Origin of the sequence: uncultured Zoogloea sp. (assembly GCF_937894855.1) — a bacterium.
Lineage (GTDB): Bacteria > Pseudomonadota > Gammaproteobacteria > Burkholderiales > Rhodocyclaceae > Zoogloea > Zoogloea oryzae.
In genome coordinates this window covers 1-40,669 of sequence record NZ_CALAYQ010000093.1, presented here as the reverse complement: position 1 = coordinate 40,669, position 40,669 = coordinate 1, and the positions used below count along the sequence as shown (strand labels likewise).

The window sequence follows — 40,669 nt, the reverse complement described above, 5'->3', positions numbered from 1 at the left end:
TGGCGAGGCGTTCGACCTGGGTGAAGAAGTCGAAGCGCTCGAAGATGTCGCGGGCCGCAGGCGAGAAGCCCTGGATGTAGGCGTAGAGGTTCTGGCGGATGTGGTCCTGGTCGCCGAGCAGGGTGGAAAGATCGAGCGGCGAGGTGTTGTAGAAGTAGCGCTGACCGGCCGCGCGGAGCAGGAAGGGGTCGGGGTTGAGGCCGGCCTTGGTCTTGGCTTCCAGCTCGGCGAGCACGGCGGGCTTGGTGGCAGCCAGCACGCAGTCGAGGCGCCGCAGGACGGTGAAGGGCAGCACGACCTTGCCGTATTCGGACTGTTTGTAGTCGCCACGCAGCAGATCGGCGACCGACCAGATGAAAGAGGAGAGGGCTTGGTGATTCATTGGCGTTGTCGATGAGCGGGGGGCATGAAGCGCGGCGCCGGGATTGTACTTCCCCGGCCCTCGAAGGGCGCAGGCGTCGCGCACCGCTTTGCCGGCGGCGATGGCTTCTTCGTGCCGTACATCGCCGAAGCGCAGCTCGCCCGGGAGGGCTTTCCCGCCGGGCAGCTGGGCCAGCTGCTCGCGCTGATGCACGAGCTGGATCACAACAACCTGCGGGCGCTCCTCGACCCACTGCGCCGGCCGGGCTGAAGCCAGCGAAGCAGCGTGGCTTGTCTTCGGCAGAGGCGTTGGCGGTCATGGCCAGGATCGGGACGGACTGGGCGCCGGCGTCGCCGCCCATCAGCGGGGCGATCTTCTTCGAGATGGCGCGGCCGAGGCCCGTTCTGCCGTATTTGCGGGTGATGGAGTTGTCGGTCTGCGCGAAGACGTAAAGGAGGTTTGGCAGTGCCTCTGGTGCGCTCCCGAACCTTGGCATTCTCTGATCAGCCCCCGCGCAACCAGGGCGACCAGGACGGCAATGTTGTTGATCAGTCCAATGAGCACAGGTCTGCATCGTGGTTGGAAGGGCTCCCAGCCTTTCTGAGGCGCAGGCGCCAACGGACCATTTGCGGATGGAGCCGACGAAAGGATGGTCAGACTATTGAGGGGAGGGCGATCAGGTCACGCTCGACTGTCAGCGCCGCCGCGGGCCGCCGTCGGCGATCAATCCGGCAGACTTGACTCAGCGACTACCGCGCCGCCGTGTGCGGATTGCTCTGCCTGCGAACCGCGTTCGTGGGCGTAGGCCCAGGTGAATTCGGCCCCCAGCAGAAAGATCTGCGCCGCGAAATAGACCCAAACCAGCAGCACGACCAGCGAGCCGGCCGCCCCGAAACCCGACGCGACGTTGGTCTTGCCCAGATACAGGCCGATCAGCAACTTGCCGATCTCGAACAGGAGCGCCGTCACGGCCGCGCCGATCCAGACGTCCTGCCAGGCGATCCGGGCTCGCGGCATGAGCTTGTAGATCATCGCGAAGAGCGCGGTCGAAATGGCGAAGGAGATGCAGAAATCAATCGCCTGGAAAACGGCCTCCCAGCCGGCGAAGTAGCCGTCCCACCATTTGCCGACGGCGGCGATCGCGGCACCGATCACCAGCGAGACCAGAAGCAGGAATCCGAGCCCGAGCACCAGGCCAAAGGAAAGCAGGCGGGTGTGCAGCAAGACGAGGATGCCCATCTTTCGTGCCGGGACGGGGACGCGCCAGATGCGGTCGAGGTCACTCTGCAATTCCGCGAACACGGTCGTCGCGCCGACGATCAGCATGATGGTGCTGAGCACGATGGCAACGAATCCCTGGGCGGGCTCGCTGGTGCTTTTCAGCAGCCCTTGCACGGCGATCGCGCCGTCGCGTCCGATCAGGCCTTGTATCTGCGCAACGATCTCACCGCGGGCAGCATCCTGGCCAAAGACGAGGCCGGCAATGGCGATGACGATGATGAGCAGCGGCGCAAGCGAGAACAGCGTGTAGTAGGCGAGGGCGGCGCCCATGCTGGGTGCAAAATCGTCCAGCCAGGCGTTAACCGAGCTGTCGATCAGACGCCTGATCTGACTAAGATCCATGGCGCTCACCCGCGGCGGCGGTTTCCCCGCCATCCGCCAGCGCTCGGGACGCGGACCGACGCGCCAGCCACAGGGGCGTCAGCACGCGCAGCACACCGAGGACTTGCATCCAGTTGTGGGGACGTCCGGCCTGATGCCGGCCCCTGGTGCGGCCCCGGCCACCCGCCAGATACCCGACGGCGATTCCCGCGAGCACACCGCCGCCGATGATCAGCGGTGAGTCGAGACGGCGGCGCAAGCGCTTTCGCAACGCCTGGTATTCGGCATGGGCGACCATCCTGCCTTCCTCGACCTCCCGTTCGTACGGAGGGTGCGGGGGAGGGGCGTCGCCCGCCTCGATTTTCGGCTCGCTCCACAGCCCGAGCTGACGCTGCGTCGCCGCGAAAAGCGGCTTCGGGCTGCCCCGCATCAATAGCAGCACGATTCCGCCGGCGCCGGAAAAACTGAGCAGGGCCGCGAGCCCCAGCGCAGGCCCCAGGCGGACGATGTCGTTCTGCACGAGGGCGACGATGAGGCCGGCCAGCAGACCAAGCCAGCCGGTGATCGCCAGACCGGCGGCCAGCAGGGCCAGCCCCAGCATGGACAACAGCCTCAGGCCGGCTTGCCTGCCCTCCGCTGTCACCAGCGTGAGGAAGCGCCTGGCCACGGCGTGCACTGAAGCGAGCAGGGACGAAACGGATGCGGTGGCGGTGGAAGGCATGAGCGGGCCCTTGTCTAAAGTTGTGCGCCGACGAGCGACGCTGCGTGTTCCAGGAACTTCTCGGCAAGCGGCCGCCGTTGCCACGCGTGCAGGCTGATCTGCCGTGATTGCGACAGGTCGGCGTTGAACACTTCGATTTGCCGGCGCGCGAAATCGGCTGCGTAGATGTTCAGATTGGCTTCGTCATTGAGGCGAAACGAGCGGGTGTCGAAATTGGTCGAGCCGACCGACACCATCAGGCCATCGACGATCAGCACCTTGCAGTGATACATCGTCGGCTGGTACTCGTGAATCTCGGCGCCGGCAGCCAGCAGGGCGCCCCAGCGGGCCCGCGAGGCACGGCGGACGATGGCTGCGTCGCTGTGCTTGCCCGGCACGATGATGGCCACTGTGACCCCGCGTTCGAGTGCATCGACGAGCGCCCGCGTGCTGAGGGCGTCGGGGACGAAATAGGCGCTCGACAGGTGGATCGAGTGATGCGCCGCGCTGATCGCCAGCAGGTACATCAGATGCATGCTGTCGCTACCGCCCGAGGGCGAGCTGCTGAACATCTGGGCGGCCTCGTCGCCGGCTTCCCGCAGGGCCGGAAAGTAGTCGTCGCCGTGCAGGACGGCACCGGTGGCCTTGATCCAGTTGTCGAGAAATACGGCCTGCATCTGCGCCACCACCGGCCCCTCGGCCCTGAAGTGGGTGTCGCGCCAGTGCTGCGGATCCTGGGCATTGCCCGTCCACAGCCCGGCGATGCCGACACCGCCGGTAAAGCCCACCTTGCCGTCCACAACCAGCACCTTGCGGTGCGTCCGGTTGTTCATGCGCGCCAGCGAGTAGCAATCGGGCTTGTGGAACTTGCGCACCTCGACACCGGCCGCCTCCATGACCGCGAGATGCGTCGGGTCCATCTTGTTGCTGCCCACCCAGTCGAGCAGCACATGCACCTTGACGCCGGCACGTGCCCGCTCGGCGAGCGCCTCGGCGAACGCCTTGCCGATGGCGTCCGACCAGTAGATGTAGCTCTCGAAGGTGATGGTCTTCGTCGCATCTCGAATGGCCGTGAGCATGGCCGGAAAGATCCGGTCGCCATTCAGCAGGGCTTCGAAACGGTTGTCATGCAGGATGGCCGGCCCGAGCAGCACCCCCATCGCGCGCCCGAAGGCCGGATCGGCGGCCGAATACAGGCGCTCGACGCTGTGTTCAATCTTCTTCTCGCCCGTGGCGAAGTTCAGCACCACGATGACCGCGAACAGCGCCGACGCGAGGGCGATTCCAAGTACCAGCATGGGGGAAACCTTCCCTTCGTTCGACGACTGTCGATGTTCGGTTTTGGTCCTCTCCCGAGTGCCCGGGTGCAGCAGGCCGCCGGCAGGACGAACCCAGTCTGAACCTCAAAAGTGCCGGCATATGTACGCAAGCCGACATATCGGCAGCGGAAGAGCGCGAGCAGGCGCCGTCTCAATGCCCAAAGCCTGGTGCCGGTCACGGCGACAGCCGCCGGTATGTGTGTTGTCCAACAGACCCGCTGGCGCCGGAACACTACCGTGCAGCATCTGGCCGATGTTATCGGGCATGACTCCTCGAAACCTGCAACCACCCGAAGGACTGCCATGGCAACCACGCGAACCGCACCTGTTGATCCACTGGAGTATTCAGACGGTCTGTCCGACGCCTACGCCGACAGCCCGCGTTCGTCGACCTGCGCCGTCTCGTGGGGGGCCATCGCTGCCGGCGCTGCCGCCGGCGCGTCCCTGTCCCTGATCCTGCTGATCCTCGGCGTCGGACTGGGCTTGTCTTCGGTATCGCCGTGGGCCCGTGAAGGCGTCAGCGCAGCGAGCTTTGGCGTGTCGACCATCGTGTGGCTCACGCTCACGCAGCTGCTTTCGTCTGCGATGGGGGGCTACCTCGCCGGCCGGCTGCGAACGAAATGGATGGATACCGACCCCGACGAGGTCTACTTTCGTGACACCGCCCACGGCTTTCTGGCCTGGGCCGTGGCCTCCCTGGCCACCGCGGCGCTGCTGACTTCGGCGATCGGGTCCGTCCTGAGTGGCGGTGTCCAGGCCGGCGCTGCGGTTGTCGAAGGGGTTGCCAGTTCCGCCACCGTGGCGGCGGGCGGCATCGTGGCAGCGGGCCCGATGTCGTCGATGGAGCGCGGGCCGATGGCCTACTTCGTCGATTCCCTGTTTCGCCGGAGCGCAGGCGTCGAGTCTGCCCAGACGTCCGAGCGCACGATGGCCACGATGGCCAATGAGGCCGCCGAGGTGGGGCGCATCTTCACGAACGTCAGCCGCTCCGAACCCCTGCCGCCCGAGGACATCCAGTACGTCGGTCAGCTGGTTGCTAAACGCACCGGCATGTCGCAACACGACGCCGAGAAACGTGTCACCGACATCTACGCGCGCGCTCAGGCCCGGCTGAACGACGCGGAAGTTGCCGCCAGATCCAGCGCCGACAAGGCGCGCAAGGCGTCGGCCTACGCGGCGCTGTGGACTTTCGTCTCATTGCTCAGTGGCGCCTTCGTCGCCAGCCTGGCCGCCACTTACGGTGGCCGGCAGCGCGATGCCTGAGCATTCCTTCCAGATCGCCGACCTAAGGAGGCCCGACCATGCGTTCACTCGTGCTGCTGTTTCTGGGCATACCCATTCCGATCATCATTTTGATCGCGTTGTTCGTGCATTGATTGCACACCCCATCCCCACCAGATAACCAAGGAACTGCCATGACAGCCAGCACCAAGACCCTCACTACCAAAACCCCCGCCACACCGAAGCCCGCCGCTGCTGCGCAGGACGCGATCGCCTTGCTCAAGGCGGACCACGGAACGGTGAGTGGACTGTTTGAAGAGTACGAAAAAGCGGATTCCAGCAAGAAGAGGAAGGCGCTCGTCGCCGAGATCTGCACCGAATTGAGCGTCCACGCGCAGATCGAGGAGGAGATCTTCTACCCGGCGGTCAAGGCGGCACTCAAGGACAAGCTCCTGGTGCCGGAGGCCACGGTCGAGCATGCCAGCCTCAAGGACCTGATCGCCCAGATCGAAGGGGTTGAGCCTGACGGCGAGCTCTATGCGGCCAAGGTCAAGGTGCTGTCCGAATACGTCAAGCACCACGTCAAGGAAGAGCAGAACGAGATGTTCCCCAAGGCCAAGGCCACGTCACTGGATCTGGCTGAGCTGGGTGTGCAGATGGCCGCGCGCAAGACCGAGCTTCTCGCCGCCCGCGCCTGAAGGGATACGACCATGTCCAATCCCTGGCTTAAAAAGAATCCGTTCATGAGCATCTGGCTGAGCGCGGCAAACCGGATGGCCAGCACGATGCGCGGCCAGGCGGCCGCCCAGGCCAAACGCCAGATCAATGCCGCGGTGACCAAGGCTACCGACGACAACCTGAAGACCCTGCTCGGCACGACCGCGCCTGCAGCGCCCAAGGCCAAACCGAAACGACGCAGTTGAAACCGGCCTGCGCCACAACCCGGCTGCCAGGCGACCCGAAGTCGCCGCGCAGCGTGAAATGCCTGACGTGGAATGACAGTGACCCGGCAGGTTTCCCTGGCACACCGCGTAACGGCTGGTCTGCGCAGGGGGTTTCATACGGCGGCGTCTCGTCGCATCCACGACAGGAAGACCATGAGAAGAAATAACGCAGCCACCGCCCTGAACCCCTCGCTGACCTTGCTGGAACCGTTCCGCGCAGCCATGGAGTTGACCTTTCTCCAGTTCACAGCGCCCCCCAAGGCGCTGCCCGGCGACGGGCATCCCGTGGTGATCTTCCCGGGCCTCGGGGCCGACGGCACGTCGGTGTCGATCCTGCGAGCCCACTGCCAGGACCTCGGCTACGAGGCGTTCGACTGGGGGCAGGGGTTCAACACCGGGCCGCGGGGCGAGCTCGGTGCCTGGCTCGAAGCGCTGGCGGATGAGGTTTCCCGGCAACTCGAGAAACACGATAAACCGGCGACGCTCATCGGCTGGAGCCTTGGCGGCCTGTACGCACGGGAGCTTGGCAAGCTGCTCGCCCCAAAGCTGCGGCAGGTGATCACGATCGCCACGCCGTTCAATGGCAGCGCAGACGACATCAGCGCGAGCTGGATATCCAGCCTTCTCGGCGGCGGTGCCGCCAGCATCGATCCGCTGTGGATCGAACGCCTGCGCATGCCGCCACCCATCCGCACGACGTCCATCTACAGCCGATCCGATGGCGTGGTCGCATGGGAAACCTGCCGCCACGACGAGGGCTCCAGGCTGGTCGAGGACATCGAGGTCGACGGCAGCCACATGGGCATGGGCTGGAACCGGGAGGTGCTGAACATCGTCGCCGACCGACTCGGCCAGCATGCCGGCCCTTGGCGCCCCTACGGCGGCCCGACCTGAACGCCCAAACCTCACCCGGTCGATGACGACCCTCAACCACTCGGCGCAAACCCATGAAAAAGACTGATCCCAAATCGGTGGCTGCCCTTACGCAGCCGCTCCCGGCACGCGACCCCGGTGCCGCCGACGCGTTGGCGGAACAAGCCTCCGCGGTCGAGGCCCTCGTCGCGTCGATGCCGTACAACGCCAGCAAGAGCAAGGAGTTCGGGCGGGACAACGCGATCGCGCCACCGGCCGGGCAGACGCTGGCGCCGACATCCGCCCTGGCATCGGCCAGCACCCTCAGCGAAGCCAATCTTTCGGCCAAGACCGGCGGCAGCGCAGCCTCGCTCGATCGGGCGCGCGTCGACTCCGCCGGAGAGGTGCTGACCACCAATCAGGGCGTCGCCGTCGGTGACAACCAGAATTCGCTGAAAGCCGGTCTGCGCGGGCCGAGCCTGCTGGAAGACTTCATCCTGCGCGAGAAGATCACCCACTTCGACCACGAGCGCATTCCGGAGCGCATCGTTCATGCGCGCGGATCGGCCGCCCACGGCTACTTCGAAGCCTACCAGCCGCTGACCGACCTCACCCGTGCGGCACCGTTTCAGGAGGCGGGCAAGATCACGCCGGTCTTCGTGCGCTTTTCCACCGTCGCCGGCGAACGGGGCTCGGTGGATACGGCGCGTGACGTGCGTGGCTTCGCGGTCAAGTTCTACACCGACGAGGGCAACTGGGATCTGGTGGGCAACAACATCCCGGTCTTCTTCATCCAGGATGCGATGAAGTTCCCGGACCTGATCCACGCCGTCAAACCCGAACCGCACAACGGCTTGCCGCAGGCGGCGTCGGCCCACGACACCTTCTGGGATTTTGCCTCGCTGATGCCGGAAACCACCCACACGCTGATGTGGGTGATGTCCGACCGTGGCATTCCGCGCAGCTATCGGATGATGCAGGGCTTCGGCGTGCACACCTTCCGGCTGGTCAATGCGGCGGGCGAGTCGCACTTCGTCAAGTTCCACTGGACGCCCAAGCTGGGCACCCATTCACTGGTCTGGGACGAGGCGGTCAAGATCGCCGGCGCCGATTCCGACTTCCATCGCCGCGACCTGTGGGGCGCCATCGAAGCCGGTGAGTACCCGGAATGGGAGCTCGGCCTGCAGATCTTCACCGAAGATGAGGCCGAAGCCTTCAGCTTCGACGTTCTTGACGCCACCAAGCTGATCCCCGAAGAACTGGTGCCGGTAACGCCGATCGGCCGCATGGTGCTCAACCGCAACCCGGACAACTTCTTTGCCGAAACCGAGCAGGTCGCCTTCTGTACCGCGCACGTGGTGCCGGGCATCGACTTCAGCAACGATCCGCTGCTGGCGGGCCGCATCCACTCCTATGTCGACACCCAGATCACCCGGCTGGGTGGGGCAAACTTCCACGAGATCCCGATCAACGCGCCGCTGGCGCCGGTCCACAACAACCAGCGCGATGGCCTGCACCGTCAGGCCATCCCCAGGGGCCGCGTTGCCTACGAGCCCAACTCGCTCGGCGGCGGCTGCCCGTTTCAGGCCGGTGCGGCCGGTTTCGTGTCTTTCCCGGAGCCGCTTGCCGGCGACAAACTGCGCGGCAAGCCGGAGAAGTTTGCCGACCACTACACCCAGGCCACCCTTTTCTATGAAAGTCAGACCGAGGTCGAAAAGGCGCACATCGTCGGCGCCTTCCGCTTCGAACTGAGCAAGCTCACCGTGCCGGCGATCCGGCAACGCATGCTGGCCTCGCTGGTGAACGTGTCCGCCGACATGGCCGCGAAAATCGCCGCAGGACTTGGCATGAACGTGCCCGAGGCGATGCCGCTGGCGCTGGCGAAATCCACCGCCCCCGAAGTCGTCACGTCGCCGGCATTGTCCCTGACGGCCTTGCCCGGCGACGGCGGTATCCGTACCCGCAAGGTGGCGATCCTGGCCGCCGATGGCGTGCACGGTGCTTCCATCGTCGCCGTTCGGGCTGCGCTGACCGCCGCCGGCGCCGTCGCGTGCATTGTCGCGCCCCGCCTTGGTCCGGTCAGAACCGCCGACGGCGAGTCGGTGGAGGCGACCGGTACGCTGGAAAATTCACCGCCGGTACTGTTCGACTCGCTCGTCCTGCCCGACGGAAGCGACGGGGTAGGGCTGCTGGCCGGATACGGGCAGACGCTGGAGTTCGTGACCAACCAGTATCGCCACGGCAAGACCATCCTGGCCGTCGGCGCCTCAAAGGCCATCCTCGACGAAGCGGGCATCTCAACCCAGCTGCCCTCGGGCGGTCCTGATCCCGGCGTTCTGCTGTCCAGCGTCGAGGCGATCGACAAGGGCACGGCAGCCTTCATCGCCGCTGCAGGCAAGCACCGGCACCCCGCACGCGAGACGGACCCTCCGCGGATCTGAACTGATCCCGATCATCACGCCGCGGCGATGTCTATCCGAATCGCCGCGGATTGCGTTGACGGCCCCGTTCGTCAAAAGACCCCGCCGCTCATCTTCGACCGGCGGGTGCGGGGTGTCGTGACTGCGTTTCCGGGCAAGCGGCGCCGGCGCCTGATCCGCTCGCGCGCGAGCAACTGGATGAAACTCTCCACCACGGCCTTTGCGCGCCAGAAAGCCATCGACCAGCCTACGCGCTGCTTGACGCGGCGAACACCGGCTTGCGTCAGGTCTGGTCCCCGCTGCCGGCAGGGGGCGACAGATACCTTCTTGCGCCCGCCGCCGAGCGCACCTACTGCGACGCTCAACAGAATCGGGTTCAGGCCAAGGTGAAACGCCGGTCGAACCCGGCCCTCCCAACGCAACTCCGGGTGGAGGGTTCGTCCAGGGCTGGCCCGCCTCGTCGCCACGGGGAACACGCCCGTGAAGTGAGCTGCAGCCGGGTGCCAGTCGGAGCGTGCGGGTGTTGGGATGCATGTGGCGGATTCGCTGCGGCCACCTCAGGTTTCATTTATCAGTCTCCACCAATGCCGCCTCCGGTGATGTGCAAACCCGTTGACTTTGATCAAACTAAACGTATGATTAAAACGTCTGTTTGATTTTGCTCCGTCAGCCATCTTTCGAGGCCACGCCCATGCGCGACGATTCCGCCAAGACTTCGCCCGATACCCGCAGCCGCATTCTCGATGCGGCCGAGGTGCTGTTCATGGAGCATGGCTTCGACGGAACGTCGATGCGCATGATCACCGGCAGCGCCGGAGTCAATCTGGCCGCGGTGAATTACCACTTCGGCACCAAGGAGCTGCTGATCCAGGGGGTCTTCCGCCGCCGGCTGACCGATCTCAACAACGCCCGTGTGGCGGTGCTGGATCGGATGGAGGCCGAGGCGGGCGGGGCGCCGCTCAAGCCGAGCCGCATCGTCGATGCCTTCTTCGGCACCGCGCTGCGGATGGCGGCCGATGTGGAGGGCGGCGGGCATACCTTCATGTGCCTGCTCGGCCGCACCTACACCGAGCCCAACGAGTTCGTGCGCAAGTTTCTGGCCGAGGAGTACGCCGAGTGCGTCGAGCGTTTCCTGTCGGCGCTGTACCGGGCGCTGCCCGAGGTGGAGCGCAAGGAGATCCTGTGGCGCTTCCATTTCATGATGGGCGCCATGTCCTACGCCATTGCCGGCACCGACGCGCTGCAACTTGTCACCGGCAAATTCGATGATGAACACCCGTCGCGCCTGGCGCCTCGGTTGATGAGTTTTCTGCTGGGCGGCCTGCGGGCGCCGCTGGCAGATTTTGGTTCGAACCCATAAAGAAACGGATGTGGGCCGCGAACGACGGCACCGCACGCGAGGAGACATCTCATGGCTTACTGGTTTCTGGTTTCCCTCCCTCCCCTGGTGGTCGCGCTCGCCTACGGGCGAGCGCCTTTTTTTGCCTGGTATGGGGTGGGGCTGGCGTGGATTGCGGCGCTCGGCTGGCTGGCCGCGTGGCCGGTGGCGCTGACTACCGGCGTGGTGGCCGCGGTAGCGGTGATCGGGGCGGTCTTCCTGCTGCCCGCCGTGCGGCGCGGTTTGGTGACGGCGCAGATCTTCAAGCCGTTCCGCAAGGCGCTGCCTTCGATGTCGCAGACCGAGAAGGACGCGCTGGAGGCCGGCACGGTGTGGTGGGAAGGCGAGCTGTTTGCCGGCAAGCCGGACTGGAACCGCCTGCTGGCCTTCCCCAAGCCCACGCTGACGCCCGAGGAGCAGCGCTTTCTCGACGTGGAAACCGATGAGCTGTGCCGCCTCACCAAAGACTGGGAATGCACCCAGCAGCAGGACATGCCGGCCGAAGTCTGGCGTTACATCAAGGAGAAGGGCTTCCTCGGGATGATCATTCCCAAGGAGTTCGGCGGCAAGGGCTTCTCGGCGTACGCCCACTCCCAGGTGGTGACCAAGCTGTCCACCCGCTCGTCGGCGCCGGCCGTGACGGTGATGGTGCCCAACTCCCTCGGCCCGGCCGAGCTGCTGCTGCACTACGGCACGCCGGAGCAGAAGCGCCACTACCTGCCGCGCCTCGCCAGCGGGCAGGACATCCCGGCCTTTGCGCTCACCAGCCCGTGGGCGGGTTCGGATGCGGCGTCGATCCCGGATTCGGGCGTGATCTGCCGCGACATCTACCAGGGGCGCGAGGTGCTGGGGATGCGCGTGAGCTTCGACAAGCGCTACATCACCCTCGCGCCGGTGTGCACGGTGTTCGGGCTGGCTTTCCGCCTGTACGACCCGATGCACCTGCTGGGCGATGAGGAAGACCTGGGCATCACCTGCGCGCTGGTGCCCCACGACCACCCGGGCGTGGATATCGGCCGGCGTCACTTCCCGCTCAACGCGGTGTGGATGAACGGCCCGATCCGCGGCAAGGACGTGTTCATGCCCCTGGAGTTCATCATCGGCGGCCCCAAGATGGCGGGGCAGGGCTGGCGGATGCTGATGGAGTGCCTGGCTGCCGGGCGTTCGATCTCGCTGCCGGGCTCCAACACCGGCATGCTCAAGATGACTGCCCGCGCGGTGGGCGCCTATGCCCGCGTGCGCTACCAGTTCAAGACGGCGGTGGGCAAGTTCGAGGGCGTGGAAGAAGCGCTCACCCGCATCGGCGCCAACGCCTACCTGTGCGACGCCGCGCGGGTGATGACCGCCGGCGCCATCGACCTGGGCGAGAAGCCGTCCGTCGTGTCGGCCATCGTCAAGTACCACGTCACCGAGCGCGCACGGCAATCGGTGAATGACGGCATGGACGTGATCGGCGGCAAGGGCATCTGCCTGGGCCCGCAGAACTTCCTCGGCCGCGCCTACCAGCAGGTGCCGGTGGGCATCACCGTGGAAGGCGCCAACATCCTCACCCGCAGCCTGATCCTCTTCGGCCAGGGCGCGATCCGCTGCCACCCCTATGTGCTGAAGGAAATGGACGCCGCCCGCAGCGGCGATCTGGCCGCCTTCGACGACGCCTTCTGGGGCCACATCGGCTACACCATCAACAACGCCGGCCGGGCGCTGGTGATGGGCATGACAGGCTCGCACTTCGTGTCGGTGCCGGACGGCATCGCGCCGGAGGTGCGCCGTTACTACCAGCAGCTCACCCGCTTCTCTGCCGCCTTCGCCTTCATCGCCGACATCTCAATGGGCACCCTGGGCGGCGCGCTCAAGCGCAAGGAAAAGCTCTCGGCGCGGCTGGGCGACATCCTCTCGCTGATGTACCTGGCGTCCGCCACCCTCAAGCGCTTCGAGGACGAAGGCCGCCAGAGCGCCGATCTGCCGCTGCTCCACTGGGCGATCTGGGACTGCATGTTCAAGATCCAGAACGCCTTCGAGGGCGTGATTGCCAACTTCCCCAACCGCTTCTTTGCGCTGTTGCTGCGTCGGGTGGTGGTCTTCCCCCTCGGCCGGCCCTACGTGGTGCCGTCCGACAAGCTGGGCCATGAAGTGGCGACCCTGCTCATCAACCCGTCCGCAACCCGCGACCGGCTCACCTCCGACGTGCATCTGCCCACCGATCTGGAGGAGCCCGTCGGTGCGCTCGAGGCCGCGCTGCTGGCGACCCTCGCCGCCGAGCCGATCGAGGCCAAGGTCCGCCAGGCGATCAAGCGCGGCGAGTTCAAGCCCGGCCTGCTGGTGAATGGCGGCGTCGATGCGCTGTACGACGCGGCCTTCACCGCCGGCATCATCAGCGGCGAGGAGCATCGCCTGATCCACCGCCGCGGCGAGCTGCGCGACAAGGTGATCCGGGTGGATGACTTCCCCTACGACTTCGGCCTGCGCGACGCGCTCGCCGACATGACCGAACAGCAGAAGCAGGCCGCCTGAGCTCCGCCATGAACCAGCCGATCTACATCATCGACGGGGCGCGCACCCCATTCCTGAAGGCCCGCAACGCGCCTGGGCCGTTTGCGGCGTCGGATCTGGCCACGGCCGCCGGCAGCGCGCTGCTCGCCCGCCAGCGCTTTGCGCCGGACCAACTGGACGAGGTGATCCTCGGCTGCGCCGCGCCGTCGCCCGACGAGGTGAACATCGGCCGCGTGGTGGCCCTGCGCATGGGCTGCGGCATCGACGTGCCGGGCTGGACGGTGATGCGCAACTGCGCGTCGGGCATGCAGGCCATCGATTCGGCCATCGCCAACATCGAGCGGGGGCGCTCGCAGCTGGTGCTGGCGGGCGGTGTGGATGCGCTCTCGCGGGCGCCGCTGCTGTATTCCGACCCGATGGTGCGCTGGTTCGCCGGCTGGATGGGCGCCCGTAGCCTGGGCGAGAAGCTGGCGATGATCCGGCGTTTCAAGCTCGGCTACCTGGCGCCGGTGATCGGCATCATGAAGGGCCTCACCGACCCCATCGTTGGCCAGCTGATGGGCCAGACCGCCGAGAACCTGGCCTTCGAGTTCGGCATCACCCGCGACGACATGGACGCCTTTGCGGTCGAGAGCCACCGCCGCGTAGCCGCCGCCCAGGACGCCGGGCATTTTGGTGAGATCGTGCCGCTCATCGACAAGGACGGCACGGTGTACGGCGCCGACGACGGCCTGCGCCGGGACGCCTCGATGGCCGGCCTCGCCAAGCTCAAGCCCTTCTTCGACAAGAAATACGGCCGCGTCACGCCCGCCAACAGCTCGCAGATCACCGACGGCGCGGCGTGGCTGATCCTCGCCTCTGAAGACGCCGTGCAGCGCCACGGGCTCGAACCCATCGGCCGCATCGTCGACACCGAATGGGCCGGGCTGGAGCCCGAGCGCATGGGCCTCGGCCCGGTGCATGCGGCCTCGCCGATCCTCGTGCGCAACGGCCTCGGGCGCGACGACATCGACCTGTGGGAGATCAACGAAGCCTTTGCCGCCCAGGTGATCGCCTGCCTGCGGGCGTGGCAGAACGACGACTACTGCCGTACGCGCCTGGGCCTGCCCGGCGCGCTGGGCGCCATCGACCCGGCGAAGCTCAACGTGGATGGCGGCGCCGTGGCGCTGGGCCATCCGGTGGGGGCGAGCGGGGCGCGCATCGTGCTGCACCTGCTCCACGCCCTGCGGCGCACGGGCGGCAAGCGGGGGATCGCCAGTATCTGCATCGGCGGCGGTCTGGGTGGCGCAATGCTGGTGGAGGCCCTGTGATGAACCTGACGCACTGGAAACTGGAACGGGACGCCGACGGCATCGCCTGGGCGACCCTCGACGTGGCCGACTCGACCACCAACACCCTCGGCTTTGCGGTGATGACCGAGCTGGGGCAGCTCCTCGACGAGCTCGACCGCCAGCCGCCCACCGCGCTGGTGATCCGCTCGGGCAAGGCCGCGGGCTTCATCGCCGGCGCCAACATCGAGGAATTCACCGCCATCGACTCCGCCGCCGCAGCGCGGGTGCTGGTGGAGCGGGGCTGGAACCTCTTCAACCGCCTGGCCGCCGTGGCTTACCCCACGCTGGCGCTGGTGCGCGGGCATTGCATGGGCGGCGGCTTCGAGCTGGCGCTAGCCTGCCGCTACCGCATCGCGGTGGACGAGCCCGGCACCCGCATGGCGCTGCCCGAAGTGATGCTGGGCATCTACCCGGCCTGGGGAGGCATGCTGCGCCTGCCGCTGCTGATCGGCCCGGCTGCCGCGCTGGATCTGATGCTCACCGGCAAGGGTGTGGATGCCCGCAAGGCGAAGCGCCTGGGCCTGGCCGACGAGGCCGTGCCCGCCCGGGTGATGGACAACGCCGCGCGGATGCTGGTGCTTTCCGGCCGCGAGCCGCGCCGGCTGCCCTTCATGCAGAAGCTGATGAACGGCCCGCTGTCCGGCATCGTGGCCGGCAAGGCGCGCAAGCAGGTGGCCACCAAGGCGCGCCCGGAGCACTACCCGGCGCCCTACGCGATCATCGACATCTGGGCCAATCACGGCGGCAACGCGCTGGCGGTGCCGGCCAACTCGGCCTCGTCGCTGGAGGCGATCTTCCGCTCGCCCACGGCGAAGAACCTGATCCGTGTTTTCTTCTTGCAGGAGCGCATGAAGGGCTTCGGCAAGGGCTCGGACTTTGAGCCCAGGCGCGTCCACGTGGTGGGCGCCGGCGTGATGGGCGGCGACATCGCCACCGAATGCGCGCTCCGCGGGATGATCGTGACGCTGCAGGATCAGTCCGTCGAACGCATCGCCCCGGCCATCGCCCGGGCCGGCAAGCGCATCGAGCGCAAGTTCCGCGGCAAGCCCCGGGAGGCGCGCTTTGCGCTGGATCGCCTGATCCCCGACCCGGCAGGCGCCGGCGTGGCCCAGGCCGATCTCATCATCGAGGCGATCTTCGAGAACCTCGACGCGAAGCGCGCGCTCTTCGTCGACATCGAGAGGCGTGCCCGGCCCGATGCGGTGCTGGCGTCCAACACATCGAGCCTGCGCATCGCCGATATCGCCACCGCGCTGACCGACCCGAGCCGGCTGGTGGGCATCCACTTCTTCAACCCGGTGGCGGTGCTGCCGCTCGTCGAGGTGGTGAAGAGCGCGGTGTCGGCCGACGAACCCTATCGTCGTGCGGCAGCCTTCGTGCGCAAGCTCGACAAGCTGCCGTTGCCGGTGCAGGACGAACCGGGCTTCCTGGTCAACGCAGTGCTCGGGCCCTACATGTATGAGGCGCTGCGCTGTGTGGACGAGGGCATCGCGCCCGAAACCATCGACGCCGCGCTGGTGGCCTACGGCATGCCGATGGGGCCGGTGGAGCTGATGGACACCGTCGGCCTCGACATTGCGGTGGCGGCCGGCAAGACGCTGGCTGGCGCGGATGCGGTGCTGCCGAGGGCGCTGGCCGATCGCGTGGCCGCCGGCCAGCTCGGCAAGAAGAGCGGGCAGGGCTTTTACGCGTGGGTCGATGGCAAGGCTAAGAAGGCCGCCGCGGGTGCTCCGCCGGCCGGGCTCGCCGAGCGGATCGCCGCCCCGCTGCTGGCTGCGGCCCATCGCTGCGTTGAAAATGGCGTGGTCGAGGATGCCGATCTGGCCGACGCCGGCGTTATATTCGGGACCGGCTTTCCGCCTTTTACCGGCGGGCCGATGAATCTGTCCCGCGCCGGCACGGCCGGCTGAACCAATCCGAGGAGCCACCCCATGTGCAATCAACCCACCCAGCTTCCGCCAGACCAGATGCCGGTCCTGCGCGTGATGCCGATGCCGGCCGATCTCAATCCGTCGGGCGACGTGTTTGGCGGCTGGATCATGGCCCAGGTGGACATCGCCGGCGCCGTGCCTGCGATCAAGCGGGCCCGCGGCCGGGTGGCCACCATCGCGGTCAATTCCTTCCTGTTCAAGCAGCCGGTGTCGGTGGGCGACATCGTTAGCTTCTACGCCGAGATCATCAAGGTCGGGCGGAGCTCGATCACCGTCGATGTGGCGGTGTACGCCGAGCGCAACCCGGAGCACCCCATCGTCGTGAAGGTGACCGAAGCCGTGCTCACCTACGTGGCAGTGGACAAGAACGGCCAGAAGCGGGAAATTCCGCCTGAAACGAACGTCTGACCCAGCACTGACATCACCCTTGCCGCGAATCCCCAGCGGATTCGCCCAACCAGAAACGCCCGGGACGTCGCGCAGCCCGAGGCTTGCACACAACGACAGCGCCCACGTGAGGAGACACCATGAAGATGAAAACCATCGCCCGCCTGATCCCCCTGGTTGCCGCCGGTCTTGCCAGTGGCCAGGCAGCCGCCGCCGGCTTCCAGCTGCTCGAGCAGAACGCCAGCGGTATCGGCAATTCGTATGCGGGCTCGGCGGCCGTGGCCGAGAACGCCAGCACGATCTTCTTCAACCCGGCCGGCATGACCCAGCTGAAGGATCGCGAGATTTCGGTCGGCATGTCGGCCGTGCGCCCGACCTTCAAGTTCAGTGACAGAGGGTCGTCGAGCCTTGGCGCGTTCGCTTCGGCAGGTGAGGGCAACGATGCCGGCAGCTGGGCCTTCATCCCCAACGCCTACATGTCGTGGGCGCTGACCAAGAACCTCTACGCCGGCCTCGGCATCGGCGCGCCGTTCGGGCAGGTCACCGAGTACAACGATCCCTGGGTGGGGGCGGCGCAGGCGATCAAGTTCGACATCAAGACGATGAACCTCAATCCCAGCCTGGCTTACCGGATCAACGACAAGATCTCGGTGGGTGGCGGCCTCAACTACCAGAAGATGAAGGTGGAGTACATCCGTCGGGCGGCTGTGGGCCCCGTCACGCCCCTGAACGTCGCGGGAACCTCCGCCACTCTGTCGGCCGACAACGATGCCTGGGGCTGGAACGTGGGCGCCCTGTTCACCCTCAGCCCGACGACCAAGGTCGGCGTGTCCTACCGTTCGTCGATCAAGCACGACCTGAAGGGTGACCTGTCCTTTAGCGGCCCTGCGGCTGGTCGTATTCCGACATTGACGACGGGTGCTGCGGCAGCTGATGTCGAGCTGCCCGAAACCTTCATCCTGAGCGTGGCGCAGACTCTCAACGACAAGTGGGAAATGCTTGGTGACGTGTCCTGGACTGGTTGGAGCAGTATTCCGACGGTGGACATTATGCGTGTTGGTGCCACGACTCCAGCCCAGACTCTCGACACCAAGTTCCGCGACACCTGGCGCTTCGCCCTCGGCGCCAACTACCGCCTCACCGAGCAGGTCAAGCTGAAGTTCGGCGTGGCCTACGACCAGACCCCGGTGCAGAGCGACCAGCATCGCCTGGTCTCCCTGCCCGACAGCAACCGCACCTGGCTCTCGACCGGCGCCCAGATCAAGGTTGCGAAGGATTCGCTGGTCGATCTGGGTGCGGCCTACCTGCGCGTGGGCGAATCCCACATCGACAACGACCAGAGCGGCGCCCTCGGTCGTGGCCGCGTGACCGGTGTGTACGACGCCCGCGTGTGGATTCTCGGCGCCCAGTACTCGATGGCCTTCTGATCTGCCGTACCAACCCGGCGCCGGTATCTCCGGCGCCGGTCTTCATCTGGCCCCTTCATGCCGCGCATTGACTCCGCCCCCGACGCCAAGACCCGCATCCTCGACGCCGCCGAGCGGCTGTTCATGGAAAACGGCTACGCCGCCACCTCGATCCGCATGATCACCGGCGCCGCCGGGGTGCCCGTGGCGCTGGTCAATTACCACTTCGGCACCAAACAGGGGCTGATGGAGGCGGTGTACCAGCGGGCTCTGGGCAGCCGTGGCGGAAGCCGGGTGACCTATCTCGACAAGCTCGAACTGGACGCCGCCGGCAAGCCCATCGCCGTCGATGTGCTGGTGGATGCCTTCCTGTCGTCGGCGCTACGCCTCACCCGCAAGGACAGCATCTCGGGCGAGGTCTTCAAGCAACTGATCGGCCGCGCGTTCTACGAGCCCGGCCCAGGCACCGAGGCCTTCTTTCCGGCTGAATACCGGGAGGCGGTGGATCGCTATCGCCAGGCCTTCATGCGCACGCTGCCCCACCTCTCCCAGGACGACGTGGTGTGGCGCATGTACTTCTTCGTCGGCATCGTCGCCTACGCGATGGCCGGAAAGGATGTGATGCGGATGACCGAAACCTATTCCCTCGCCGATGCCGGTAATCCTGAAGGCATCATGGCCCGCCTGCGACCCTTTGTGGTGGCGGGTTTTCTTGCCCCGGAAGGCTCGCTGCCGACCGCCGTCGGCATCTGACTTTTTTTCTGACTGTTGCATCTAAATTCATGATTGCGCTAAGATTTGAACAGTTGTTCAAATAATTCGCGGGATTCCTGAACCATAAAGCCGGCTCACCCATGGGCCGCATCTGAAGGAGGAGCAAGTGAGCAGACTCATCATTCGCAAGGTGGCCGTGCTGGGTGCCGGCGTCATGGGGGCGCAGATTGCCGCCCACTGCGCCAACGCCAGCGTGCCGGTCATCCTTTTCGACCTGCCGAAGGACGGCGACCCGAACGCCATCGCCAAGAAGGCCGTGGACGGGCTCAAGAAGCTCGATCCGGCGCCCCTCGCCACCCGCGACCGGGCCCAGTTCATCGACGTGGCCAACTACGGTTCGGATCTGGAAAAGCTGCGCGACTGCGACCTCATCATCGAGGCCATCGCCGAGAAGATGGAATGGAAGCTCGACCTCTACGCCAAGGTCGCCCCGTTCATCCGCCCGGACGCGATCTTCGCCTCCAACACCTCGGGCCTGTCGATCAACGCCCTGGCCGAGGGCATGCCGGAAGCCGCCCGCAGCCGCTTCTGCGGCATCCACTTCTTCAACCCGCCGCGCTACATGGCGCTGGTCGAGCTGATCGCCACCCGCGGCACCGACGCCGCCACCCTCGATGCCCTCGAAGCCTGGCTGACCACCCGCCTGGGCAAGAGCATCGTCCGCGCCAAGGACACCCCCAACTTCGTCGCCAACCGCGTGGGCGTGTTCTCGATCCTGGCGGTGATGCACCACACCGCGCGCATGGGCCTCGGGTTCGACGAAGTGGACGCCCTCACCGGCCCGCTCATCGGCCGCCCCAGGAGCGCCACCTACCGCACCGCCGACGTGGTGGGCCTGGACACCATGGCCCACGTCATCGGCACCATGGACGCCACCCTCGCCGACGACCCGTGGCACGCCTACTTCAAGTCGCCCGAGTGGCTCGCCGGCCTGATCGCCAAGGGCGCCCTGGGCCAGAAGACCAAGGGCGGCATCTTCCGCAAGGAAGGCAAGGTCATCAACGTGATCGATCTGGCCTCGGGCGCCTACCGCCCCAGCGCCGGTGAGGTTGCGCCGGAAGTGCTGGCCATCCTCAAGAACCGTAACCCGGCCGAGCGCTTCGCCCAGCTGCGCGCAAGCGCCCACCCGCAGGCCCAGTTCCTGTGGGCGATCTTCCGCGACGTGTTCCACTACTGCGCCTGCCAGCTTGGCGCCATCGCCGACAACGCCCGCGACGTGGATTTCGCCATGCGCTGGGGCTTCGGCTGGCAGCAGGGCCCGTTCGAGACCTGGCAGGCCGCCGGCTGGCAGACCATCGCCAACGCCATCAAGGCCGACATCGAGGCCGGTGTGGCGATGACCAATGCGCCGCTGCCCGCCTGGGTGTTCGACGGCCGCACCGGCGTGCACACGCCGGACGGCTCATGGAGCGCCACCGACGCCGCCCTCAAGCCCCGTTCGACCCTGCCGGTGTATCAGCGCCAGCTCTTCCCCGAGCGCGTGCTCGGCGAGGCCGCGCCGGATGCCGGGGTCACCCTGTGGGAAAACGAAGGCGTGCGCCTGTGGAATCTCCCGGCCAAGGACGCCCGCATCGGCATCATCTCCTTCAAGTCGAAGATGCACGCCGTGGGCGACGAGGTGCTGGACGGTGTGCTCGAAGCCATCGCCCGCGCCGAGCGCGACCTGGACGGCTTGGTGATCTGGCACGAGGCGCCGTTTGCCGTCGGCGCCAACCTGGCGCAGGTGGTCGAAGCCTGCAAGGCCGGCCAGTTCGACCGTCTCGAAAAGACTGTCGCCAAGTTCCAGCAGGCCTCGATGGCCCTCAAGCATTCCGCGGTGCCCACCGTGGCGGCCGTGCAGGGCATGGCGCTGGGCGGTGGCTGTGAGTTCGTGATGCACGCCACCCACCGGGTGCTGGCGCTGGAGAGCTACGTGGGCCTCGTCGAGGCCGGCGTCGGCCTGATCCCCGCGGGCGGCGGCTGCAAGGAGTTCGCGCTGCGGGCGGCCGGTCTCGCCAGCCGGGCGGCGGGCGGCGACGTGTTCCCCTTCATCCAGAACATGTTCCAGACCATCGCCATGGCCAACGTCTCCAAGAGCGCCCTGCAGGCGGTGGAGCTGGGCTTCGCGAAGGAATCCGACGACATCCTCTTCAACGCCAACGAGCTGCTCCACGTGGCCCTGGCCCGCGCCCGGGCGATCGCCGAATCCGGCTACCAGCCGCCGCTGATCCAGCGCGCCGTGCAGGTGGCTGGCCGTAACGGCATCGCCACCTGCGAAATGATGCTCATCAACATGAAGGAGGGCGGCTTCATCTCCGCCTGGGACTACCGCGTCGCCCGTGCGGCCGCCACCGCCCTGTGCGGCGGCGAGGTGGAAACCAACGCGAAGGTGTCGGAGCAATGGATCCTGGACGTGGAGCGCGCGCTCTTCGTGGATCTGCTCAAGACCGAAAAGACCCAGCAGCGCATCGTGCACATGCTGGAAACCGGCAAGCCGCTGCGCAACTGATTGTGATGCGGTGAGGAGATAGGAGGAAGGAGTAAGGAGGCCCTGTTCCGGCTTTGTACGCTGCGATCGTCAGCGCAACCGGGTTGGCATCGGTCTCCTCACTCCTCACGCCTTACTCCTCACTGCCCCTAAGGAGAATTCGATGAAACAGATCCAGGAAGCCTACATCGTTGCCGCCACCCGCACGCCGGTGGCCAAGCGCAACGGGATGTTCCGCAACGTCCGCCCGGACGACATGCTGGCTCACGTGCTGTCGGCGGTGGTCGCCAAGGTGCCGGGGCTCGACGCCACCGAGATCGGCGATGTGGTGGTCGGCTGCGCCATGCCGGAAGCCGAGCAGGGCATGAACGTGGCGCGCATCGGCGTGCTGCTCGCCGGCCTGCCCAACACCGTGCCGGGCATCACCATCAACCGCTTCTGCTCGTCCGGCCTGCAGGCCGTGGCCGACGCCGCTGCGCGCATCCGCCTGGGCGAAGCCGACGTGATGATCGCCGCCGGCACCGAGAGCATGACCGTGATGCCCCAGATCATGGGCAACAAGATCTCCCTCAACCCGGCCATCTTCGCCAAGGACGAAAACCTCGGCATCGCCTTCGGCATGGGTCTCACCGCCGAGAAGGTCGCCCAGCAGTGGGGCATCGACCGTGCCGCCCAGGATGCCTTCGCGGTTCAGTCCAACCAGCGCGCTGCCGCGGCCATCGCCGCCGGTGCCTTCCGTGACGAGATCACGCCCTACACCGTGCGCACCCACGTGCCGGGCGAGGGCGGCACCGTCCGCGTCACCGAGCGCATCTGCGACACCGACGAAGGCCCGCGGGGCGACGCCACCGTCGAGAGCCTCGGCAAGCTCAAGCCGGTGTTCGCGGCGCGTGGTTCGGTGACGGCCGGCAACAGCTCCCAGATGTCCGACGGCGCCGGTGCGGTGCTGCTGATGTCCGAGGCTGCGGTGAAGCGTTACGGCGTCAAGCCCATCGCGCGCTTCTGCAGCTACTCGGTGGCCGGTGTGCCGCCGGAGATCATGGGCATCGGTCCGGTCGAGGCGATCCCCCGCGCCCTCAAGGCGGCCGGCATCCAGCAATCCGATCTCGACTGGATCGAGCTGAACGAAGCCTTCGCGGCCCAGGCCCTGGCGGTGATGAAGCAGCTCGACATGGATCAGTCCAGGATCAACCCCCAGGGCGGCGCCATCGCCCTCGGCCACCCGCTGGGCGCCACCGGGGTGATCCGTGCTGCCACGCTGATGAGCGCCTTCCAGCGCACCTCGGCCCGCTACGGCATGATCTCCATGTGCATCGGCACCGGCATGGGCGCCGCCGGCATCTTCGAGAAGGTGTGACCCGCCTCGTCCCCGGCCGTGGGATCGCGGCCGGGGCGTCTGTTTTCAGATGACCTCGCTTCCCGCAGACCGGGCCGACCCGCGCCCGTCCCTGCTGATCCAGACCAAGCTACGCCCGCCGGCCCCGTCGGCGGGCGTGCTGCTTCGTCCACGCCTGGTGGATGCCCTCTGCGCGCCCGGTCAGCCGCCGGTGCTGCGGGTGTGCGCCTCGCCCGGCGCCGGCAAGACGACCCTGCTCGCCCAGCTGCGCGAGCGCCTCGGAGGCCTGGGCTGGCTGGTGGGCTGGCTCAGCCTCGACCGGGAGGATGACGATTCCGGACTGTTTTTCCCTTATCTCGTTGCGGCCCTGGGGGGCGAAGACGGTGTGGCCCGCGAGGCTGCCCGGCTGCTCGCGCGGGATGCGCTGGCCTCGCCCCGCGCGGTGCTGGCGGCCCTCATCAACGGGCTGGCCCGCTCGCCGGTGCCGGTGGCGCTGATCCTCGACGACGCCGACGCGCTCACCACGCCGCCGCTCCTCGCCGCCCTGCAGACCCTCGTCCGCTACGCGCCGCCGGCCTTCCGGCTGATCCTCGCCGGGCGTGGCGCGCCGGCCTTGCCCTTCGCCACCCTGGCGGCGCGGGGGCAACTGGTCAGCATCGGCGAGCCCGAGCTGCGCTTCGCCGCCGACGAGGCGCGGCACTACTTTGAAGGCTTTGGCGGGCCGCTGGCCGAATCCGCTGTGGCCGACACCGTGTGGCGCACCACCGAGGGCTGGGCCGCCGGCATGTATCTGGTTGCCTTGTCGGTGCGCGGCGCCGACGACGCCGACGCGCTGATGGCCGGCATCCGCCGCCGGGCGGGGGAGGGCGTCGGGGCGTATCTCGCCGAGAACGTCCTCGCCGGGCTCGACCCGGCCCGGGTGGATTTCCTCCTCGCCGCCGGCCCGCTCGACCGCTTCTGCCCGGACCTGTGCGCCGCGGTGAGCGGCCAGCCCGATGCCCGCCGCCAGTTGGACGAGCTCGCCGGCCAGAACCTCTTCGTGAAGCGCCTGGACGACGGCTGGTTCCGCTTCCACGCGTTGTTTGCCGATTACCTGAAAGCCCGCCTCGGGCGGGACGATCCGGTGCGCCTGCGCCACATCCAGCTTGCCGCCGCCCGCTGGTGCGCCGACGCCGGGCTGTGGCAGGAGGCGGTGCGCTACGCCCTGGCCGGCGGTGACGCGCCCCGCGCCGCCGCCTGGGCCGAGGCCTGCGCGATGGGGCTGGTGCAGGCCGGCGACATCCGCACCGTCACCGGCTGGCTGGCCCTGCTGCCGCCGGCGCTGGTGGCCGGCAGCCTGCGCCTGCGGCTGGCCCACGCCTGGGCGCTGGCCTTCGGGCTGCGGCTGGGCGAGGCCCGCGACACCCTGAGCGGCATCGAGGCCGACGTGGCCAGCGGACGCCTGCCGGCCCAGGCCGAGCCGGGCGAGGTGGCCGCGGTGAAGGGCCTGATCGCGGGCCTGTCCGACGAGAGCGAGGCCGCGATGGCCTTCGGCCGGCAGGCGCTCGACGCCGTTGCCCGGGCCGATTCGTGGGTCGCCCAGATGGCTCGCAGCGTGATCCTGTTCGGGCTGCACACGGCGTCGCGCTTCGACGAGGCGACCGATCTGGCGGCCCGCTCGGCGCCGTTGGAGGCGGGCGGCTGCCCGCTCTTTGGCATGGTGTATCGGCTCAGCATGTCCGGGCTGGGCCACGGCATCGCCGGCCGGCTGGGCGAGGCGGCAGCGCTGCTGCGGGAAGCCCTGGCCCGGGCGGTGGCCGAATCCGGTCCTCAGTCGGCGGTGGCCGCGCTGCCCGTCGGCTATCTGGCCGAAATCCTCTACGAGCGGGGCGATCTGCAGGCGCTGGCCGACGTGATGGGCGGCCGTGCCGAGGTGGTGGCCGAGACCTGCCCGCTGGGCTCCTGTGCCCGCTACGCGGTGAGCGCGGCCCGGCTGGCCCTGCTGCGCGGCGACCGGGCCGCCGCGCTGGCCCGGCTCGACGCCGCCGACCAGCTGGGCGAGGCCCGCCGCTGGCTGCGCATGCGGGCGCTGATGCTGGCCGAAGCGGCGCGCATCCTGTGGCGGGGTGGCGACGTTGACGCGCTGCGCCAGCGAGTCGATGCGCTGTGTCCGCTGATGCCGGCCCGGCCACCGCGGCAGGTAAGCAGCCTGATGGAAACCTGGCTTGCCTGGCGCGAGGCGCTGGCAGTGCTGGCCCTGGCGGAGGGGCGCGCTGCCGACGCGGTGACGGCGCTCGACGCGCTGGTGACGGCCTCCGCCGAGGCGGGCTTTCACTACCGGGCCCTGCAGCGGCGCATCCTGCTGGCCGAAGCCCAGGCGCTGGCCGGCCAGCGCCCCCGGGCGGTGGCGGGGTTGGCGGCGCTGCTGCCCCTCGCCGACCAAGCCGGGATGGTGCGCAGCCTGCTCGATGCCGGCTCACTCGTCGAGGCGCTGCTGGCCGAGGCCCGGGCCGGGACCGGCGCCGAGCCGCCCGAAAGGCTGTCGGCCCGGGAGCGCGACATCCTGCAGCTCGTCACCCAGGGCCTGTCCAACAAGGCCATCGCCCGCGCCGCCCAGGTGACGCCCGAAACGGTGAAGTGGCACCTCAGCAACATCTACGCAAAGCTCGGCGCGCGCAGCCGGACCGAGGCCATCCTGCGCGCCGGGCAGGCCGGCCTGCTGCGTCCGCCGGCGGGCTGACGCCCCCGCCAGCCCCCCTTTCGGGGGGGCGATTTCACCCCGCCCTCCGGCTAAGCTGCCGACGCTTCCGTCAGACCATAACAGCCCGAGGAGACAATCGTGCAAACCGATATCCGTGCCGCCGGAGACGCCGCCGCGTCCGCCGACCAGCCCTACGCCTACCCGCTGCTCATCAAGCAGCTCCTGCACACGCCGCTGGCCCACGCGCCCGATCAGGAGATCGTCTATCGCGACGTGTGCCGCCACACCTATCGCGATCTCGGTGCCCGCATCGGCCGCCTGGGCAGCGCCCTCAGCCGGCTCGGCGTGGGCTTTGGCGACACCGTGGCGGTGGCCGACTGGGATTCCCACCGCTACCTCGAGAGCTACTTCGCGATCCCGATGCTGGGCGCCGTGCTGATGACCGTGAACGTGCGCCTGTCGCCCGAGCAGATCGCCTACACCATCGACCACTGCGGCGCCGAGACGCTGCTCATCAACACCGAATTCCTGCCCATCCTCGACGGCATCCGCGACCGCCTGCCCAAGCTCAAGCGCATCGTGCTGCTCTCCGACGAGCCCTGCGACCCGGCCGCCGTTGGCGCCGTGGGCGAGTACGAAGCCCTGCTGGCCGCCGCCGATTCGCAGCACGCGTTTCCGGATTTCGACGAGAACACCCGCGCCACCACCTTCTACACCACCGGCACCACCGGGCTGCCGAAGGGCGTGTTCTTCAGCCATCGCCAGTTGGTCCTCCACACCCTCGGCACCCTCGGCGGGCTGGCCGGCGCGGTGTCGGGCCAGCGTTTCCATCGGGGCGACGTGTACATGCCGATCACCCCGATGTTCCACGTCCACGCCTGGGGCCTGCCCTACGTGGCGACCATGCTGGGCGTGAAGCAGGTCTACCCGGGCCGCTACGTGCCCGACATGCTGCTGCAGCTGCGCCGCACCGAAGGCGTGACCTTCTCCCACTGCGTGCCCACCATCCTGCAGATGCTCCTGCTGGCGCCGGCCGCGAAGGAGATGGACCTGTCGGGCTGGAAGATGGTGATCGGCGGCTCGGCCTTCACCGTGGGCCTCGCGACCCAGGCCGTGGCGCGGGGGATGGACGTGTTCACCGGCTACGGCATGTCCGAAACCTGCCCGATCCTGACCCTCGCCCAGCTCAAGCCCGCCGACCTGGAACTGCCGCCCGAGCAGACCGTGCCGAACCGCTGCCGTACCGGTCTGCCGATTCCGCTTGTGAACCTGCGCATCGTCGACGGTAACCTGGACGACGTGGCCCATGACGACCAGGCCCAGGGCGAGGTGGTCGTGCGCGCCCCGTGGCTCACCCAGGGCTACCTGAAGGACGCCGACGCCACCGCCCACCTGTGGCGCGGCGGCTGGCTGCACACCCAGGACATCGGCCGCATCGCGCCGAGCGGTTCGCTGCAGATCACCGACCGCATCAAGGACGTCATCAAGTCGGGCGGCGAGTGGATCTCGTCGCTGGAGATCGAGACCCTGATCTCCCAGCACCCGGCGGTGGCCGAGGTGGCGGTGCTGGGCGTGCCCGACGCCCGCTGGGGCGAGCGCCCGCTGCCGGTGGTGGTGCCCAAGGCCGGCGCCGAAGGTCTGACGGCGGACGACATCATCGCTCACCTGCGTACCTTTGCCGACGCAGGGCGGATTTCCCGCTTCGCCGTGCCGGATCAGGTGCGCTTTGCCGACAGCCTCGAGAAGACCAGCGTCGGCAAGATCAACAAGCGCCAGATGCGCGAGCGCTACGCCGCTGGCTGAGCGGATGCAGGCCTGGGCGGCTTTCGTCGTCCGGGCTCAGGGGGCAGAATGGCGCTTGTCGAACCATGAACCTCAGGAACCGCTTTCCATGACTTCTCCCATCCTGCTCGATGTGGCCAACGGCGTCGCGACGCTGACCCTCAACCGGCCGAAGGCGCTCAATGCGTTGTCCTTCGACATGATGCACGCCCTGTCCGACGTGACCGCCCAGCTCGCCCATCGGGACGACCTGCGGGTGGTGGTGATCCAGGGCGCCGGCGACCACTTCATGGCCGGGGGCGATCTCAAGGATTTTGCCGGCCAGCTGCATCTGTCGCCGGAGAGCCGGATCGCCAGCTTCCGGGCGACCATCGAGCAGCACATCAACCGCAGCGTCGAAACCCTGGCCGAGCTGCGCGTGCCGGTGATCGGTCGCGTGCATGGGGCCTGCGCCGGCTTCGGGCTGTCGCTGGCGCTGGGCTGTGACATGGTGGTGGCGGCCGACAACGCGTACTTCACCACCGCCTACGCCAGCATCGCGCTGTCGGGCGACGGCGGGGTGTCGTGGTTCCTGCCGCGCATCGTCGGGCGTCACAAGGCCTTCGAGCTGCTGCTGCTGGCCGACCGCTTCGACGCCACCGAGGCCCAGCGCCTTGGCGTCGCCAACAAGGTCGTGCCGCTGGCCGAACTGGACGACGCGGTGGGCGCGCTGGTGCGTCGCATCCTCAGCGGCCCGCGCGAAACCTATGCCGAGATGAAGCGCCTGCTCAACCAGTCGCCCGACCAGAGCCTCGACACCCAGCTCCAGCTTGAAGCCGAAGCCTTTGCCCGGTGTTCGGCCCGGGGCGACTTCGACGAGGGCATCAACGCCTTCCTGGGCAAGCGCAAGGCCCGCTTCAACGGCTGAGGCGCGTCAGCCGCGCGGCCGGAACTCGCCGCACCAGGCCAGCCCGCTGACGATCGGAAAACGCCAGTGGTGATCCTCGCGGGGTGACTGGGCGCCGGCGAAGGCCGGTGGGTAGCGATGGCAGGTGCCGAGGGTGCTTTCGGCAGTCATGAAGAACCGGCATTGCCGGCAGGCGTCGTCGTTGGGGCGGGTGTCGTCGGGCATGGGGCGGTCAGGGTGAAGGGTGGGGTTCAGCGGCTGAGGCGGTAGGCCAGCAGGCCCAGCCATTCATGGATGGCGTAGGTGCCGGCGTAGGTCGAGTTCATGTTGGGCAGGCGGGGCAGGGGGTCGTCGGCCGGGCCGCGGCGGAAGAAGCCGGTCGGCGCGGGGATCACCGCCAGCCCGGCCGCCTCGAAGGCTTCCACCGAGCGGCGCATGTGGGCGGCGTGGGTCACCAGCACCACCCGCTTCACGCCGTCGGTGTGCAGCAGCGCGGCGCTCATCCGGGCATTGTCGCGGGTGTCCAGCGAGGCGGCTTCCACCCACTTCACGGGCAGCCGGAAATCTTCTTCCAGCGCGGTCTTCATCAGCTCGGCTTCGGGCTGGCTGCCGCTTGGCGCGCCGCCGCTCACCAGCACCGGCAGGCCCGACTGGCGGGCCAGGCGGGCGCCGTAGCGCACCCGTTCGAGGGTGAGGCGATTGACCGTCTGGCCGCCGAATTCCGGCGCGTTGGTGCGCGCGCCGCCGCCCAGAATCACGATCGCCCCCGCGTCGGCCAGTTGCGCCGGCTGCAGCACCGGGATGTCTTCGAGGCCGTCGAGGAGAGCGTCCACCACTGGGGGCATCGTCACCAGCAGGGCCAGGGCGAGGCCGCTCCAGGCCAGCACGCGTCCTGCGCGCGGACGCCAGCGGAGCAGCAGCAGGCCGGCGCAGATCAGGATCAGCGGGGCCAGCGGGGGCATCAGAAGCAGGGCGATCAGCTTTTTGACGAAGAACATGATGAAAAGACGCGCACAGACGAAGAAGTCGCATTGTGGCTGAAGAGGCGCGCGGCTATTATCGCAGCGTCAAATTCATGTCGTACAAGCGCCGGTTTCCAGGGGAACGATCATCGTCAGCCAAAGGTTTCAGTCAAAAGAATGCGGCGCCGCAGCCAGGGAGCCGGGCCGATGATCGATGTAGGTCTGCGGGAGGGTGTCTGGGCGCTGGTCGCCGTGCTCTCCATCTATCTGGCGATCATCCTGTTCCGTCTGGCCCTGCCGGGCAAGGCCGCCAGCACCGCGGAAGCCCCCGGCCGCTCGCCCCAGACGGTGGTGGCCGACGTTGCGGCCATGCCGGCGCCCGCCCCGATGGCGCCGCACAACCCGCTCGAAGTGCCCCAGGAGACCCTCAACGAACTCGAGATCCAGCAGCTGCGTCGGGATGTGGCCCAGCTGCGCACCGAACAGGATTTCCTGCGCAGCGAACTGGTGGCCCTGCGCCTTGATCTCAATGAAATGCAGTTGGCCCATGATCGGGCCCAGGCCCAGCCGCAAGCCCAGTATGTGCGGCCGGAGTCGCCGCAGCACTCCGAGGCCATGCTGCTGGCCGGGCGCGGCATTCCCGCAAGCCAGATTGCGGAGCACTGTGGAATCTCGGTGGCAGAAGCCGAACTGGTCTGCGCGCTGGCGCGGGCCGAGGGGGGAGCATGACGGACAGACCGGATGTGCCGGACGATGACGAGGACGAAGATCCCCGCCGGCAGCTGTGGGTACGCGCGGGCGTCGCAGGGGGGCTGATTGCCGTACTCCTGGGCGGCCTGGCGGTTTTTGATCACCTATCCCGGCCGCCTCAGCCCGAGGCGGTGGTGGTGCCCACCAAGCCGATCGCGCCGGCCCAGGTGACGCCACTGCCCGAGCCCGGCCGCGATGCCCCGCCCGACGTGGTGCGCGCCGCGGCGCCGACCGAACCCGAACCACAGCCGCCCGTCGAGGGCAGTTCGACACCGCCGCCGCTGCCCACCGGTGACAAGGGCGACAGGCTCGTCGAACGTACCCGAAAGCCGGTCGAGGAGACCCGTCCGATGCTGCGGCCGGGTTCCCAGAGCGTGGTGGCTGCGCCAGCTGCCGAGCCGGCCCGCAAGCGTGACGCGGCGCCTGCCGCAGTGGCCCCGGCGGTTGCGCCCGTGGCGCAGGCAACGCAGCCCCGTGGGGTGGCCGTGCCTTCTGCCGCCCCTTCGACGGCTACCCCCGCATCGGCACCGGCAACTGTACCGGCCGCGGTTGCAGCTCCCGCAGCGGTGCCCGCGCCTGTGGCGGCGGCAGTCAAGGCGCCCGTCGCGAGCGAAGCCCAGGGCGGCTACGCGGTCCAGGTGGGGGTGTTCGGGACGGCGGCTCAGGCCGAGGCGCTGCGTTCCCGGTTGTCGGCGGCGGGCATCCCGGCCCAGCTCGAAACCCGGGTGGTGGTGGGGCCTTTCAACGATCGGCGTGACGCCGTCGCGGCCCAGAACCGCCTGCAGGACAAGGGCTTTTCCGCTGGCGAGCTGATCCCCTTCCGGCGCTGAACCTGTCCTCCGTGATCCCGAGCGGCGGGCCGTGTGGTCCGCCGCTTGCCGTTTACGGCGCCGGTTTCAGGCGCTGACGATGGCGAGCGCGTGCCCCGTGCGGCAGTGCAGGGCGAGCTGCCTGTCGCTGCCCGGGCGGGCGGCCCAGACGGCGGCGTCGTCGCCCAGGGTGCGGGCGATCTCGTAGCCGCGCTGCTTGAGCCACGACGGGTCGATGTGTTCGGCGACCAGCCTGGGGGCTTCGGGCTGGCGGGGGGAGGCGAGGATGAGGCGGTAGATTCCCATGGCGAGGACCTCGAGGGTTCGACGATGGGGCAAATCTAGCGGCGAAACATGACGGTTTGAGGTGGCTGGCCGTTCAGGATGCGGCCGGCGCCCCGGTGTTGCCGTGGCTCACGCGGGAGGGGCGGAAATCCCGCAAGAGGCGGGTGGCGGCTTCTGCATCCACCGGCCGGGAGAAGTAGAAGCCCTGCATCTCGTCGCAGCCCATGCCGTCGAGGGTCTGCATCTGTTCGCCGCGCTCGACGCCTTCGGCGGCCAGGCGGATGTCGAAACCCTGGGCGATGCCGGCGATGGCGCTGATGATGGGGTGGTTGCCGTGGCCGTTCATGTCCCGCACGAAGCTGCGGTCGATCTTCAGGCGGGTGACGCCGAAGCGCTGCAGGCTCACGAGGGACGAATAGCCGGTACCGAAATCGTGGATCGACACGCCGACGCCCAGTTCGCGCAGGTTTTGCAGGCGCGGGGCGACGCGCTCGGTGTTTTCGAGGAGCAGGCTCTCGGCGATCTCGAGCTCCAGGCTGCCAGCGGCGAGACCGTTGCGCGACAGGGTGCGGGAGATGGTGTCGGAGAGGTCGGACTGGTCGAAATCCCGCGACGACAGGTTGGCGGTGAGGCGCAGGTCGGGAAACTGGCGGCGCCACACGGCCAGCTGGGCACAGCCGGTTTCGAGCACCCAGCGGCTGATGTCGTGGATGATCCCGGCTTCTTCGGCAAAGTGGATGAAGCGCGACGGCGCGACGATCCCGTGGGACGGATGGCGCCAGCGCACGAGGGCTTCCATGCCGGTGATGCGGTCCTGCGATAGGCTGACCAGCGGCTGGTAGTGCAGCTCGAATTCGTTGCGGCTGATGGCCTGGCGCAATTCCTTTTCGAGGGACACCCGCGTGCGGTAGCTGGCGTGCATGTCCGGCGAAAAGAAACTGTAGGCGTTGCGGCCGTCGCCCTTGACCTGGTGCATCGCCACGCTGGCGTGCTGGACCAGATCCTCGGCGGTGTCGCCGTCTTCGGGGTGCAGGGCGATGCCCATGCTGATGGTGATGAGCACCTCGCCCTCGCTCAAGGGGAAGGGCTTGCGGAAGGCGAGCAGCACCTTCTCGGCGATGGCGCGGGCGTCTTCCTGGTCGTTTATGTCGGGCAGCAGCACCACGAACTCGTCGCTGCGGTGGCGGGTGAGGGTGTCGCCCCGGCGCAGGCACTGCTTGAGGCGCAGGGCCACCGAGCGGAGCAGGGCGTCGCCTTCGCCCTGGCCGTGGGTTTCATTGACCTGCTTGAAGCGGTCCATGTCGATGAACATGACCGCGATGAGCCCCTTGCGGCGCTTGGCCTGGGTGATCGCCAGGTTGAGGCGATCCTGGAAGAGCTCGTTGTTGGGCAGCTGGGTGAGCGGGTCGTGGTAGGTCTGGTAGCGCGGCGTCGCTTCGATGGTGCGCAGCGCCGGCAGGCTGCGGGCGGCGCCGTAGGTGCCGGCGTAATGGGACGGCGAGCGCGATTCGACGCTGTTGTAGATGCCCATCGCGTTGAGCACGACGGCCACCGGCCCGGTGTCGTCGCCGTCGGCCCCATAGGGGTTGCGGGCGAGGCGCAGCTCGATGTTGATCGTGGCGCGGGGGCCGGTGCGCCGCTCGTTGAACGCATAGCGGGCCCGTTCGAGATCCTCGGGGTGGACGATCTCGGAGAAGTGCTTGCCGATCAGGGCGTTGCGAGGATGGCCGAGCAGCGACTCGATGCGCAGGTTGAGGTAATTGAAGCGGCCTTCGGCGTCGAGGGTGTAGATCAGGTCGAGGGAGTTCTCGACCATGTAGCGGTGCATCTGCTCGGACGACTGGAGGCGCTGCTGGCTGAGCCGGTGGGTGCGCTCGGATTGACGCTTGACGAGGGCGCCCGTCACCGCGCGGCGGATCTGGTCGGCGCCGTAGGGCTTGATGAGGAAGTCGTCGGCGCCGCGGCGCAGGGCGCCGATGGCGGCTTCCATGGATTGCTCGCCGCTGATCATGATGACGGATTCGCGGCGGTCGTTGCTGAGCAGCCAGTCCATCACCGCCAGGCCCGAGGCGTCGGGCAGGCGGAAGTCGAGGATCAGCAGGTCGTAGGAGCGGGTGTTGAGACGAGCGAGTGTCTCGGCGACGGAGCCACAGTCCTCGATCAGCCGGTCGCTGCCCTGCAGGAGGGCGCCAACCGACCGTCGCAGGGACGGCTCATCGTCGACGACTAGGATTCGGGTAAGAGACTCTGCCGACGTTCGCCGGTTCGCCTCTGTCGGGAAGGAAGCTCCTTCCCAGGGGATGACCATTGTGACTCCCGGACATGGCTCTTCTAATTGGCGCGGCAATGATGCATCAAGTCAGTGGGTTGCCGCCAGTGGCATGAAGATCTGGAACACGGTTCCGGAGCCCGGCTGGCTGCGGCACAGGATGGTGCCACCGACCGCGGCAACCAGTTCGCGGACCAGCGGCAGGCCGACTCCGCCACCCGGTTTGTCGCTGTTGCGGGCGCCCGGGTTGAAGAGGGTCTCGATGCGCTCGGGGGCGAGGCCCGGGCCGTTGTCGACAATCCGGATCTCCATGCACTGGCTGCCGTTGGCGTTGATGCCGGCGACGGCCGACACGGTGAGCTTGCCCCCTTCGGGGATCGCCTCGGCGGCGTTCTTGAAGAGGTTGAGGAACACCTGCTTCAGGGCGTCAGGCGGAATCGCGGCAGCGGGCAGGTTGGGCGAGGTGCGCAGCTCGAAGGCGATCCCCTTGCGGGCGAACAGCGCTTCGCCGTAGAGCGCGCGCAGGTCGTGCAGGATCTCGGCGACACCGCTGTGGGCGGGGCCGGACGGGGTCATGGAGGTGAAGTCGCTGGCCTTGCGCACCAGGGCGCCGACGCGGTCGAGTTCTTCGCTGAGCAGGCCGAGCTGTTCCTTTAGGGTCGGGTCTTCGACGCGCTCGTCGATCAGGCCCAGGTAGGTCTTGATGACGGTGAGCGGGTTGCTCGCCTCGTGGGCGATGCGCCGGGCGTGATCCACGTAGCGGCGGGCGATGCTGTCTTCCAGGTCGAGGCGCATCTGCTCTTCGGCGCGGCGCTCGGAGATGCGGTTGGTGGCGGCCTCGGTGACGGAGCGGCGCAGGGCGGGTTCCATGCCGGTGCCCGGCTGCTCGGCGCCGGCGCAGGGGAACACCGCCACGCCGGTCTCGTTGGGGTTCTGCCAGGGCACGCAGAGCAGGCCGTCGCTGTCGAGCCAGCGGGCCAGCTGCCAGTCGGCGGCACACTTGCCGGGGGGGCGCGGGCCGCTCTGGTAGCGGGATTCGGCGTTGTTACGGTAGGCCTCGGCAACGGCGCTGTGCTCATCGCGGGCAGATATCCTGATCTGGTCGAGACCCGGGTGATTGATCGTCGGCGCACCCACAAGGGCGTCGTCGCTGTTGGACTTGACGAACAGCACCGGGGCGTCGAGGCCAAGGAGCAGGCGGGTGGCCACGTCGAAGCTCTGGCGCGCCGTGGCCGCGTCGACGAAGGCGCTGCGGGCAAAGGCGCTGAGCGCGGTGCGGGCGATGCCGCTGTCCATGTTCTCGCGCTCGGATTCGGTGCCCGGGGTGGCCCAGGGCAGGGTGAGCATGGTCGGCTCGACGATGATCTCGAGGCTCTTGACCATCTCCTGCATGCTGCGGGTGGTGTCGGCGAGGACGCTGACCAGCACGCTGCCGTCGATCTTGGTGAGGCGGCTGGCGCCTTCGAGGCTGGCGGCGGACTGGCTGCCGCGGTAGCTGGCGAGCTCTTCGGCGGCGGCGATCACGCGCACCAGCGGGTGGGCGGTATCCACGGCTTCCGGCTCTGCCTGGTGCAGGGCGATGGCGTCGATGATGCCCAGCGGGAAGCCGCAGCGGGCGGCCAGGTCGGCGGAGATCTCGGCGTGGTCTAGACCGTAGCGCTCCCATTCGGCGGCGGACAGGCTGCGCTCGTCGATGGCGTCCGCCAGCACGCGGCCATACTGTTCGCCGTATTCATTGAGCCACAGCAGGCCGAGGTCGTGGAGCAGGCCGGCGGAGCGGGCTTCGTCGGGATGGGGGTAGCCGATCTCGCGAGCCAGATTGACCGCCAACTCGGCCACGAACAGGCTGTGCATCGTGTGATGCCGGTGGGCGCGGGGCGAGATCCGGTGCTGGGGCTGCTGGATCATGTGGCGCAGCGCCCACGCCTGAAGCAGGCCGGCGTCGATCCGGTCGAGGCGCTCGATGAGCACGTCGATGAGGGCAATGGAAAAATCGCTCTTGCTCAGCGGCGCTGTCAAAAGCAACTCGAAAACCATCACTGGATCGAGGATAATGACACGTGCAATATCGTGTCGGGATGCATCGCCAGCCGAAAGTATCCGCAGCAGCGCGGACGCGGTTTCCCACAGCGCTGGCAGACGCGATGTCGGTGCAGCTAGGGGACGTCGCATTTTGGATATTCGGGTGGTTGGCATGAATGAAGCACGTATTTCACAAATTTAGTGCTTTGAATTCTAACCGTACCCCCCCGGCTCTCGCCTGTGACTTATGCTCGCCCGCACCGGCGCTTGCGCTTCCGAGCGTGACCCAGTTCGCGACGTTGTGAAGAGTTTGCGTCGCGGCCCGCCTTTGGCAGCGCGGGATTCAGCCGAACTGCAGGCTGTCCGCGAACGAGAGCGCTTCAAGATGTGCCCGGTTGATGCGTTCCGGCGTGATGTGAAGATCATTGGCAAGGGATGCCAGATTCTTGTCGTCGAAGCTCTCCAGTGCCCGCGCGAGTTTGAGAAAAGGTGCATAAACGCCATCTCCGCCCAGCAGGGCGTCGCAAATCGGGGCCGGAAGGTGCATTTCGTCGAGCGCCGACTGAAGGCTGGCCCCCAGCAGCAGGTGAAGCATCGAGAACGCGCCGGTGATGAACAGGTTGTCGAGTTCGGCTTTCTCGAAGAAGGCCGCGCCGATCTGCTCCATGAAGCGCCCGCGGGCGATCGCGGTCTGCATCAGGGCCGGCGCGGACGGATCGCGGCTGGCCGAGATCAGCAGCACCGACAGCCACTTGTGGAGCTTGTCGTAGCCAAGGATCGACACCGCGTGGCGGAACGACTGGATCTCGCACATCAGCCCGAAACCGGCAGAATTGATGTAACGCAGTAATTTGTATGACAGCGCCACATCCTGTTTTAGGACATTTTCAATTTCCTTGACTTCGGCATTTTTGCGCACCAGATTGAGCAGCCGGACGATCTGGGCGTGGGACGGCGCGAGCTTGCCGTCGGTCTTGACGCCATGCAGGAAGAACCAGCCCGACGCGCCGTCGTAGCCGCCCACGATCGCGTTGCGAAAAGCCGGTACGTCCGGCAGGCCCCAGGCGAGCGCCAGGCCCGGAGGGGCCAGCGGGATGGGCTGCCGCTTGGCGTCGATGATCACGAAGCGCCACGCCACATCAGGCGGGACGATCGTGTCGGGCTGATACCAGGTGAGGTTGAGGCTGATGCCTGCCGCCTGCAGCCTGGGGATCAGCTCGAGCGTGAGCGGGTGGGCGATGGCCTGGGTCGGGATCTCCACCATCGCGTTGGGCGGCGCTTTCCAGCCGAGGAGATCGGGCGTGGGCACCAGCCGGTAGAGGCTCACGAAGACCGGATGGGTCGTCGGCCACACATCTGCCAGCTCCGACAGGGTTTCCACTGCCTGAGCAACGGACGTGGCGTGGACGATCAGCCGGTTGGCGGTGATCTTGTGCTGCTTGTTGATCACCGGTTCGCGGGTGATCAGGACGGCATTGCTCATGGGTGGGGTTCCGGTGCCGGCTCAGCCAGCCTTGGCGTCGTTCGAGAAGCTGAAGGCGTCGGCGTGGAAGGCGTCGGCAGGCAGGCCGCACTGGCGGGTGAGGTCGGCGCGGGCGGTGTCGATCATCGCCGGCGAGCCGCAGGCATAGACCTCGTGCCCGGAGAGATCGGGCAGGTCGGCCATCAGGGCGGCGTGGGCGAGACCGGTGCGGCCGGTCCAGGCGTCCTCCGCCGGGCTGTCGGAGAGCACGGGCACGAAACGGAAGCCCGGGAGCCGTTCTTCCCAGCCTTTGGCGACGTCGAACTGGTAAAGCCCGGCGAGGTTGCGGCTGCCCCAGTAGAGCGTCATCGGGCGCTGGATGCCGGTGGCGATGGCGTATTCGACGATGCTCTTGATCGGCGCGAAGCCGGTGCCGCCCGCGAGCAGCACGATCGGGCGCTGGGAGCTTTCGTCGAGCCGGAAACCGCCCAGCGGGCCTTCGAAGCGCAGGATGTCCTTTTCCTTGAGCTTCTCGAAGACGTGGGTGGTGAAGAAGCCGCCCTGCACATGGCGGATGTGCAGTTCGAGGAAGTCGGCGCCGGTCGGGGCGTTGGCGATGGAGAAGCTGCGGCGCTTGCCGTCGGCGAGCAGGAAGTCGATGTACTGGCCGGCGATGAACTGGAATTTCTCGGTGGCCGGCAGGCGGATCTCGAGGACGATCACGTCATCGGCGGCACGCTCGAGCTTCTGCACGCGGCAGGGCAGTTTCTTGACTTGGATCTCGCCGGCGCGGCTCACCTGGCGCACCTCGAGGGTGAGATCGGAGCGGGGGCGGGCGCAGCACAGCAGGGCCATGCCGGCCTCGCGTTCGGCTTCGGTCAGCGTGCTTTCGCCAAAGCGGCCCAGGTCCAGATCGCCGGAGAGCACCTTGCTCTTGCAAACCCCGCAGGCGCCGTCGCGACAGCTGTAGGGAAGCAGCAGACCGGCAGCAAGGGCGGCTTCGAGAACGGTATCGTCAGCCGAGGCGGGGAATTCGAGTCCGCTGGGCTGGAGGGTGACCTGGAACGACATGATGGGTGGCCGTGAGATAATCGTTAAATGAAACGTCGAAAAATGAAGCAAGTCCTGATCGTCGGCAGTGGCGATGTGGCGCGCCGGATCATCCCGTGGCTGCAAAGCCGCTTTCGCGTGTGCGCCGTGGTGCGCCGCCCTGAAGAACGTGCGGCCCTGCGGGCCCTTGGTGCGACAACCCTGATTGCCGACCTGGACAAGCCGGAAAGCCTTGGAAGGCTGGCCGGCATTGCGGACTACGTCCTGCACTGTGCCCCACCGCCCAATATGGGTAGTGACGATCCGCGCACACGCAGTCTTCTCGCTGCGCTGACGCGTCGCGCGAGTCTACCACGACGGCTCATCTACATAAGTACCACGGGTGTGTATGGCGACTGCGCCGGTGCCTGGCTGGACGAGACCCGTCCGCCGCGTCCGGCCTCGGCCCGGGCGGTCCGGCGCGTTGCAGCCGAATGCCACCTGCGGCGATTTGGCGGGCGTACCGGATGCCGGGTCAGCGTGCTCAGGGCGCCCGGCATTTACGATGGGGCCGAGCGCCTGCCGGTGGCCCGACTTGAAAAGGGCGAGCCGGTGCTGGCGCCCGAGGACGACGTGTTCACCAACCACATCCACGCCGACGACCTGGCGCGCCTGCTGGGGCTGGCGCTGTTCCGCGGTCGGCCCAACCGGGCCTACAACGCGTCGGACGACAGCAGCCTGAAAATGGGCGAGTACTTCGATCTGGTGGCCGATGCCGTCGGCCTGCCGCGCCCGCCGCGCCTGCCCCGGGCCGAACTGGCCGGGCGGCTGTCGCCGCTCACGCTGTCGTTCATGTCCGAGTCAAGGCGCCTGAAGAATGACCGCATCAAGCGGGAACTGCGCGCCCGCCTGATGTATCCGACCGTCGCCGAAGCCCTGCGCACGCGTCGCCTGGCGGTTTCCTGATTTTTCCCTTTCGAGCCCACATCATGCTTTTTCTGAGTATCAAAGCCCTGCACATCATCTTCGTCACCAGCTGGTTCGCCGGTTTGTTCTACCTGCCGCGGCTGTTCGTGAATCACGCCATGGCCACCGACAAGGCCACCCTCGATCGCCTCGCGCTGATGGAGAACAAGCTCTATCGTTTCATGACGCCCCTGGGCATCCTCGCGGTGGCGCTGGGGATGTGGCTGTGGTTCGGCTTTGGCTTTACCGGCGGCTGGCTGCACGTCAAGACGATGCTCGTCACCTTCCTGATCGTCTACCACCTGTATTGCGGCCGGCTGATGCGGGCCTTTGCCGAAGGGCGCAATACGCGCAGCCACGTGTGGTACCGCTTCTTCAACGAGGTGCCGGTGCTGGTGCTGTTCGCCTGCGTCTTCCTCGTCGTGCTGAAGCCCTTCTGATTGACCGAACCTGATTTCCGAACCGGATTGCTGCCTTGAACTTCTTTGCCCCTTGCCCCCGCGGCCTCGAGCCGCTTCTTGCCGATGAACTCCGCGCCATCGGCGCCACCGATCCGAAGGCCGTGCCCGGCGGCGTGCAGTTTTCCGGCGACTGGGCGCTGTGTTACCGCGCCAACCTGGAAAGCCGGATCGCCACCCGCGTGCTGTGGCAGGTCTCGATGGGCCGCTACCGCAACGAAGAGGACGTGTACCGCATCGCCTACGCGCCCACCTGGGCCAAGTGGTTCACGCCGGATGAGACGATCCGCGTGTTCGTCACCGCCCACAAGTCGCCCCTGCGCAGCCTGGAGTTCGTGACGCTGAAGATCAAGGACGCGGTGTGCGACCACTTCCGCACCATTGTCGGACGTCGCCCGGATGTGAACACCCAGACGCCGGACATCCGTGTGCATGCCTTTCTGTCGGCCGATACCGTCACGCTGTATCTGGATACGTCGGGCGAGCCGCTTTACAAGCGGGGCTTCAAGTCGGCGGCCGTCGAGGCGCCGCTGAAGGAAAACCTCGCAGCGGGCATCCTGCGCCTCACCGGCTGGAAGCCGGGCGAGGAGGCCTTGTGCGACCCGATGTGCGGCAGCGGCACTTTCCTCATCGAGGCTGCCCAGATGGCCCTCGACGTGGCGCCGGGCCTGGGCCGGCATTTCGCGTTCGAGCGTTTCAAGCACTTCGAGCGCGACACCTGGCTGCCGATCCGCAAGGCGGCCGACGCCCGCCGGCAGGCGCCGCGTCCGCTGGCGATCTACGGCTCGGACATCGTCGAGGATCAGGTGCGCAAGAGCTTCGTCAATCTGCGCAGCGCGGGGCTGGATGGCTGCGTGGAGCTGGAGCGGATGGATCTGCTCGACCGCAAGGCGCCGGCGGCGAACGGCGTGCTGGTGGCCAACCCGCCCTACGGCGTTCGGCTGTCGGATACGTCGGAACTCGAAGCCTTCTACCCGAAGCTGGGCGATGCCCTGAAGGCCAACTGGAGCGGCTGGCGGGCTTACTTCTTCACCGGCGACCCGTTGCTGCCGAAGGGCGTGCGCCTCAAGGCCAGCAAGCGCACGCCGCTCTTCAACGGCGCCATCGAATGCCGGCTGTTTGAGTATCTGATGGTGGCGGGCTCGGCACGCAAGCCCAAGCCGGAAGGGGAAAGTAACCCGGACTAAAGGCGCCCGGCAGCCGTAGCGAGCGGCCCGAGGTTGCGACGAGAAGCGCAGCCGTACTTGGGTACGGCGAGCATCGCAGTTGCGAGATCGGGTCGTGCAGTAGGCTGACGGGTGTCTTTAGACGATGTCCAGGTTCTGGATGCCTGAGAGCACGTCGCGGTCGCCGCGCTTGCTCTTGAGCTTGATCTGCAGGCGCAGGTCGT

The 40,669-nt window shown here is 67.6% G+C and carries 34 protein-coding genes; 23 read left to right on the top strand and 11 right to left on the bottom strand.

Annotated features, from left to right (window positions below; translation table 11 throughout):
• On the bottom strand, positions 1-382 hold a 382-nt coding region (locus Q0672_RS12045), incomplete at its 3' end, for a type I restriction-modification system subunit M N-terminal domain-containing protein (RefSeq protein ID WP_298622473.1).
• 24 nt (positions 383-406) lie between these two features.
• Here Q0672_RS12045 and Q0672_RS12040 point away from each other — a divergent pair.
• Complete coding sequence (locus Q0672_RS12040) at positions 407-631, top strand: DUF3820 family protein (protein WP_153159750.1); 225 nt, start codon at positions 407-409, stop codon at positions 629-631.
• Positions 632-1,084: 453 nt separating this feature from the next.
• Here the strand turns inward: Q0672_RS12040 and Q0672_RS12035 are convergent, their stop codons facing one another.
• The 3 genes from Q0672_RS12035 to Q0672_RS12025 are packed head-to-tail and all read right to left on the bottom strand — an operon-like array spanning position 1,085 to position 3,910.
• Positions 1,085-1,984 carry a YihY/virulence factor BrkB family protein gene (locus Q0672_RS12035; protein ID WP_153159749.1) on the bottom strand — a complete coding sequence of 300 codons (900 nt, stop codon included), beginning with the start codon at positions 1,982-1,984 and terminating at the stop codon, positions 1,085-1,087.
• On the bottom strand, positions 1,974-2,684 hold the full coding sequence (locus Q0672_RS12030; protein WP_298622469.1) for a hypothetical protein: 711 nt from the start codon (positions 2,682-2,684) through the stop codon (positions 1,974-1,976). Before Q0672_RS12030 ends, Q0672_RS12035 begins: the two co-directional genes overlap by 11 nt.
• Before the next feature lie 14 nt (positions 2,685-2,698).
• Positions 2,699-3,910 carry a phosphatidylserine/phosphatidylglycerophosphate/cardiolipin synthase family protein gene (locus Q0672_RS12025; RefSeq protein ID WP_298622467.1) on the bottom strand — a complete coding sequence of 404 codons (1,212 nt, stop codon included), beginning with the start codon at positions 3,908-3,910 and terminating at the stop codon, positions 2,699-2,701.
• A 375-nt stretch (positions 3,911-4,285) separates the two neighbouring features.
• On the opposite strand from Q0672_RS12025, the gene Q0672_RS12020 reads away from it, so the two are divergent.
• The 17 genes from Q0672_RS12020 (at position 4,286) to Q0672_RS11940 (ending at position 28,288) form a co-directional block, all read left to right on the top strand.
• The gene (locus Q0672_RS12020; RefSeq protein ID WP_298622465.1) at positions 4,286-5,245 is read left to right on the top strand and encodes a hypothetical protein; all 960 of its coding nucleotides are present in this window, start codon (positions 4,286-4,288) and stop codon (positions 5,243-5,245) included.
• A 152-nt stretch (positions 5,246-5,397) separates the two neighbouring features.
• Positions 5,398-5,901, top strand: coding sequence for a hemerythrin domain-containing protein (locus Q0672_RS12015; RefSeq protein WP_153159746.1), 504 nt, complete (start codon positions 5,398-5,400; stop codon positions 5,899-5,901).
• Positions 5,902-5,913: 12 nt separating this feature from the next.
• The gene (locus Q0672_RS12010; RefSeq protein ID WP_153159745.1) at positions 5,914-6,126 is read left to right on the top strand and encodes a hypothetical protein; all 213 of its coding nucleotides are present in this window, start codon (positions 5,914-5,916) and stop codon (positions 6,124-6,126) included.
• 174 nt (positions 6,127-6,300) lie between these two features.
• The gene (locus Q0672_RS12005) at positions 6,301-7,041 is read left to right on the top strand and encodes an alpha/beta fold hydrolase (protein ID WP_298622463.1); all 741 of its coding nucleotides are present in this window, start codon (positions 6,301-6,303) and stop codon (positions 7,039-7,041) included.
• 53 nt (positions 7,042-7,094) lie between these two features.
• On the top strand, positions 7,095-9,440 hold the full coding sequence (locus tag Q0672_RS12000) for a catalase (RefSeq protein WP_298622461.1): 2,346 nt from the start codon (positions 7,095-7,097) through the stop codon (positions 9,438-9,440).
• A gap of 670 nt (positions 9,441-10,110) precedes the next feature.
• Positions 10,111-10,779 carry a TetR/AcrR family transcriptional regulator gene (locus Q0672_RS11995; RefSeq protein ID WP_298622459.1) on the top strand — a complete coding sequence of 223 codons (669 nt, stop codon included), beginning with the start codon at positions 10,111-10,113 and terminating at the stop codon, positions 10,777-10,779.
• A gap of 51 nt (positions 10,780-10,830) precedes the next feature.
• Positions 10,831-13,308 carry an acyl-CoA dehydrogenase gene (locus tag Q0672_RS11990; protein WP_298622457.1) on the top strand — a complete coding sequence of 826 codons (2,478 nt, stop codon included), beginning with the start codon at positions 10,831-10,833 and terminating at the stop codon, positions 13,306-13,308.
• An 8-nt stretch (positions 13,309-13,316) separates the two neighbouring features.
• Positions 13,317-14,597, top strand: coding sequence for an acetyl-CoA C-acetyltransferase (locus tag Q0672_RS11985; RefSeq protein WP_298622455.1), 1,281 nt, complete (start codon positions 13,317-13,319; stop codon positions 14,595-14,597).
• The gene (locus Q0672_RS11980) at positions 14,597-16,528 is read left to right on the top strand and encodes a 3-hydroxyacyl-CoA dehydrogenase NAD-binding domain-containing protein (RefSeq protein WP_298622453.1); all 1,932 of its coding nucleotides are present in this window, start codon (positions 14,597-14,599) and stop codon (positions 16,526-16,528) included. The genes Q0672_RS11985 and Q0672_RS11980 overlap by 1 nt, the downstream gene beginning before the upstream one ends.
• A gap of 21 nt (positions 16,529-16,549) precedes the next feature.
• Positions 16,550-16,957 carry an acyl-CoA thioesterase gene (locus tag Q0672_RS11975; RefSeq protein WP_298622451.1) on the top strand — a complete coding sequence of 136 codons (408 nt, stop codon included), beginning with the start codon at positions 16,550-16,552 and terminating at the stop codon, positions 16,955-16,957.
• Positions 16,958-17,076: 119 nt separating this feature from the next.
• Entirely contained in the window at positions 17,077-18,363 is a 1,287-nt protein-coding gene (locus Q0672_RS11970; RefSeq protein ID WP_298622449.1) for an OmpP1/FadL family transporter, read from the top strand.
• Between the two features lie 57 nt (positions 18,364-18,420).
• Positions 18,421-19,095, top strand: coding sequence for a TetR/AcrR family transcriptional regulator (locus Q0672_RS11965; protein ID WP_298622447.1), 675 nt, complete (start codon positions 18,421-18,423; stop codon positions 19,093-19,095).
• A 127-nt stretch (positions 19,096-19,222) separates the two neighbouring features.
• The gene (locus tag Q0672_RS11960; protein ID WP_298622446.1) at positions 19,223-21,604 is read left to right on the top strand and encodes a 3-hydroxyacyl-CoA dehydrogenase/enoyl-CoA hydratase family protein; all 2,382 of its coding nucleotides are present in this window, start codon (positions 19,223-19,225) and stop codon (positions 21,602-21,604) included.
• 142 nt (positions 21,605-21,746) lie between these two features.
• A complete protein-coding gene (locus Q0672_RS11955) occupies positions 21,747-22,940 on the top strand; it encodes an acetyl-CoA C-acyltransferase (RefSeq protein WP_153159734.1) in 1,194 nt (397 codons plus the stop codon).
• 49 nt (positions 22,941-22,989) lie between these two features.
• On the top strand, positions 22,990-25,638 hold the full coding sequence (locus Q0672_RS11950) for a LuxR C-terminal-related transcriptional regulator (protein WP_298622443.1): 2,649 nt from the start codon (positions 22,990-22,992) through the stop codon (positions 25,636-25,638).
• 99 nt (positions 25,639-25,737) lie between these two features.
• Positions 25,738-27,402 (top strand): fatty acid--CoA ligase, encoded by a 1,665-nt coding sequence (locus Q0672_RS11945; protein WP_298622441.1) that lies wholly within the window; start codon positions 25,738-25,740, stop codon positions 27,400-27,402.
• Between the two features lie 88 nt (positions 27,403-27,490).
• A complete protein-coding gene (locus Q0672_RS11940; protein WP_298622439.1) occupies positions 27,491-28,288 on the top strand; it encodes an enoyl-CoA hydratase in 798 nt (265 codons plus the stop codon).
• A 6-nt stretch (positions 28,289-28,294) separates the two neighbouring features.
• On the opposite strand, the gene Q0672_RS11935 is transcribed toward Q0672_RS11940, so the two are convergent.
• Positions 28,295-28,492, bottom strand: a complete 198-nt coding sequence (locus Q0672_RS11935) for a hypothetical protein (RefSeq protein WP_298622437.1) — start codon at positions 28,490-28,492, stop codon at positions 28,295-28,297.
• 26 nt (positions 28,493-28,518) lie between these two features.
• Entirely contained in the window at positions 28,519-29,265 is a 747-nt protein-coding gene (locus Q0672_RS11930) for a YdcF family protein (RefSeq protein WP_298622435.1), read from the bottom strand.
• A 171-nt stretch (positions 29,266-29,436) separates the two neighbouring features.
• Here Q0672_RS11930 and Q0672_RS11925 point away from each other — a divergent pair, with 171 nt between their 5' ends.
• Positions 29,437-29,958, top strand: coding sequence for a DUF2802 domain-containing protein (locus tag Q0672_RS11925; protein WP_228111738.1), 522 nt, complete (start codon positions 29,437-29,439; stop codon positions 29,956-29,958).
• Positions 29,955-30,809 (top strand): SPOR domain-containing protein, encoded by an 855-nt coding sequence (locus tag Q0672_RS11920; protein WP_298622432.1) that lies wholly within the window; start codon positions 29,955-29,957, stop codon positions 30,807-30,809. The genes Q0672_RS11925 and Q0672_RS11920 overlap by 4 nt, the downstream gene beginning before the upstream one ends.
• A 66-nt stretch (positions 30,810-30,875) precedes the next feature.
• On the opposite strand, the gene Q0672_RS11915 is transcribed toward Q0672_RS11920, so the two are convergent.
• The 5 genes from Q0672_RS11915 to Q0672_RS11895 form a co-directional block, all read right to left on the bottom strand.
• Complete coding sequence (locus tag Q0672_RS11915; protein ID WP_298622430.1) at positions 30,876-31,094, bottom strand: hypothetical protein; 219 nt, start codon at positions 31,092-31,094, stop codon at positions 30,876-30,878.
• Positions 31,095-31,167: 73 nt separating this feature from the next.
• Positions 31,168-33,381: an EAL domain-containing protein gene (locus tag Q0672_RS11910; RefSeq protein ID WP_298622428.1), complete on the bottom strand. Its 2,214-nt coding sequence runs from the start codon at positions 33,379-33,381 to the stop codon at positions 31,168-31,170.
• Positions 33,382-33,432: 51 nt separating this feature from the next.
• Entirely contained in the window at positions 33,433-35,514 is a 2,082-nt protein-coding gene (locus Q0672_RS11905) for an ATP-binding protein (RefSeq protein WP_298622426.1), read from the bottom strand.
• A gap of 193 nt (positions 35,515-35,707) precedes the next feature.
• Positions 35,708-36,847, bottom strand: coding sequence for an EAL and HDOD domain-containing protein (locus Q0672_RS11900; RefSeq protein ID WP_298622424.1), 1,140 nt, complete (start codon positions 36,845-36,847; stop codon positions 35,708-35,710).
• Between the two features lie 21 nt (positions 36,848-36,868).
• Complete coding sequence (locus Q0672_RS11895; RefSeq protein WP_298622422.1) at positions 36,869-37,897, bottom strand: CDP-6-deoxy-delta-3,4-glucoseen reductase; 1,029 nt, start codon at positions 37,895-37,897, stop codon at positions 36,869-36,871.
• A 42-nt stretch (positions 37,898-37,939) separates the two neighbouring features.
• Between Q0672_RS11895 and Q0672_RS11890 the strand changes: the two genes are divergently transcribed.
• From Q0672_RS11890 to Q0672_RS11880, 3 genes are read left to right on the top strand one after another with little or no spacing between them, the layout of a single operon-like run.
• Entirely contained in the window at positions 37,940-38,821 is an 882-nt protein-coding gene (locus tag Q0672_RS11890) for an SDR family oxidoreductase (protein WP_298622420.1), read from the top strand.
• 23 nt (positions 38,822-38,844) lie between these two features.
• Positions 38,845-39,261 carry a CopD family protein gene (locus Q0672_RS11885; RefSeq protein ID WP_153159722.1) on the top strand — a complete coding sequence of 139 codons (417 nt, stop codon included), beginning with the start codon at positions 38,845-38,847 and terminating at the stop codon, positions 39,259-39,261.
• A gap of 35 nt (positions 39,262-39,296) precedes the next feature.
• Positions 39,297-40,466: a THUMP domain-containing protein gene (locus Q0672_RS11880; protein WP_298622416.1), complete on the top strand. Its 1,170-nt coding sequence runs from the start codon at positions 39,297-39,299 to the stop codon at positions 40,464-40,466.
• Positions 40,467-40,669 lie beyond the last annotated feature (203 nt).

Bases quoted from the DNA above. Each gene is read 5' to 3' on its own strand.
- Q0672_RS12040 (WP_153159750.1), top strand. From the start codon at position 407: ATGAAGCGCGGCGCCGGGATTGTACTTCCCCGGCCCTCGAAGGGCGCA.
- Q0672_RS12035 (WP_153159749.1), bottom strand. From the start codon at position 1,984: ATGGATCTTAGTCAGATCAGGCGTCTGATCGACAGCTCGGTTAACGCC.
- Q0672_RS12030 (WP_298622469.1), bottom strand. From the start codon at position 2,684: ATGCCTTCCACCGCCACCGCATCCGTTTCGTCCCTGCTCGCTTCAGTG.
- Q0672_RS12020 (WP_298622465.1), top strand. From the start codon at position 4,286: ATGGCAACCACGCGAACCGCACCTGTTGATCCACTGGAGTATTCAGAC.
- Q0672_RS12015 (WP_153159746.1), top strand. From the start codon at position 5,398: ATGACAGCCAGCACCAAGACCCTCACTACCAAAACCCCCGCCACACCG.
- Q0672_RS12010 (WP_153159745.1), top strand. From the start codon at position 5,914: ATGTCCAATCCCTGGCTTAAAAAGAATCCGTTCATGAGCATCTGGCTG.
- Q0672_RS12005 (WP_298622463.1), top strand. From the start codon at position 6,301: ATGAGAAGAAATAACGCAGCCACCGCCCTGAACCCCTCGCTGACCTTG.
- Q0672_RS12000 (WP_298622461.1), top strand. From the start codon at position 7,095: ATGAAAAAGACTGATCCCAAATCGGTGGCTGCCCTTACGCAGCCGCTC.
- Q0672_RS11995 (WP_298622459.1), top strand. From the start codon at position 10,111: ATGCGCGACGATTCCGCCAAGACTTCGCCCGATACCCGCAGCCGCATT.
- Q0672_RS11990 (WP_298622457.1), top strand. From the start codon at position 10,831: ATGGCTTACTGGTTTCTGGTTTCCCTCCCTCCCCTGGTGGTCGCGCTC.
- Q0672_RS11985 (WP_298622455.1), top strand. From the start codon at position 13,317: ATGAACCAGCCGATCTACATCATCGACGGGGCGCGCACCCCATTCCTG.
- Q0672_RS11980 (WP_298622453.1), top strand. From the start codon at position 14,597: ATGAACCTGACGCACTGGAAACTGGAACGGGACGCCGACGGCATCGCC.
- Q0672_RS11975 (WP_298622451.1), top strand. From the start codon at position 16,550: ATGTGCAATCAACCCACCCAGCTTCCGCCAGACCAGATGCCGGTCCTG.
- Q0672_RS11970 (WP_298622449.1), top strand. From the start codon at position 17,077: ATGAAGATGAAAACCATCGCCCGCCTGATCCCCCTGGTTGCCGCCGGT.
- Q0672_RS11965 (WP_298622447.1), top strand. From the start codon at position 18,421: ATGCCGCGCATTGACTCCGCCCCCGACGCCAAGACCCGCATCCTCGAC.
- Q0672_RS11955 (WP_153159734.1), top strand. From the start codon at position 21,747: ATGAAACAGATCCAGGAAGCCTACATCGTTGCCGCCACCCGCACGCCG.
- Q0672_RS11950 (WP_298622443.1), top strand. From the start codon at position 22,990: ATGACCTCGCTTCCCGCAGACCGGGCCGACCCGCGCCCGTCCCTGCTG.
- Q0672_RS11940 (WP_298622439.1), top strand. From the start codon at position 27,491: ATGACTTCTCCCATCCTGCTCGATGTGGCCAACGGCGTCGCGACGCTG.
- Q0672_RS11935 (WP_298622437.1), bottom strand. From the start codon at position 28,492: ATGCCCGACGACACCCGCCCCAACGACGACGCCTGCCGGCAATGCCGG.
- Q0672_RS11930 (WP_298622435.1), bottom strand. From the start codon at position 29,265: ATGTTCTTCGTCAAAAAGCTGATCGCCCTGCTTCTGATGCCCCCGCTG.
- Q0672_RS11925 (WP_228111738.1), top strand. From the start codon at position 29,437: ATGATCGATGTAGGTCTGCGGGAGGGTGTCTGGGCGCTGGTCGCCGTG.
- Q0672_RS11920 (WP_298622432.1), top strand. From the start codon at position 29,955: ATGACGGACAGACCGGATGTGCCGGACGATGACGAGGACGAAGATCCC.
- Q0672_RS11915 (WP_298622430.1), bottom strand. From the start codon at position 31,094: ATGGGAATCTACCGCCTCATCCTCGCCTCCCCCCGCCAGCCCGAAGCC.
- Q0672_RS11910 (WP_298622428.1), bottom strand. From the start codon at position 33,381: ATGGTCATCCCCTGGGAAGGAGCTTCCTTCCCGACAGAGGCGAACCGG.
- Q0672_RS11905 (WP_298622426.1), bottom strand. From the start codon at position 35,514: ATGCGACGTCCCCTAGCTGCACCGACATCGCGTCTGCCAGCGCTGTGG.
- Q0672_RS11900 (WP_298622424.1), bottom strand. From the start codon at position 36,847: ATGAGCAATGCCGTCCTGATCACCCGCGAACCGGTGATCAACAAGCAG.
- Q0672_RS11895 (WP_298622422.1), bottom strand. From the start codon at position 37,897: ATGTCGTTCCAGGTCACCCTCCAGCCCAGCGGACTCGAATTCCCCGCC.
- Q0672_RS11890 (WP_298622420.1), top strand. From the start codon at position 37,940: ATGAAGCAAGTCCTGATCGTCGGCAGTGGCGATGTGGCGCGCCGGATC.
- Q0672_RS11885 (WP_153159722.1), top strand. From the start codon at position 38,845: ATGCTTTTTCTGAGTATCAAAGCCCTGCACATCATCTTCGTCACCAGC.